Source organism: Amycolatopsis sp. WQ 127309, assembly GCF_023023025.1.
Classification (GTDB): domain Bacteria; phylum Actinomycetota; class Actinomycetes; order Mycobacteriales; family Pseudonocardiaceae; genus Amycolatopsis.
In genome coordinates this window covers 4173587-4230667 of sequence record NZ_CP095481.1, presented here as the reverse complement: position 1 = coordinate 4230667, position 57081 = coordinate 4173587, and the positions used below count along the sequence as shown (strand labels likewise).

Annotated in this window: 49 protein-coding genes, 1 tRNA gene and 1 pseudogene (2 of these 51 only partly in view); 19 read left to right on the top strand and 32 right to left on the bottom strand. The window is 70.6% G+C overall.

Features of this window, described 5'->3' with window-relative positions:
- From MUY22_RS19965 to MUY22_RS19895, 15 genes are all read right to left on the bottom strand, one after another.
- Positions 1–469 carry the 5' portion of a hypothetical protein gene (locus tag MUY22_RS19965; RefSeq protein ID WP_247061572.1) on the bottom strand. 98 nt of this gene lie to the left of the window's left edge, so 469 of the gene's 567 nt are visible here — the first part of the coding sequence; its start codon is at positions 467–469; its stop codon lies off the left edge, out of view.
- Positions 466–2067 carry a substrate-binding domain-containing protein gene (locus MUY22_RS19960; protein ID WP_247061571.1) on the bottom strand — a complete coding sequence of 534 codons (1602 nt, stop codon included), beginning with the start codon at positions 2065–2067 and terminating at the stop codon, positions 466–468. The genes MUY22_RS19965 and MUY22_RS19960 overlap by 4 nt, the downstream gene beginning before the upstream one ends.
- Positions 2064–3179 carry a toxic anion resistance protein gene (locus MUY22_RS19955; RefSeq protein ID WP_247061570.1) on the bottom strand — a complete coding sequence of 372 codons (1116 nt, stop codon included), beginning with the start codon at positions 3177–3179 and terminating at the stop codon, positions 2064–2066. Before MUY22_RS19955 ends, MUY22_RS19960 begins: the two co-directional genes overlap by 4 nt.
- 1 nt (position 3180) lies before the next feature.
- Positions 3181–4248, bottom strand: a complete 1068-nt coding sequence (locus MUY22_RS19950; RefSeq protein WP_247061568.1) for a hypothetical protein — start codon at positions 4246–4248, stop codon at positions 3181–3183.
- Between the two features lie 97 nt (positions 4249–4345).
- Entirely contained in the window at positions 4346–5839 is a 1494-nt protein-coding gene (locus MUY22_RS19945) for a carboxylesterase/lipase family protein (RefSeq protein ID WP_247061567.1), read from the bottom strand.
- Complete coding sequence (locus tag MUY22_RS19940; RefSeq protein ID WP_247061566.1) at positions 5839–7260, bottom strand: ATP-binding protein; 1422 nt, start codon at positions 7258–7260, stop codon at positions 5839–5841. Before MUY22_RS19940 ends, MUY22_RS19945 begins: the two co-directional genes overlap by 1 nt.
- Positions 7257–8909 carry a response regulator gene (locus MUY22_RS19935; protein WP_247061565.1) on the bottom strand — a complete coding sequence of 551 codons (1653 nt, stop codon included), beginning with the start codon at positions 8907–8909 and terminating at the stop codon, positions 7257–7259. Before MUY22_RS19935 ends, MUY22_RS19940 begins: the two co-directional genes overlap by 4 nt.
- Before the next feature lie 9 nt (positions 8910–8918).
- Positions 8919–9845, bottom strand: a complete 927-nt coding sequence (locus tag MUY22_RS19930; protein WP_247061564.1) for a ribonuclease Z — start codon at positions 9843–9845, stop codon at positions 8919–8921.
- Between the two features lie 15 nt (positions 9846–9860).
- Positions 9861–10424, bottom strand: coding sequence for an HdeD family acid-resistance protein (locus MUY22_RS19925; protein WP_247061563.1), 564 nt, complete (start codon positions 10422–10424; stop codon positions 9861–9863).
- A gap of 61 nt (positions 10425–10485) precedes the next feature.
- Positions 10486–12012: a TIGR03767 family metallophosphoesterase gene (locus MUY22_RS19920; protein ID WP_247061562.1), complete on the bottom strand. Its 1527-nt coding sequence runs from the start codon at positions 12010–12012 to the stop codon at positions 10486–10488.
- Complete coding sequence (locus MUY22_RS19915) at positions 12012–13076, bottom strand: ABC transporter ATP-binding protein (protein WP_247061561.1); 1065 nt, start codon at positions 13074–13076, stop codon at positions 12012–12014. The genes MUY22_RS19920 and MUY22_RS19915 overlap by 1 nt, the downstream gene beginning before the upstream one ends.
- Positions 13076–13879, bottom strand: a complete 804-nt coding sequence (locus MUY22_RS19910) for an ABC transporter permease (protein ID WP_247061559.1) — start codon at positions 13877–13879, stop codon at positions 13076–13078. Before MUY22_RS19910 ends, MUY22_RS19915 begins: the two co-directional genes overlap by 1 nt.
- Positions 13876–14754 (bottom strand): ABC transporter permease subunit, encoded by an 879-nt coding sequence (locus MUY22_RS19905; RefSeq protein ID WP_247061558.1) that lies wholly within the window; start codon positions 14752–14754, stop codon positions 13876–13878. Before MUY22_RS19905 ends, MUY22_RS19910 begins: the two co-directional genes overlap by 4 nt.
- Before the next feature lie 52 nt (positions 14755–14806).
- The gene (locus tag MUY22_RS19900) at positions 14807–15937 is read right to left on the bottom strand and encodes an ABC transporter substrate-binding protein (protein WP_247061557.1); all 1131 of its coding nucleotides are present in this window, start codon (positions 15935–15937) and stop codon (positions 14807–14809) included.
- 240 nt (positions 15938–16177) lie between these two features.
- Complete coding sequence (locus MUY22_RS19895; protein WP_247061556.1) at positions 16178–18391, bottom strand: RICIN domain-containing protein; 2214 nt, start codon at positions 18389–18391, stop codon at positions 16178–16180.
- A 280-nt stretch (positions 18392–18671) separates the two neighbouring features.
- Here MUY22_RS19895 and MUY22_RS19890 point away from each other — a divergent pair.
- Both MUY22_RS19890 and MUY22_RS19885 read left to right on the top strand, forming a co-directional pair.
- Positions 18672–18744: transfer RNA gene (locus MUY22_RS19890), tRNA-Ala, on the top strand.
- A gap of 957 nt (positions 18745–19701) precedes the next feature.
- Positions 19702–20010, top strand: coding sequence for a hypothetical protein (locus MUY22_RS19885; RefSeq protein WP_247061555.1), 309 nt, complete (start codon positions 19702–19704; stop codon positions 20008–20010).
- 294 nt (positions 20011–20304) lie between these two features.
- On the opposite strand, the gene MUY22_RS19880 is transcribed toward MUY22_RS19885, so the two are convergent.
- Positions 20305–23223 (bottom strand): AfsR/SARP family transcriptional regulator, encoded by a 2919-nt coding sequence (locus MUY22_RS19880; protein ID WP_247061554.1) that lies wholly within the window; start codon positions 23221–23223, stop codon positions 20305–20307.
- 413 nt (positions 23224–23636) lie between these two features.
- Between MUY22_RS19880 and MUY22_RS19875 the strand changes: the two genes are divergently transcribed.
- On the top strand, positions 23637–24164 hold the full coding sequence (locus MUY22_RS19875; RefSeq protein WP_247061553.1) for a hypothetical protein: 528 nt from the start codon (positions 23637–23639) through the stop codon (positions 24162–24164).
- Positions 24165–25137: 973 nt separating this feature from the next.
- Here MUY22_RS19875 and MUY22_RS19870 read toward each other — a convergent pair.
- On the bottom strand, positions 25138–26163 hold the full coding sequence (locus tag MUY22_RS19870; RefSeq protein WP_247061552.1) for a hypothetical protein: 1026 nt from the start codon (positions 26161–26163) through the stop codon (positions 25138–25140).
- A gap of 28 nt (positions 26164–26191) precedes the next feature.
- Positions 26192–26746 carry an RNA polymerase sigma factor gene (locus MUY22_RS19865; protein WP_247061551.1) on the bottom strand — a complete coding sequence of 185 codons (555 nt, stop codon included), beginning with the start codon at positions 26744–26746 and terminating at the stop codon, positions 26192–26194.
- 262 nt (positions 26747–27008) lie between these two features.
- On the opposite strand from MUY22_RS19865, the gene MUY22_RS19860 reads away from it, so the two are divergent.
- From MUY22_RS19860 to MUY22_RS19820, 9 genes are all read left to right on the top strand, one after another.
- Complete coding sequence (locus MUY22_RS19860; protein ID WP_247061550.1) at positions 27009–28322, top strand: FAD-binding protein; 1314 nt, start codon at positions 27009–27011, stop codon at positions 28320–28322.
- 82 nt (positions 28323–28404) lie between these two features.
- Positions 28405–29073 carry a thermostable hemolysin gene (locus tag MUY22_RS19855; protein ID WP_247061549.1) on the top strand — a complete coding sequence of 223 codons (669 nt, stop codon included), beginning with the start codon at positions 28405–28407 and terminating at the stop codon, positions 29071–29073.
- A complete protein-coding gene (locus MUY22_RS19850; RefSeq protein WP_247061548.1) occupies positions 29073–30656 on the top strand; it encodes an AMP-binding protein in 1584 nt (527 codons plus the stop codon). The genes MUY22_RS19855 and MUY22_RS19850 overlap by 1 nt, the downstream gene beginning before the upstream one ends.
- 2 nt (positions 30657–30658) lie before the next feature.
- Positions 30659–31600 (top strand): TauD/TfdA family dioxygenase, encoded by a 942-nt coding sequence (locus tag MUY22_RS19845; protein WP_247061547.1) that lies wholly within the window; start codon positions 30659–30661, stop codon positions 31598–31600.
- An 11-nt stretch (positions 31601–31611) separates the two neighbouring features.
- Entirely contained in the window at positions 31612–32355 is a 744-nt protein-coding gene (locus MUY22_RS19840; RefSeq protein ID WP_247061546.1) for a class I SAM-dependent methyltransferase, read from the top strand.
- A gap of 10 nt (positions 32356–32365) precedes the next feature.
- Complete coding sequence (locus MUY22_RS19835; RefSeq protein ID WP_247061545.1) at positions 32366–33439, top strand: hypothetical protein; 1074 nt, start codon at positions 32366–32368, stop codon at positions 33437–33439.
- A 40-nt stretch (positions 33440–33479) separates the two neighbouring features.
- Positions 33480–34682: an MFS transporter gene (locus tag MUY22_RS19830; RefSeq protein WP_247061544.1), complete on the top strand. Its 1203-nt coding sequence runs from the start codon at positions 33480–33482 to the stop codon at positions 34680–34682.
- 167 nt (positions 34683–34849) lie between these two features.
- Positions 34850–36277, top strand: coding sequence for a M1 family metallopeptidase (locus tag MUY22_RS19825; protein ID WP_247061542.1), 1428 nt, complete (start codon positions 34850–34852; stop codon positions 36275–36277).
- Between the two features lie 5 nt (positions 36278–36282).
- Positions 36283–37368, top strand: a complete 1086-nt coding sequence (locus MUY22_RS19820) for an RNA polymerase subunit sigma-70 (protein ID WP_247061540.1) — start codon at positions 36283–36285, stop codon at positions 37366–37368.
- Here MUY22_RS19820 and MUY22_RS19815 read toward each other — a convergent pair.
- The 4 genes from MUY22_RS19815 to MUY22_RS19800 form a co-directional block, all read right to left on the bottom strand.
- Positions 37274–37819 (bottom strand): dihydrofolate reductase family protein, encoded by a 546-nt coding sequence (locus MUY22_RS19815; protein ID WP_247064011.1) that lies wholly within the window; start codon positions 37817–37819, stop codon positions 37274–37276. The genes MUY22_RS19820 and MUY22_RS19815 overlap by 95 nt on opposite strands.
- Before the next feature lie 101 nt (positions 37820–37920).
- On the bottom strand, positions 37921–38745 hold the full coding sequence (locus tag MUY22_RS19810) for a DUF72 domain-containing protein (RefSeq protein ID WP_247064009.1): 825 nt from the start codon (positions 38743–38745) through the stop codon (positions 37921–37923).
- Positions 38746–38844: 99 nt separating this feature from the next.
- Positions 38845–39339, bottom strand: coding sequence for an RICIN domain-containing protein (locus MUY22_RS19805; protein ID WP_247061539.1), 495 nt, complete (start codon positions 39337–39339; stop codon positions 38845–38847).
- 105 nt (positions 39340–39444) lie between these two features.
- Positions 39445–40284, bottom strand: coding sequence for an SDR family oxidoreductase (locus MUY22_RS19800; RefSeq protein ID WP_247061538.1), 840 nt, complete (start codon positions 40282–40284; stop codon positions 39445–39447).
- Positions 40285–40375: 91 nt separating this feature from the next.
- Between MUY22_RS19800 and MUY22_RS19795 the strand changes: the two genes are divergently transcribed.
- Positions 40376–40747 carry a helix-turn-helix domain-containing protein gene (locus tag MUY22_RS19795; RefSeq protein ID WP_247061537.1) on the top strand — a complete coding sequence of 124 codons (372 nt, stop codon included), beginning with the start codon at positions 40376–40378 and terminating at the stop codon, positions 40745–40747.
- Between the two features lie 75 nt (positions 40748–40822).
- Here the strand turns inward: MUY22_RS19795 and MUY22_RS19790 are convergent, their stop codons facing one another.
- From MUY22_RS19790 to MUY22_RS19770, 5 genes are all read right to left on the bottom strand, one after another.
- The gene (locus tag MUY22_RS19790; RefSeq protein ID WP_247061536.1) at positions 40823–41266 is read right to left on the bottom strand and encodes a hypothetical protein; all 444 of its coding nucleotides are present in this window, start codon (positions 41264–41266) and stop codon (positions 40823–40825) included.
- A 54-nt stretch (positions 41267–41320) separates the two neighbouring features.
- Complete coding sequence (locus MUY22_RS19785) at positions 41321–42382, bottom strand: hypothetical protein (protein ID WP_247061535.1); 1062 nt, start codon at positions 42380–42382, stop codon at positions 41321–41323.
- A 62-nt stretch (positions 42383–42444) separates the two neighbouring features.
- Positions 42445–43680, bottom strand: a complete 1236-nt coding sequence (locus MUY22_RS19780) for an RNA polymerase sigma factor (protein ID WP_247061534.1) — start codon at positions 43678–43680, stop codon at positions 42445–42447.
- On the bottom strand, positions 43677–44000 hold the full coding sequence (locus MUY22_RS19775) for a YciI family protein (RefSeq protein ID WP_247061533.1): 324 nt from the start codon (positions 43998–44000) through the stop codon (positions 43677–43679). Before MUY22_RS19775 ends, MUY22_RS19780 begins: the two co-directional genes overlap by 4 nt.
- 44 nt (positions 44001–44044) lie before the next feature.
- A complete protein-coding gene (locus MUY22_RS19770) occupies positions 44045–44665 on the bottom strand; it encodes a dihydrofolate reductase family protein (RefSeq protein WP_247061531.1) in 621 nt (206 codons plus the stop codon).
- A 336-nt stretch (positions 44666–45001) separates the two neighbouring features.
- On the opposite strand from MUY22_RS19770, the gene MUY22_RS19765 reads away from it, so the two are divergent.
- On the top strand, positions 45002–46492 hold the full coding sequence (locus MUY22_RS19765) for a right-handed parallel beta-helix repeat-containing protein (RefSeq protein WP_247061529.1): 1491 nt from the start codon (positions 45002–45004) through the stop codon (positions 46490–46492).
- 25 nt (positions 46493–46517) lie between these two features.
- Here the strand turns inward: MUY22_RS19765 and MUY22_RS19760 are convergent, their stop codons facing one another.
- Both MUY22_RS19760 and MUY22_RS19755 read right to left on the bottom strand, forming a co-directional pair.
- Positions 46518–47144, bottom strand: a complete 627-nt coding sequence (locus tag MUY22_RS19760) for a TetR/AcrR family transcriptional regulator (protein ID WP_247061527.1) — start codon at positions 47142–47144, stop codon at positions 46518–46520.
- 25 nt (positions 47145–47169) lie between these two features.
- The gene (locus MUY22_RS19755) at positions 47170–47643 is read right to left on the bottom strand and encodes a nuclear transport factor 2 family protein (protein ID WP_247061525.1); all 474 of its coding nucleotides are present in this window, start codon (positions 47641–47643) and stop codon (positions 47170–47172) included.
- A 238-nt stretch (positions 47644–47881) separates the two neighbouring features.
- Between MUY22_RS19755 and MUY22_RS19750 the strand changes: the two genes are divergently transcribed.
- The 5 genes and pseudogenes from MUY22_RS19750 to MUY22_RS19730 all read left to right on the top strand — a co-directional run bounded on the left by MUY22_RS19750 (position 47882) and on the right by MUY22_RS19730 (position 52214).
- Entirely contained in the window at positions 47882–48160 is a 279-nt protein-coding gene (locus MUY22_RS19750; RefSeq protein ID WP_247061522.1) for a VanZ family protein, read from the top strand.
- Between the two features lie 6 nt (positions 48161–48166).
- Positions 48167–49261, top strand: a complete 1095-nt coding sequence (locus MUY22_RS19745) for a HAMP domain-containing sensor histidine kinase (protein ID WP_247061521.1) — start codon at positions 48167–48169, stop codon at positions 49259–49261.
- A gap of 109 nt (positions 49262–49370) precedes the next feature.
- Positions 49371–50560: pseudogene (locus tag MUY22_RS19740) on the top strand (cytochrome P450).
- On the top strand, positions 50557–51480 hold the full coding sequence (locus MUY22_RS19735) for an ATP-binding cassette domain-containing protein (protein WP_247061520.1): 924 nt from the start codon (positions 50557–50559) through the stop codon (positions 51478–51480). The pseudogene MUY22_RS19740 and the gene MUY22_RS19735 overlap by 4 nt, the downstream one beginning before the upstream one ends.
- On the top strand, positions 51477–52214 hold the full coding sequence (locus tag MUY22_RS19730; protein WP_247061519.1) for an ABC transporter permease: 738 nt from the start codon (positions 51477–51479) through the stop codon (positions 52212–52214). Before MUY22_RS19735 ends, MUY22_RS19730 begins: the two co-directional genes overlap by 4 nt.
- Here MUY22_RS19730 and MUY22_RS19725 read toward each other — a convergent pair.
- From MUY22_RS19725 to MUY22_RS19715, 3 genes are all read right to left on the bottom strand, one after another.
- A complete protein-coding gene (locus MUY22_RS19725; protein ID WP_247061518.1) occupies positions 52198–55323 on the bottom strand; it encodes a BTAD domain-containing putative transcriptional regulator in 3126 nt (1041 codons plus the stop codon). The genes MUY22_RS19730 and MUY22_RS19725 overlap by 17 nt on opposite strands.
- 275 nt (positions 55324–55598) lie before the next feature.
- Positions 55599–56318, bottom strand: a complete 720-nt coding sequence (locus tag MUY22_RS19720) for an ABC transporter permease (protein ID WP_247061517.1) — start codon at positions 56316–56318, stop codon at positions 55599–55601.
- Positions 56319–56333: 15 nt separating this feature from the next.
- Positions 56334–57081: the 3' portion of an ABC transporter ATP-binding protein gene (locus MUY22_RS19715; protein ID WP_247061516.1), read on the bottom strand. 137 nt of this gene lie beyond the right edge of the window; 748 of the gene's 885 nt are visible here — the last part of the coding sequence; its start codon lies off the right edge, out of view — the gene reads right to left on this strand; the stop codon is at positions 56334–56336.

Below are 57081 nucleotides of genomic sequence, written 5' to 3'. Positions count from 1 at the left end.
GCAAGTCGAGCTGTGCCACCAGTTCGGCAGCCGCACCGGCCCGCCGGGAGGCGAACCACCGCGGCAGGTTCAGGAAGGATTCCACCGACAGCGGCAGATCCGTCCACACCAGCCGGTCCACGGAGTGCCGCAGGTCCGGATCGGCCGACAGCCGCGCGGGGTGTGCGAGCAGGTCGAACAGCACTTCCGCAATCCGCCGCACGGTGTCCACAGTGGACTCAGGCATCTGCGACGCCCGGGAGTAAACCGAGGAAACCAGCGTCTCCAAGGACACGCGCAGCTCCCCCGAAGCGTCGGGCAGCAGCCGGACCTTCTCCGGCGGTGCGAGCAGCGCGCCTGCCGCGTACAGCGCGACCACGACCACCGACCACAGCCAACCGATCACCCCGGTCAGGTACAGGCCCAGGCCGATGAGCCCGCCGACGCAGCCGGCGAGGTTCTTGGTCGAGCCCAGATAACGCAGCATCATTGGTATCCGCGAATCTCCTGGAAGACGCTCGCAAGCTGGACCTTCCGCGCGTCGAACACCTTGCCGCCGGTCATCGTCGCGACCTGCGTCAGCTCGTCGCTCGACCCCTCGCCGAACAGCACCGTGAACACCGGCACCCCCTTCATCGCGGGTGGCAGCGCGCCGAACGACGCCTGGAAATCGGACAGGGACGAGCCGTTCGCGTTCTCCCCGTCGGTCATCAGGACGATCGAGGTGAACCGATCGGGATCGCGCGCCGCCAAGGGTTCCAGCACCCGGTAAGCCTCGACGAGACTGTCGTAGATCGCCGTCCCGCCGCGAGCGGAGAGCCCTTCGGCGAACGCCTTGATCCGCGCCAGCTCACCCGCCGGATCCTGCTCCGGCACGACGAACGTCGAAGCCGGTGAGGGGCCCGAGTTGAACGGCAGCATCGTCACCTCCTCCCGGCTGCGGAACCGCCGGTACCGGCCGGTGAGCGAGTTGTCGGCGCCCGTCAGCCCGGCCAGCGCGGTGCGCAGGGAGTCGATCCGGTCGCCCTCCATCGAGCCGGACGTGTCGAGCACGTACAGCGTCCGGGACGGCCTGCGAATCTTGTCGAAGTACGCCTGGAGCAGGGCGTCCACCGCCTGCTGCGTCGCCGGGAACGGCAGTTCGACGAGGTCCCGCTGCGCGAACTGCGACCCCAGCGCGACGCCGGGCACGACCGGACGTCGCTGAGTCGTGTCCATGATCCGCTTCTGGACGTCCGGCGTGCGCAGGTAGTCGGAAAGCCGCTGGTGCGACGACCGCGCGTCGGAACCGGCGTCCGCCAGCAGCGTCAAGGGATAGTCCGCGGTGACGACGCCGTCGCTCGGGTAGATCAGCTTCAGCGGTTCCGGCAGCTTCCCGGACGCGTTCGCCGAGAGCAGCACGGACTCGTAGTTGATCAGCCCGTCGACCTTCTGCCCGGGGTCCTGGCCGGTCGCGCGCCGCGTGTACGCGTCCGACAGCCAGCCGGACGACCCGGCCGAAAGGGCCTGTGCGCTGAAGAACTGCGTCAGCTGCGGGGTGACGGCGGCGATCTGCCGAGCGTCGATCGCGGTGCCCGCGCCCGCGAGCGCCGACGCGACGCCGACCAGCGCCGAGAACCCGGAGTTCGACGCCGACGGGTCGGTCATCCCGTACGTGAACGCCTTCTTCCCGGCCTGCGCGGCGATCTCGCCCCAGCCGACCGGCTTGCCGGTCCAGCCGAGCCGCTGCGCGGACGACGCCGACAGCCCCAGCACCACCGGCGAGCTCATGATCTTGACCTGGTTCCCGAGCCGCTTCGCTGCGTCGGGAATCCCGGCCGGATAACGGTTCGACGAGAACCACACGGCGTCGTACTTGCCGTCGGCGCTGCCGTTCGCCAGCGACTCGGCGCCTTCCAGGGTGCCGGTGAAGGTGAACTTGACCTTGACGCCGGTAGCTTTCGCGGCCTCGTCGAGCACCGGCTGCATGTCCGCCAGCTCGCTGCCCGCGAGAATCCTGAGCGTCCCCGGCTCAGGGCCGTCCGACGCCGCGGAGGAGCAGCCGGCCAGCAACACCGCGCTCAGCGCCAGTAAAACGAGCTTCCTCATGCTTCCCCCTCGTGCGAACGCCGCAGGTGGTCCTCGGCGCGGCGCAGCTCGCCGGTCAGGGACTCGACCGTGGTCGCCATGGTGCGGACGGCGTCCGCGCGGAAGCCGTCGATCGCGTCGATCGAGGCGTAGATCCGGTCGAACGACGCGCGGATGGTCTCGGTCGCGACGGCCGGGTCGCTGCTCGCCTTGCGGATCTCCGCGGACTGCGTCTCCAGGAGCTCGGAGTTGGCGCGGATCAGCCCGTCGGTGGTCGACTGCAGCGCCGCCACCTCGTCGAGGACATCCCGCTGACCCGCGAGAGCGGCCGAGACGAGCAGCGCGACGCGCAGTGCGGACACGGTCGTCGAGACCGCCCGCTCGACGCCGCGGATCAGCTCGTCGTTGGTGCGGCGCACCAGGTCCAGCGCGAGGTACCCCTGCGCGCTCACCGCGAGCTGGGTGAGCAGGTCCTGGTGCCGCTGCCGGATCGGGTACAGGATGTCGCCGCGCAACGCCCGGGCCCGCGACGGGTCGGCGAACTCGAACACCGACGCCTGACGCTCGATGGCCGCGTCGACGGCTTCGGCGAACAGGGCCGCCTCGGCAAGCTTCCCCAGCACCTTCCACAGCCGTTCGCGCTCGCCCTTGATCGCGGCGTTGTCGCGCCGCAACCGGTCCTGTCGCGTCCGCAGATCGACGACCAGCGCGTTCACCGGCTCGTTCGCCGCGTGGTAGCGATCCAGGGCCCGCTTCGCGGCACCAGCCATCGGGAACATCCCGAGCAGCTTCCGCCCGGTGATCGGCAGCTTGGCGGGGTCAAGCTCCGCAACGGTCCGGCGCAGCCCGGCGAGGCTCGTCGTGACGCCGTCCTGCGGGGAAGCGGAACCACGCAGCGAGCGGTCCAGCATCGCGCCCGCGACGCCGGCCGCGGCCCGCATGTCGGCCTCGCCGACGGCCAGCAGTTCGTCGAGGACGTCGGTGAACTCCGGCGACTTGACGTCCAGGGCTTCCAGGCGTGTCGCGAAGACGCCGGCGCGCGCGGTGATCTCGGCGCGGGTGTCGGCCCCGAGCGTGACGAGCCCGGCGGCGCGCTCGGGGGAGACCGCGGTGACGGGGGTGAGTTCGTCCATGTCAGTACTGCTTGCCGACGGCGTCGAGCAGGCGCTCGAGGGTCTCGAACGACGGCGGCTCGACGGCGTCCACGAGGTCGGCGGGCGCGTGCGCCGGCGCGGCGACGTCCGCGAAGAGCTTCGGGTCGGTGGTGCGGAACCCGAAGGTCGCGGCGAGCTTGCCCAGTTCCGGGTCGGTCGCGAGGAGCCGGCCCACCTTGTCGCCGTCGGCGGACAGCGGGACCAGCGTGTGCTTCGAGTAGACCGTCGGCGCCGTGTAGATCATCCGCATGTCCGGCCGGATCGAGCCGTCGCCGCGGACGACGCGGTCCACGAACTGCGACTCGTAGATCAACGCCAGCGGCGTCTTGCCCATGCCCGCGGACAGGTAGTCCTCGAACGGTCCTTCGGTGCTGTTCTGCGTGTATCCCTGGTCCAGGAACAGTTTCGACACCGACGGCAGCACCTTCGCCTCCTGCTCGGGCGTGCTGACGACGGTGTTGCCGTTGGCCACGAAGGAAACGATCGAGAGGTACATCGCCGCGGAGTTCGACTCGCGCGGGTCGGTGGTCGTGACCAGGACGTTCTTGCGGGCCGGGTACGCGGCGTTGCCGGGCAGCTGGTCCCAGCGCGTGCCCGCCTTCGCGACGTCCAGGTACTTCGCGACGTCGAGGACGTCGTAGTCGCCGGCGCCCTTGCGCACCACGCCGTTCGCGCGCAGCAGCGCGACGATCGGCTCGAAGGTGGCGATCGCCATCGGCGACTGGAACGGCGTGTAGACGGTCGTGACCTTGCGGTCGCGCTGGATCTTCTGCGCCGCGGGCGAGGACGACGGGAAGGCGAACGCGTACTTCCCGAGGTCGACGGTCGTCGCGAGCTGCCGCGACCCCGCCGTGTCGACCTCGACCTTCAGCCCGTGGTGCGCGAAGGCGTCGACGACGCGCTGGTCGGTGAAGAAGGCCTGCTTCTCCGACCCGATGACCCCGCGCACCGTCGCAAGACCCGGCCCGGAGCCGTTGCCCCAGACGATCACCGCCACGACCGCGAGCAGCAGCACCACGGCCAGTCCGATCGACACCCGGCGTTTCACGAGCCACTCCCCTCGACGGCCCGATGATTCAGGGCCTTCGACTCGTTTGACGCGCGAACGAGCCGGTTCGAAGTGAACAGCGGGTGAAGGAACGGTGTCAGGTCACCGGGAACCAGGTCCCGGACGCCCATTCCGTGTCGCCCCAGGCTTTTCGCTCTTCGGCGCGTGGGTCGAGCACCAGATCCGTGTCTTCCCGGAAAACCAGCACCGGCCGCAGTTCCGGGCCGTACGGCGGCCATTCGGGGCCGTCCGCGTCCGCGACGCCGTCGTGCACGAACCGCACCCAGCACCGGTGGATCAGGAACGCCGCGCGCTCGCGGGCCGGGTTCACGTCGGACGCCTGCGCGAACAGCGGCAGCGGCGTCTTCCACGCCATCGTCGTCTCGGTGCCGTGCCCGCCGTCGAGCTGCTCGGGCACACCGGGGGCCGCGATGTCGATGCGGTAGCGGTAGACGGACGCGTGCGCGGCCTGCGCGTCGGCGAGGCGCTGGGTCGGGACGCCGTAGCGTTCGTCGCCCATCGCGGCGATCTTCGCGGCGTTGAGGTCCGGGACACGGCGGAGGTAGGTCTCCAGCAGCTGCGAAGCGCCTTCCTCGCCGAGGATCGAGGAGAGGACGTCGTCCGCGGGCGCGGTCGCGGCGTCGTCACCGAGCATCATCGCGTACGTGCTGCCTTCGTTGCTGTTGCAGCCGACGAGCAGCGGGACGCCGGCCGCGCTGCCGCGGCGGATCGGCTCGATCGGGACCTCGGGCAGCACGCGGGGGTGCAGCGTCGGGCGCCACAGCCACAACGCCTGGAAGCCGCTGAGGATCCGTTCCTGCGCCTCGACGAACTCCTTGGCCGGCAACGCCCGCAGCGCTTCGACGTCGTGGCAGCCGACCTCGTCGAGCAACCGCAGGGCCAGCGCGGTGCCGGTTTCCGGCGTCGCCACGTGGTCCGCGCCGCCGCTGCTGCTGATCGCCTGCGCGAACAACCCCGCGCCGAGCGGGCTGCCCATCAGGTTCCCGACGCTCTTCGCGCCCGCCGAGACGCCGTAGACGGTGATCCGCGACGGGTCCCCGCCGAACGCGGAGATGTTGCGGCGCACCCACTTCAGCGCGGCGATCTGGTCGAGCAGACCGCCCACCCCGGCGTCCGCCTCGGCTTCGCCGAAGACGCCGGCGAGGTGCAGGAACCCGAGCGAGCCGAGCCGGTAGTTGATCGTGACGACGACGATCCCGGCGCGCGCGAACTCCTCGCCGTCGCCGAGCTGTTCGCCGTGGCCGACGCGGTAACCGCCGCCGTGCAGCCAGAACAGCACCGGGTACCCGCCCTCGGGCGCGGGCTCCTCCGGCGTGCAGACGTTGAGGTACAGGCAGTCCTCGTCGCAGACCGCCGACGGGTTCATCGGGTCGGGCGACTGCATCGCGTGCGGCCCGTACTCCGCCGCGACGTGCACGCCACCCGAGAGCGACGGCGGCTGCGGCGCCTTCCACCGCAGCTCGCCCACCGGCGGCCGGGCGTACGGGATCCCGCGCCACCGGCGGACGCCGTCACCCGCCAGCCCCACCAGCGCCCCGAGCTCGGTCGTGACCGTCGGGACCGAGGCCATCAGAGGGAGGCCTGCTCTTCGGTCGGGAGGCACACCTCGAACCGGGTGCTCCCTGGCTCGGACTCGACGCGCAAGTCGCCCTGGTGCCGCTCGACGACGATCTTCCACGAGATGTCCAGGCCCAGCCCGGTGCCCTCGCCGACCGCCTTGGTCGTGAAGAACGGCTCGAAGATCCGGCCCTTGACGTCTTCCGGGATGCCCGGGCCGGTGTCGCCGATCTCCACGCGGACCTGGTCGTTGACGCCCCAGGTGCGCAGCGTGAGCGTGCCTTCGCCGCCCATCGCGCCCAGCGCGTTGTCGATGATGTTCGTCCACACCTGGTTGAGCTCGCCCGCGTACGCCGGGATCTTCGGCAGGTCGCGGTCGTACTCCTTGACGACGCGGACGCCGTCGCCGATCTTGCCGGCGAGCATCACGAGCGTGGAGTCGAGGCCGTCGTGGACGTCGACCCACTGGTGCGGCGACCGGTCCATCTGCGAGTACTGCTTGGCCTTGCCGACCAGCGCGGAGATCCGGGTGGTCGAGTCCTCGATCTCGCCCATCAGCATCTCGGTCTCGAGCGCGTAGGCGAGCCAGCGGACGGCGCCGTCCATGAAAGTGTCGCCGACCTGCTCCAGGACGTTGTCGAGGTCGGTCGTGGTGAGCCCGGCCCGGACGTAGATGTCGGCGAGGTCCCAGCCGCCGTCGATGTCGTGGTCCTCGAACCAGTCGCTGATCTGGTCCTCGCGGTCGGACTGCTGCATCGCGCTCAGCTTCGGGGCCTGCGCGACCTGCTTGACGAGCTTTTCCTGGACGTCGATCAGCTGGTAGAGCAGCTCGGGATCGATGGTCTTCTTCGCCAGGAACGCCAGCTTGTGCCGCATCCCGGCGACGCGCTCGCGCAGCGCGGACGTCGCCCGCACGGCGGCCGCGGCCGGGTTGTTCAGCTCGTGCGTCAGGCCGGCCGACAGCTCGCCCAGCGCCAGGAGCCGGCGGCGCGAGCCGATCACGGTGTCGCTGTTGCGCCAGCCGAGGTACATGCCTTCGAGCAGGTGCGTCGCCATCGGGAACCACCGGCGGAACTCGACGGAGAACTCCCGCGAGGGCAGCGCCAGGAACGTGACGTCGGACAGCGCGCGTACCGAAGCGCCGTAGCGGTGGTCGGTGTCCTGGTGCACGAAGAACTGCGTCGCGCCGAAGTAGACGCCACGCTGGTCGGACCGGTTGGTCTCGACCTCGGTGCCGCTGACGAGCCGCGTCATCCGGATCGCGCCGCTCAGCAGGACGTAGAAGCAGGTCGCTTCGTCGCCTTCGCGGATGACGACGGTGTCGCCCTCGTACTCCTCGAGCACGGCGTTGCCGGCGATCCAGTCGAGCTGGTCTTCGGAAAGGTGTTCGAACAGGAAGAGGCCGCGAAGCTCTTCCCGCGGCAATGCGCTCATTGTTCCTCCAGGTACCGGTGTACCAGCGTCACGGCCATCGCGCCTTCGCCGACCGCGGAGGCCACCCGCTTGACCGACTGGGACCGCACGTCGCCCGCTACGAAGACGCCCGGGATCGACGACTCGAGGTAATGCGGGTCACGGTCCAGCGTCCAGCCCCGGGGGCGCTGACCGGCGGCCAGCAGGTCCGGGCCGGTGCAGACGAAGCCGTGGTCGTCGCGGTGGAGGTCGTCGCCGAGCCACTCCGTGCGGGGGGCCGCGCCGATGAAGATGAACAGGTGGCCGGTGTCGACCTCCTCGGTGACGCCGTTCTCGCAGAGCGTGAGCCGCTCCAGGTGGTCGCCGCCGTGGGCCTGCTTGACCGTGGTGCGGGTGCGGACGTGGATGTTCTCGATGCCGGCGATCTGCTCGATCAGGTAGTGCGACATCGACGACTCGAGCGACTCCCCGCGCACCAGGATGCTGACGTCGCTGGCGTGCTTGGAGAAGAACACCGCGGCCTGGCCGGCGGAGTTCGCGCCGCCGACGATGTAGACGTGCTCGCCCTTGCACTCGGGCGCCTCGGTGGGCGCCGAGCCGTAGTAGACGCCGCGGCCGCTCAGCTCCTCGATGCCCTCGGCGTCGAGGGCGCGGTAGGTGACGCCGCTGGCGAGGATCACCGAGTGCGCGGCGATCTCGCTGCCGTCGCCGAAGGTGATGACCCGGGACGAGCCGCGGGCCTCCAGGCCGACGACGTCGCGGGCGGTCAGCACCTCGGCGCCGAACTTCTGCGCCTGACGCCGCGCCCGGTCGGTCAGCTGCGCGCCGGAGACGCCGTCGGGGAAGCCGAGGTAGTTCTCGATGCGCGAGCTCGTGCCGGCCTGGCCGCCGGTGGCCTTCTTCTCGACGAGCACCGTGCGCAGGCCCTCGGACGCGCCGTACACCGCGGCGCCGAGCCCGGCCGGGCCGCCGCCGATGACGACGAGGTCGTAGAACTCCTGCGCGGGGCGGGTCGACAAGCCGACCGCGTCCGCGATCTCGCCGCTGGAGGGGTGCTTGAGCACGGTGCCGTCGGGGGTGACGATCACCGGGATGTCGGCTTCGACGGCGTCGGCGGCCTTGAGCAAGCGCTTGCCCTCGTCGTCCTCGACCGAGTACCAGCGGTAGGGCACGGCGTTGCGCGCGAGGAAGTCGCGCATGTGGAACGACGGCGACGAGTACCGGTGGCCGAGGAGCTTGACCTCGTCGACCGGCTTGTCTCCGACGGCCTTCCAGGTCTCGACGAGCGCGTCGATCACCGGGTAGAGCTTCTCCTCCGGCGGGTCCCACGGCTTGAGCAGGTAGTGGTCGACGTCGACGACGTTGATCGCCTGGATCGCGGCGTCGGTGTCGGCGTAGGCGGTCAGCAGGGCGCGGCGGGCGTGTGGAAACAGGTCCATCGCCTGCTCGAGGAAGGCGATGCCGTCCATCTGCGGCATCCGGTAGTCGGCGAGGATCGCCGCGACGGCGTCGCCGCGCAGCTTGATCTCGCGCAGCGCGTCGAGGGCGTCGGCGCCCGAGTCGGCGCGGATGATGCGGTAGTCCTTGCCGTAGCGCCGGCGCAGGTCACGGGCGACCGAGCGGGACACGGCGGGATCGTCGTCGACGGTCATCAGGATCGGCTGGCTCACGCTTGCAGCCTACGGCGCGAGGCGCTCCGCTGGGGAGGACCGGCGTTTCGGCACCTGGACCCGCTCCAGGTCCGCGGCCACCACGATCTCGCCGTCGAACTCGGCCCGGGCTTCGTCGAAGAACCGCTGAGGCTCGGGGTAGCGCTGCGAAAAGTGGGTCAGCACGAGCAGCCGGACGCCGGACTCGGCGGCCACGCGGGCGGCCTGCTGGGCGGTCAGGTGGCCGAAGTCACGGGCCAGGGCGGTGTCCTCGGCGAGGAAGGTCGACTCGATCACGAGCATGTCCGCGTCCTCGGCGAGGGCGTAGACGCCGTCGCAGAGGCGGGTGTCCATGACGAACGCGAACCGCTGGCCGCGCCGGGGCACGCTGACGTCGTCGAGGCTCACCGTCCCCAGCCGGCCGTCGCGCTGGAGCTTGCCGACGTCCGGGCCCTGGATGCCGAACGAGCGCAGCCGCTCGGGGAGCATCGTGCGGCCGTCCGGCTCGACCAGCCGGTAGCCGAACGCCTCGACCGGGTGACTCAGTTGCCGCGTTTCCAGGACGCCGAACTTGCCCGACGCGATCGGGCCGTCTGCGGCGATCGGTTGTTCCCGCAGGTCGGCGGTCTCGTAGAACGACGTCGCGTGCCGCAGCCGCTCGAAGTAGTGCGCGCCGGACGCCGGGAAGTGCGCGTGCACCGGGTGCTTCACCTTGTCGAGCGACAGCCGCTGGATCACGCCGGGCAGCCCGAGGCTGTGGTCGCCGTGGAAGTGCGTGACGCAGATCCGGGTGACGTCCGTGACCGCGACGCCGGCGTGCACCATCTGCCGCTGGGTGCCTTCGCCGGGGTCGAAGAGGAGGCCTTCGCCGTCCCAGCGCAGGAGGTAGCCGTTCTGGTTTCGGTGGCGCGTGGGCACCTGGCTCGCGGTGCCCAGCACCACCAGTTCGCGGGTCACATCCCCGCACGGTACTCAGACCGCGGCGGGCGTGTTCGCGATTTTCCGCAGCCGGAAGGCCAGCACGAGCAGCACGATCCCGTAGACCAGCGCGTAGATGCCGACCAGCAGCGCGACGCCGTACGCGCCCGCGATCGGGTTGATCACGATGAGGATGCCGGCGAGCACGGAGATCGCGCCGGCCAGGACGAGGAACGCCTCGCCCTGGATCTGCTTGCGCAGCCGGATCGCGGCGACGATCTCGGCGATCCCGGTGACGATCGCCCACAGGCCGACCAGCAGCGCCAGCAGCAGCACCGTGATGCCCGGCCACACCAGCACCACGATCCCGGCGACGATGCCGAGCACGCCCAGCACGCCGTACGCGGCGCGGTGGGCGCCGTCGCCGGGGCGGAAGGCCTGCATCAGCGCGCCGATGCCGTCCACGATCGCGTAGACGCCGTAAAGGATGGCCAGCACGAGGACGGTCTCGCCCGGCCAGACGAGCGCGAAGATCCCGAACAGCACGGCGAACACCCCGCGCACGGCCGTCAGCGGCCAGGCCTGCCGGGGTTCGACGACGATTCCGAAGGCGGTCATGTCCCGCTCCTTTGCACTCCGGGAGCCCCAGTATCGCGACACCCGGCGCCCTCGGCGCGGTTCACCACCCGTTCGGGCGTGGATCCCGGAGCAGCAGCTCGACGTTGCGGTCGGCCGCGGTCCCGGCGCCCCGCTCGGGGCCGTCGCGGTGCTGCCAGTAGTTCGCCGACAGCTCGCGGGACAGCCCCGCCAGCCCGATCGGGTCGGCACCGCCGCCCGTCACCGGTCCACTGTGGTCGACGATGGTGACCACAATGGACAGCGTGCCGTCGGCGTTGTCGCGGACCTCGACGAGCCGGGCCTGCTGCGGCCAGTCGATGTGCGACGCCGTCGTCACTTCCCAGAACGTCGCCTGCGCGGTCACCTTGTTCTCGTGGGTGTGGCCGTTCACCCAGAGGACGACGTTCGGTGACGCGTGCAGCAGCGCGGCCAGCTCGTCGGCCAGCACCCGCCGGTCCGGGCCGTGGTCGTTGACCAGCGTGTCGAGCGGGTGGTGGCTGAAGAGCACGACGAGCCGGTCCGCCGACGCCGTCAGCTCCGCGCGCAACCACTCGAACTGGGGAACGTCGAGCGAGCCCTGCCAGAAGCCGTGCGGGTTGACCGTGTTGAGCACCAGGCACCGCAGCACGCCGTGGTCGAACGCGTAGTAGGCGGTGTCGGAGTCGGCGTTCGCCAGGACGTACCCGTGGCCGTGGCAGTCGACGTGCGCGCCGATCCACTCGGCGCGCGAGACGTGCCGCCGCTCGGGATCGGGCGTCACCGGCACCGTGGCGCCGTCCAGCAGCCGCGCGACGACGGCCCGCTCGGCCTGGTCGAAGCCGTGCAGCAGCTCGACGACGTCGCCCTCGGGCAAGGCCGTCAGCTTGTCCCCGCCGACCGTGATCTCGCCGAGTTCCGGCCACGGCGGGACGACGCCCTGCAGCATGTTGTCGTGGTTGCCGTAGACGGCGTACCACGGCACGTGCAGCCCGGTCGCCTCGAACGGGCGCGCGGCCGCGTCGAGGACACCCGGCGCCTCCGGGAAGCCGTAGCGGGCCCGCGCGTGGTCGTCCTCGCAGCCCTCCGGCGTGCCGTCGGGGTGCCAGTAGCGGACGTCGTAGGTCGCCGGGTCGCTCGCGTGGACGCCCTCCCAGTGCCCGCGCTCGCCGGAGTCCGGGTCGACCGGGCCGCCGTCGAGCGTGCCCAGGTAGGCGCGCAGTTCGTTGGCCTGGCAGGCGTCGGTCGCGTCGCCGGTGGACACCGCGAAGCCGACGTCGAACTCGTTGACCGCGCGGACCATCGCCTCGACGACGTGCGTCGTGAAGACGTCCTGCGGCCGGTAGGTGCCGATCAACGGGAGGTAGGGCCGCAGCGGCGAGTCCGGGTCTGCGTGCCGTTCCAGGTACTCGACCCGGCTCGGCGACTGCGCGTCCATCACGTGCAGGTCCGACAGGTGCGCGAACCGCGCCAGCGGCGTCCCGGCCCGGGACGGCGACGCCGGCGCGAGGTCCTCCCGGACGGCGTGCGGTTCGCCCGGCGCCTCGGCGAGCCGCCGGTAACCCAGCTCGCCCGCCTCGGCCCGGACGATCCGCCGGCGCGTCGTGTCCACTACGCGTCCGCGGCCAGCAGGACCGGGCGGCTGCCGAAGCCGACGGCCGCCGTGCTGCCCGGGAGCAGCTCCGCGGCCGTCACGCTCGGCAGGTCCACGAGCACCGTCGTGCCGTCCGGCAGCACCGCCGTGAGGCGGGTGACCGCGCCGCGGAAGCTGTGGTCGGTGACGCGGGCCGGGCCGCCGGGTTCGAGCGTCACCGACTCGGGGCGGACCAGCACGCGCACGGCCGCGCCGTCCGCCCGCTCCCCCGGCTCGGCCAGCTTCAGCCGCTGGCCGGCGACGTCGACCTCGGTGCCGCCGCCGGTGACCGTGCCCGCGAGGTGGTTCATCGTGCCGACGAACTCCGCCACGAACGCCGTCGCCGGGCGCGCGTACAACGCGGCCGGGGTGTCGCACTGCTCGAGCCGGCCGTCCTTCATCACGCCGACGCGGTCCGCGATCGACAGCGCCTCCTCCTGGTCGTGCGTGACGAACAGCGTGGTGATGCCGACCCGCAGCTGCAACCGGCGGATCTCGTCCCGCAGCTGCGTGCGCACCTGGGCGTCCAAAGCGGACAGTGGCTCGTCGAGCAGCAGCACGCGCGGCTCGATGGCCAGCGCCCTGGCGAGCGCGACGCGCTGCTGCTGGCCGCCGGAGAGCTGGTGCGGGTAGCGCTTGGCGTGGCTGTCCAGCCCGACCAGCTCCAGCAGCTCCTGCGCCCGCTGGTGCCGGGGCGCCGTGCCCTGGCCGCGCAGCCGCAGCCCGAACGCGACGTTGTCCCGCACGGTCAGGTTCGGGAACAGGCTGTAGGCCTGGAAGACCATGCCCATGTCGCGCTTGTTGGCCGGCACGCCGACGACGTCGGAGCCGTCGACGAGCACCTCGCCCGCGTCGGCCTGCTCGAGGCCGGCCAGCACGCGCAACGCCGTCGTCTTGCCGCAGCCGGACGGCCCGAGCAGCGCGACCAGCTCGCCGGGCTCGATCAGCAGGTTCAGGCCGTCGAGGGCCTTGACGTCGCCGAACTCGCGGTGCAGCCCGCGGAACTCCACGGAGGCGCCCGTCTTGGTTTCGATCACGGTCATCAGGCGGTTCCTTGCGGTGCGGGGGCGATGGGCGCGGCCGGGTTGTGCTCACGACGGCGGCGGCCCGCGACGAGGGACAGGACGAACAGCAGCAGGAAGGCGACGAACAGGCTGAACAGCGACACCGCGACCGACACGCCGGCCTCGGACTGTCCGGTTTGGACGGTCCACACCGGGAAGGTGTCCATCAGCAGGATGCTGGCCAGGGTGTATTCGCCGAGCACCAGCGCCAGGTTGAGGAACGCGGCACCGAACACCGCGCTGCGGATGTTGGGCACGATCACCCGCAGCAGCACGGTGCCCCAGCCGGCGCCGAGGCTGCGCGCGGCCTCGACCAGCGTCGGCAGCGCGATCGCCTGCAGGCCCGCGTCGAGTGTGCGGTAGGTGAACGGCAGGGCCAGGACGACGTACTCCAGCACGAGGATCACCGGCGTCCCGTTGATCACCTCCGGCGCGTCCGCGAACACCACGAGCACGCCGTTGACCAGCACGATCGGCGGGATGACCAGGGGCAGCAGGCTGATCCCCTCCATCACCCGGCGCAGCTTCGGCTTGCGCAGGTGCACCCAGCTGACCGTCGGGACCATGATCAGCAACGTGAGCACGACCGTGCCCGCGGCGACCCACAGTGACGTCCCCAGTGTCTCGAACAGGCCCGGCTCGTCGAGCAGCTTGCTCCACGAGACGAAGCTGTGCGTGTCGTTGACGTCGCGCAGGCTGAACTCGACCGACGCCGCCATCGGCACCAGGAAGTACAGGCCGAACAGGGTGAGAATGGTCCAGCGACCCCATTTGTTCGTCATCCGAGCCACCTCGACGCGCGCCGCTGCATCCACGAGTAGAACGCCATCACGATGGCGACCACGACGATCATGCCGAGGCCGAGCGCCTTCCCGAGGTTCTGCTGGTCCGCTACGACGTTGCCGGAGACCAGCGAGCCGATCTGGATCGGCACCAGCGGGATGATGCCGGTGGTCAGCGCGTACGCGGTGGCGTAGGCGCTGAACGCGTTGGCGAACAACAGGAGCGTCGAAGCCAGGAACGGCGGCAGCAGCACCGGGACGGCGATGAGCCGGAAGTACTGCGTGCGCGTCGCGCCCAGGTTTTCCGCCGCCTCGCGCCACTGCGCGCGCATGCCTTCGAGCGCCGGGGTGAACACGATGACCATCAGCGGGATCTGGAAGTAGATGTAGACGATCGCGATGCCGGAGAAGCTGAACAGGCTGAACCCGGACGCGTAGAGGTCGAGGCCGAGCCCGGTCAGCGCCTTGGTGACGATGCCGATGCTGCCGAGCGTGGCGATGAACGCGAACGCCAGCGGCACGCCGCCGAAGTTGGCCAGCACGCCGGCCGCGCTGGAGACGACCTTGCGCAGCAGGCCGTCCGGCTTGGACCCGAGGACGGCGTGGGCGAGCAGCGCGCCGAGCACGGCGCCGACCACGGCGGTCAGCGCGGACAGCTCGATGGACGTCACGAACGACCGGCCGAACTGGTCCTTGAAGGCCGCGCCGAGGTTGTCGGTGGTGAACGCGCCGTCGTTGTCCTGGAAGGCACCGACCGCGACCATCACCACCGGCGCGCCGAGGAAGACGCCGGTGTAGGCGAGGAAGGGCAGCAGGCCGAGGTGGCCGGTCACCCACTTGAGCAAGCGCCGCGCGAACCCGGGGCGCACGGGCACGGCGGCAGGCGATGTCGCGCCTGCCGCCGTGGTGAGGGTCTCGGCCGTCACGTCAGCCGACGGCCTTCGCCCACTCGTCCGCGACGACCTTCTTGGCCGCGTCGATCTGGTCGTTGGTCGGGAACTTCGTCTCGCCCGGGATCTGCGGCAGGGCCGCGAGCGACGTCTTGTCCGCGGTGCCCGCCGTCTCCATCTTCGGCAGCCGCGCCGGGCGCGAAAGGCCCTTCAGGAAGAGGTTCTGGCCCTCGTCGGAGAACAGGAACTCCTGCCACAGCCGCGCGGCGGCCGGGTGCGGGGCGGTCTTGCTGACCGCCTGGCAGTAGAAGTTCGAGTAGACGCCGTCGGCCGGGACCGCGACCTTCCAGTCGACCTTGCCCTCGAGCTTCTTGGCGTAGCCGGCCTGCAGGTAGTCCCAGTCGAGCGTGATCGGCGTCTGGCCGCTTTCCACGGTCGCCGCGCTCGACTGCACCGGGATGAAGTTGCCGGACTTCTTGAGGTCACCGAAATAGGTGATGCCTGGCTTGATGTCGGCGAACGAACCGCCGTTGGCCAGCGCCGCGGCGTACACGCCGGCGAACGCCGCGCCCGCCTTCGTCGGGTCGCCGTTGAGCGCGATCTTGCCCGCGTACTCCGGCTTCTTCAGGTCGGCGAAGGACTTCGGCGGGTTCGGCACCTTCTTGGCGTCGTAGCCGATGGAGATGTAGCCGCCGTAGTCGTTGACCCACTGGCCGTCGGCGTCCTTCTGGTTGTCCGGGACGTCGGCGAACGTCGCGACCTTGTAGGGCGCGAGCAGGCCGTCCTTGGCCGCCGTCAGCGCGAAGGCGCCGCCGAGGTCGAGCACGTCGGGTGCGCGGTCCTGGCCCTTGAGCTGCTTGACGGCGTTGACCTCGTCCTGGCTCGAGCCCTCGGGGTTGGCCTCGGTGACCTTGAGGCCGTACTTCTTCTTGAAGGCGTCGAGGACCTCGCCGTAGTTCGCCCAGTCGTGCGGGAGGGCGATGACGTTGAGGGTGCCTTCCTTCTTCGCCGCCTCGACGAGCTTGTCGAGCCCGCCGAGGTCGGCGGCCGACTTGGCGGTGCCGGCGGCACCGGAGTCCTTGTTGTCGCTGGAAGATCCGCCACAGGCGGTGAGTACCAGGGCACCTGCGGCGACCGCCGCGGTGAGCGCCGCGAAACGTCTGTTCACTTGCTACGTCCTCCGATACCCGGGGTGGCTGTGCGAGCGAACGCTCCCCGAGCAAGGTGAACAATCCATAACTTCCCGGTAAATATGTACTACCGTACGCATGCACGCTCTGTAATCACACTTTTCGCCCGTTCGGCGGTTGCCCGTTAACCCGGCCGACGGGTTTTACGTGAGGACTTCCGTTACGGAGAATGAGGACCGGCGTGCGCCGCGGCCGCCACCACGGCGCACGCCGGTTGATCAGGGGTAACTCACCAGGTTGACGGGCTTGGTCCCCGTCGGCGTCGTGTCACCGGTGGTGTTGATGACGTGCGTGATCGTCCCCTGGTAGTTCAGCGAGACGGTCACCATGTCGTGGAACTTGACACCCGGGGTGTTCGGCGCCTCGAAGGCGTGCGCGCTGGCGACCGAGGGGTTGGTGCTGAAGAAGCAGTAGCTGCCCAGCCCCCACGCCTCGTGACTCGTCACGTTCGGGCCCACCTTGTACGAGGAGTAGCCCTTGGTGGAGCCGTTCATCCAGCCCGCCTGGTTCGGCACGTCGTACGGCATCTCGTTCTGGAAGAAGTACGTCCGGCCGCCGTTGCCGTTCCAGACGACCTGCGTCTTCTGGTAGTGCTCGACGAACAGGCCGTACATCGTCACGTTGTTGCCGTTGACCGTGAGCCCGTTGTCGGCGGTGTTGGTGGTCCAGCCGACGTTGTTGCCGTTGTCGGCGTGGTCGGCGCGCCAGATCCACATGTGGTCGCCGATCACGTTGTTGCTGTTCACCACCAGGCTGTTGGTCGCCTTGCCGACGGCCGGGCCGCCGATCCGGAAGAACACGTCGTGCAGCGACGTCGGGTCGGCCGAGTGGTCAGCGGTCGAACCGGCCGCACCGACCTGCATGAGCGTGTTCGAGTTGGTCGTGCCGGCGTCGATCAGCAGGCCGGCCACCTTGACGCCGTTGACGTCGTCGACGTTCATCGCGGTGACGCCGCCGTCCGGCACCAGGGTCGCGATGCCGAGGCCGAGCACGACGGTGTCGGGCCGGGTCACGTGCAGCGCCTGGTTGAGGTGGTAGACACCGGGCGTCACCAGCAGGTTCTTCCCGGCGGCCAGCGCGGCGTTCATGTCCGCGGCGGTCGCGCCGGGCTTGGCGATGTAGAACTGGTCGATCGGCAGCGAGGTGCCCGGCGCGGTGCCGTTCGCCCAGCTCGTGCCGGACGCGTTGGTCTTCACGCCGGGGACGAACACCTGGTAGTTGCCGGCGTTGTCGATGTAGAGGAACGGCTTCTCGCGCACGACCGGCGTCGAGGCGACGGTGGTGTAGGGCGGCGACGGGAAGGTGTTCGAGGGAGCGCCCTGGACACCGGCGAAGACCATGTTCCAGTTCGAGCCGTTCCAGCTGCCGAACTGCGAGTTGCGCGAGATCCACTGCTGCTGCGAGCCGGAGCGGACCTGGCCGTCGATCTTCGAGTCGGAGATCCAGCCGCCGCTGGCCCAGCCGCCGTCGTCGAGCTGCAGGTCACCGCGGACGTGCATGCGGCGGTACGGCGCGGCCTGGCTGACCGCCCAGCGGTCGGCGCCGCCGGTCGGGTTGACGGACAGGTTCTCGGCGCCGCGCCAGAAGTTCTGCGTCGCGTTCTGCGGCGGGAACCAGTCGGCCTCGACGTGCACGGCGCCGTTGATCGTCACGGCGTCCGGGCTCAGCCCGAGGCCCAGCACCTGCGTGTAGAAGCCGACGTTCACGTCGTTGGAGTACGTGCCCGGCTTGAACATCACGGCGTAGCGCTGACTGCCGAACTGGTTGCGTTCCTGCTGGCTGAAGATGCCGTTGAGCCGGCTCTGGATGCTGGAGCTCGACATCGACGGGTCGAAGATCACCACGTTCGGGCCGAGGTCCGGCTGACCGGAGGTCGGAGGAGTAGTGCCACCCACGGGGGTAAGTGTGAACGACTGCGCACTGGTGTTGTTACAGGAGTACTGCTGAAGCTGGACGGAGTCGGCGGTGGAGGCGCTCGGCACGTCGAGGCACTTCCCGCTGTTCCGGTTCACGAAGTGGTACCGCCCACTGCCCTCGTCGACGGCCTGCCACTGCTGGTTGAGACCGTTCGAGTAGCTCCACAGCTGCACGAGCCCGCCATCGGCGGTCGAGACGCCGGTGACATCCCAGGCCGCGGCGGCGTTGTTGCGCGTGTTGACGCGGAAGTAGCCGTCCCCGGTCGACTGGAACTGCCACTCCTGGGAAGCGCTTTGATTGCAGCTGTACTGCTGCACGACGGTGCCGTTGGCGCTGGCAGCAGCCCGAGCATCGACACACTTCCCACTGTTCACGGCGGCGACCGTGTACCACCCGTCAGGGGTGATGGCGGCCTGAGCCGCCGGCGCCGCCGCAACGACGGTGATCAAGCCCGCGACCAGGGTGGACGCTGCCGAGAGCACCGTCATCACCCGCCGTCGCACCGGACTCTTCATCGAAACCTCCTCTGCCGCACAGGCGGCGTTCTTCGAGCAGGAAACGGCAGAGGCATGCCCGGTGAAGACGCGGCGTAACGGGCGGGGACCTCGGCGTCACAACCGCCGAAAATGTAACGGCGGACACACCGCGAGTCAATACACGCCTAAAAATAAGTCCTAAAACTGCAGGTCACAAGGTTGCGCTCGAGTTGGTGACCATGCGGGCACCCCCGCGTCAAGGGCCTCAGGACGGCGTGTAGGGTATGGCCATACGAGATGCGGAGTACACCTTCGCCTCGGGGCTATGGCGCAGCTGGTAGCGCACCTCACTGGCAGTGAGGGGGTCAGGGGTTCGAGTCCCCTTAGCTCCACAGTGACGAAACACCGCCCACCGGGACAGAAGTTCCAGGTTGGGCGGTTTTTTCGTTCCAGCAAACTTTGAGTTTCGACAAGCACAAGTTCAGCTACCGGCGGGTAGCTGGGGCAAAACTGGGGCACCGGCCGGATGGCGGCGAAATGGGGTCACGAGAAGTGCCCCAGCAGCGTCCCCCGAACAGGTGGATCACCAAAGGTTCTCTGACCCGCCACCTCTCCGCCGTCGGCCGCAGGCTCCGCCGCCGGTCCCGCGCCAGCCTTGATGCGGTTGGCCGCAGATCATGATCTTTCTGTCTCCTCAGCTGCGCCTGAGCGGAGTTAGCAGCGACCACGACCCGTCACGCACTTCGAGGCCACCATGCAGAACGACGACGCTCTCCTACGCCACCCGACGCCGTAACGCCCCAGCCGGAGCCCGCCGACTCCCCCACCGGCGACACGGGCCGACTCCTCTACACACCGGCCGACGCGGCCGAGCGCTTGACCATTGGCGAGTCGTGGCTCCGCCGCAAAGCCGGCCAGCGCCTCATCCCGTGCACCTTCGTCGGCAAGCACCTGTGCTTCACCGACGAGGACCTCCGCGCAATCGTCGACCGCCGGCCACCGCGGACGAGTCACCGGAACCAGGTTCAGAGCCGGCCCCGCCGACGCCGTCGGACTCGTCGCCAGCACCCGATCCGGTCACACACCGAGGTTCTTCGCCGAATCAGCTTCCTCTCTGTCGCCTATGGAGCGGTCCTGGACACGCACCACAACGCGACCCCCTCACCACAGCGCAGGAGTTCACCGTGCCCTGGACCGAACCCGCCGGCGACTGGCGCCGCGTGAGCTGAGTTCGGATCTCGTCCTGATCGGTGGGCCAGTGGCGAATGCCGTGACGCGTACAATGATGGCGAAGTTGCGCGGAACAATCTCCTACGATTTTCGCCGAAGATCAGGAGCACGAGGCAGCCGTGGTCCACGACCTGAGGTCCGGTCGGTTACCGAGGCCGCAGTACGAGGACTCAGGCTACCCGGTCGGCGACCATGCCTTGATCATCCGGACGCCGAACCCCCTCGCACCGGACACGTCGGAACTTGTCATCATCGCAGGATGCTTCGAACACGGCACCGAGGCTGCGGCAGAGAAGCTCGGAGATCGGACGTTCCTCCGCAGAATCAGGAGAATGAAGCACTTCGAGGCACTCGTCGAGACCACCGTCGTAAACGGTGCCCATTACAACACCAAGCTCGTTGAAACCCGGCGTATACCAGCAGGCTGAATCCGGGCCTTCCGAAAGTTCCGGCGTCGCAACGGCCAGTGTTGCAGTGAGTTGCGAACCCACTACACGCACTCATGCCGATGAGCGGAATTTCTCGCCAGAGTCGGCCGCGCGTTGCGGTGCGCCCCATGACGGGCAGTCGCGGTCGAACACCATCCGACATACGCGTTCGTGTTGATCAAGATGCAGCGTCGATCAGTTTGACGGCTCAACCGCGACTTTCATCGAGATGACCAACCCCACTCGGGGCTCGACCAGCTCCTTGGGACATGCCTCAAGCGCCGGGCAGTTCCCCTACGGCACCAAAGGCACTATGCATTCACCGAGGCCGTCGAAGCCATTCTCGTGTGCAAGTCTAGATGCCGCACGACGATAATTATGGGCGCGTTCGAGATCTCCGACCGCACATTCCGTTTGACAGAGGCCAATCAGAGCTTCGTACTCGTCGAACCGGATACGGAAACGGCGTGCTCGACCAAGAGCTTCGCGGTAATGCACCGAGGCGCGATGAAGCATACCGCTTCGCAGGCAGACGCCGGCAGCGGCGGCGTGGCCGGCGATCACCGCGCCGGGGTCGAGCACCTCGCGGGCCAGCCTCAACGCCGCATCGGCAACGTCGTACGCGAGCGCAACGTCATCGGTGTCGGTGTATATGCGGGCGAGCAGCGCGAGAGCGTGTACTTCGGTGCAGGCATCACCGGCTTGCCGAGCAGCGTCCAACGCCTCTTCTGCGGCGCGAAGCGCCGAGCCGTCTCGTCCGTCGCGGTGTGCCGCGCGGGCGAGAAGCAACAGGGTCAATGGAGTCGGATGATCGGCGACGTACTGTTTGTGCGTTGCCACTGCCCTGGCAGGTTGCCCGCTGTACTCGTACATGATGCCGAGATTCTGCCGGTAAATCGGGTTTGGATGAGGATCGAGCATTGCTGCCGCTGCGAATGCGGCAGCTGCGCCAGTTAGGTCACCAGTTGTCACCTTCATGGTGGCGAGGTTCTGCAGCACGACTGTGATTCCACGTCGGTGTTCGAGTTTGCGGTAGAGCGACAATGCCGCCTCGAAGTGCTCGACAGCCGGTTCGAACTGATAGCCGACGGCCTGCGCGGCCGCGAGGTTGTTGTGGGCAGCCGCGCGCGCGTCTGTGTGGCCGGCAGCATCGGCCGCGTCGAGTGAAAGCTCGGCCAGCTCCAGTGCTTCCGGAAGGAATCCGATGGTGCAGTAGCCACGTATGGCGTCGGTGAGCTCCCATGTCGTGACGTGTTGCCCGGTGGCGTGGGCACGGCGGATTGCCGCCACGAGATTGGGGGTTTCGCGGCGGAGCCAGGCTCGTGCCCCGGCGTCAGTGTCGAACACGTGCTGATCGGCGCGCGGCCGGGGCATCCGCAGGACGTACGGTGCGACCCGGTCGGCCGCGGAATCAGCGCGCTGAAGGTAGTAGGCGTACAGGGCAGTCATCGCCGTGTCGCGTTCGTCTGCAAGGTCCTCGGCGCACGCGCGTTCGGCGGCGTAACAACGCAAGAGGTCGTGCATGCGGTACCTGCCGGCGGTGTACTCGTCGACCAGATGGGCGACTGCGAGGCGGCCGAGTTCGAAAGCAGCGCCGGCAGTGGTGCTACTGGTCAGCGCGGCCGCGGCCGCCGCAGTGAAATCAGGGCCCGGAATGAGGCCGAGCAGGCGGAGCGTGCGGCGGGTAGAGGCGGCGAGCGCATCGTAGGAGAGGTCGTAAGCGACGCGGACGGCGCTGTTGTCGCCGTCGATGGTCAGGCTGTCGAGAACTCCGCGATGACGCAGATCGGCGAGGTGATCGGCAATGCGGCGGGCAGGGTGAAGACCGAGCTGAGCGCTGGTGATGCGCAGCGCCAAGGGGAGATAAGCGCACGTCTTCGCGAGCTCGGCGACCGCGGCGGGCTCGGCAGCGGCGCGGTCGGCGCCGACGCTGGTCTCGATCAGTGTGGTCGCCTCTTCCGGTGTGAGGACATCGACGGCGATTCGGCGGGCGCCCTCCAGCGCCACCAAGCCGTCGAGACGGTTTCGGCTGGTCACCACAGTCACGCAATCGGGTGCACCGGGCAGGAGCAGGCGAATTTGGGAATGGCCGGTGGCGTTGTCGAGTACGCAGAGAAGAGTCTTCGGTGCCAGGAGCGACCGATAGAGGGCCGCGGCCTCTGCTGGCTCACGAGGAATACGCTGGTGCGGCACACCCAGCGCACGCAGGAATTGAGCGAGTACCGGCATCGGATCGTCGGTGTTCTGCAGGTCGGCGTAGAGCTGGCCGTCGGGAAATCGCTGAGCCGTTCGGTGTGCCCACTGCACCGTCAGTGCGGACTTGCCGACTCCCGCGGAACCGACCACCACGCCCAGCCGGGAGGCGCCACCGGAGTTCAGGAGCTCGTCGAGCGCACGCAGCTCAGCGGCGCGACCGCAGAATCCACCGGTAGCGCGAGGTAGCTGTGCCGGCCTGACCGACGGACTGGGCGTGTCTTCGCTCCGCAAGATCGCCAGATGCGCCTCACGTAGCTCCCGCCCAGGCGACGTGCCCAGCTCGTCGGCGAGACGTCGACGGATCGACTCGAACGCAACGAGGGCGTCTGCCTGCCGCCCTGCCCCGGCCAGGGCGGTCATCAGGAGGCTCCACAGGGGTTCGTGAAGCGGATGCTCGGTGACCAGGCCTTGCAGATCAGCGACGACGTCGGTGTCTGCTCCCAGGTGCAGCTTCGCGCGGCAGCGTTGTTCGGTGACCGAGAGCCGGCTCGCGTCGAGGCGTTGCACCTCGATGTCGAACGCCGCTGTCGGCTGGAGATTGGCCAGTGGCCGGCCTCGCCACAACTGCAGAGCCTCACCAAACGATGCAGCGGCGCGACCGTCGTCGCCGAGCAGCCGTGCGCGGTGCCCTGCCTCGGTCAGCAGCTCGAAGCGTTCGATGTCGAGCTCGTCGTGGCGGACGTCGATGAGATAGCCGCCTGCGCGAGCGTGGATCCGACCTCCGTCCTCTACCGCGGCCAGCTGGCGCCGCAGCTGCGATATGTGCGTCCGCAGGTTCGCCGCGGCCGAGGCCGGAGCTGCGTCACCCCACACCATCTCCACAAGGCGATGCGGTGCGACCACTGTGTTGGGGGTCAGGAGCAACGCCGCCAATACCGCCCGCTGGCGTGGGGACGACAAGGCCAGCTGCGTGGCTCCTGCGCGCACCTCGATCGTGCCCAGCAGCAAGAACCTCACCACGTCCTCCTCAGAGTGGGCGGCTTCTGACCAGCTGATGTTCGCCGAATATGCCGATCCTGTACAGGGCCGGGGCCACGCTCATCTCGCCGGTTCACGAACCGGGTTCTTGCCGGCGCACCCGGGAGCTCGAGGGGGCTCCCGGGTGCACGTGGCACGCAGCACGTCGTAGCCGAATCCGAGGCCTCGTCGCTTGTTTACCTGAAGGGAGGAAATCGATGTCACATGGAACCGCCGGGCAACCGCGCTGCTGCTCACGTTCGACTCGGTGCTGCTCGGGCTCCTCACCGGCACGAGCAGTGCATCAGCGGCCGGCTAAACCGTTTCGAAGGTCTGCGCGTGGACCTGACGGACGCCAAGCACTGACGTTCCTGGCGCCTGTCCGACGCCGCGTCCTAAGGGAGGAAGAAATCATGAAACGCAAGTTTTTCACTGCCCTGCTGATGATTACCCTGGCGATTGTGGCCCAACCGGCCTCGGCGAGCGCCGCCACGGCCAGCGGCACGGGTACCGGAAGCTTCTGCAACACCAGCCTGAGCAGGCACACCACGGTCTGCTTCGACTCCATGTCGAAGCTGCAGGCACATCGATCGGCCGCCGCTGACTACGACTTGGTGGCGATGTACAACTGGGTCAACTACAACCAGGGCGGCGGATACAACATCCTGTCCGGGGATCACGTGTGCACCGCTTCCTACAGCAACAACGACTATGAGCTGTACGACCTGAGCATCTACTCGTACAACAACGGTATCAACATGAACAATACGTTCACATCGGTCAGCACCTACACCAGCAACCCGAGCAAATGTGACATCAAGCTCTACGACGGGTTCAACCTGAGCGGTACCTCGTCGGTGTTCATCGACCGATGCACCGATCTGACCAAATGCGTGGCGACGAACTGGTCGGACCGGGCCAGCTCGTTCGTACTCAGCTAGACGATCGCCACGCACGGAGCGTCCGAGCCGGCGACATTCCCAGCCCGGCCTGCAAGGCAGAGGTCGAGACCGCTTTACGCGCCGCGATCCGCGTGGGACATTCCAAAGGCTCGCGGATATCGAGCATTCCGGGAAGGTAGATCTCTTGCGGGAGCCTTGCATTCGCAAGGCTCCTGCTTCCCCGTCCGCACCCTGGTGCGTTGCTCAGGTTTGAGAGGGGTTCGAACACGGACTCGTCGCAGAAGCGGGAACGGACGCGCGCAGGGGCGTCGGCAGATCTCGTCCCAGCATTTGCCTTCGGCTACCTGGCGCGTCGCCGATGTCGCGCCGACCTGCATGCTGCGTTAGAAAGCTGCAGCGCGCGGGTGCCGAATGTCTCGATCGCCTTCGGCACCTCGTCGGTGTCGCCGTGGCGGAGCGCGAAAGAATGCTTTCGCCGCTGAACAACCGCGCGGCCTGCTCCCTCGGCAGAACCGGCTCGAAGAGCTGCCGCACCACGCCGAAACCGAACTGGCGTTCCAGCTCCGCACCACGCGCTCCCATCACCGTGCACCTCTGACCGGCCGCGAGCCTGCGCACCTCCCGCTGATCCACGTCGAACACAGGCCGCATGGCCGCCCGTTCATCGAGGCGATGATCGGGCTCAGGTGGCCGATGAGTTCTTGTTCTGCTGGTCGAGTCTCCGGACTCCCGACCTGCCTCGAGCCGGGTGCGCTGCAGTAGCCGCCGTCGATGGGCGATGTCGCGCCGGTGACGTTGCCTCAACCGGTCGCTCGCCAGGAACGCCACGAGGTTCGCGATCTCGGCGGGCCGCGAGCACACCCCATACCGACGTGGAGTCCGAAGGTATCTCCGATTCGCGCGGGCCACCGCAGTCGTGCTCCCGTACGCAGAACGGCGGCGGCGCACAGACAGAACTGTCCGGGGAGGGCCGAGACGATCTCGGCCCTCCCCGGACAGTTCGGTACGAGGATCAGATCTTGCCCGCGGCCACGTCGGCGAGGGTGACGCGGGAGGACTTGTAGTTCACCACGTAGTGCTTGGATTCCGCCGAGGTGATCTCCTCACGGATCGGCAGGCCGTTGTCGGCGTTGATGGTGAGGACGTCCGCACTGCCGCCCAGGATGGCGGGAGGCGCGGTGAGGGTCAGTGCGGGCCGGCCGTCGACGTCGGTCTTGCCGACGATCATGTCCGGGATGGTCGCGTACAGCTTCAGCACGCCCGCGCGGACCTCCGCATCGGCGGCGTTGGCGAACAGCGCGTGCTGGGTGTTGCTCCACAGGTGGTTGTCGATGAGGTTTTCCAGGTCCTTGCCCGTCGGACGCGGTTTGGGGGCGGGAACCGGCTTGCCGATCTTGCGGAACATCTCCGCGGTCTCCGCTTGGGCGGCCGCCCAGGCCTTGTCGGCCTCGGCGGGGCTCAGGCCGATTCCCAGGGCATTGCCGGCCGCGGTGATCATCGCGATCCTGGCCTTGTCGACGTCGCCGTTCGCGGCGAGACGGGCCGCCGCCATCACGTTCCGGTCGTACGGCGTAGCAGGCTCGGCGTCGCCCTTGGCGACGGCGTCCACCAGGGTCTTCACCGAGTCGCCCGTGAACTGCCGGCTCTCGTCGGTGTAGAGGGTGTAGCTGAGGTCCGGTTTGCCGTCCAGCCCGAACTTCGTGTTGATGATCAGCGACGCGTCTCCCGGCCGCGTGCCGGCCGCCTGGACCGCGGAGGCCAGCTTCACCAGCGGCGCCTCGACCGCCTGCGGGGCCTCGATCGCCTGCGGGGCCGCGCCGGACGGGCCGGCCGGGACACTGCCGCCTGACGTACCCATCACCACGGCCGCCGCGACGGCTGCCGCGCCCACGGCGGCGACGCCGACCTTGGGCCAGGAGAACCAGTGCTTCGGCCGCACGACCGTGGCCACGGGTTCCTCCATCGCCGTCCGCAGTGCCGCGCGGGCACGGTCATAGGCCTCGGGACCGGGGGACGGCACGTCACGCAGATTCTTCATGAGATCCATTTCGTCCATGAGTTGTCTTTCACGTCGTCGGGACTTGCAGCAGCGCGATCACTTCGGGGGCTTCACGCAACGCCTTGCGCGCCTGGTGCAACAGGCGGCGGGCCGTGCCGGCCGGGATGTCGAGCACCCGCCCGGCCTCGGCGACGGTCAGGTCCTCCCAGGCGACCAGGCCCAGCACTTCCCGCTCTTCCGGTTTGAGCCGAGCCAGTGCCCTGCTCAGCAGGGCCTGCGTGTCCACGCGGGCATCCACCGCCGGCCAGGGATCCCAGTCACCCGCCACGCCGGTCAGGTCCGACGCCGGCTCCTCGGCCGGCGCGGACCGCCAGTGCCGGCGCAGCCTGTTCAGCGCGACGCCGTACAACCAGGGCCTGGCTCCGGGATACGAACGGTCGTAGTTCGCACGGGACTCGTAAGCCGCCACCCACACATCGCCGAGCACGTCCTCGGCGGCCTGCCGCCCCACTCTGCGCGCCAGGTAGTTCCCGAGCGCGGTCTCGTGCCGGCTGATCACTTCCACGAAGGCATCGGTGTCCCCGCGCAGCGACCTGCCGATCAGTTCCGCGTCTGACGACATGAAGCTCCTCGGGTTTCGCTTCGCCCTGACACCCCGTCTTTGCCGACGCGCGCCCAAAGCGTTCAGGTCAGGGTCACGCCCGCGTCAGCGCCGACTCCGGCGCCGGCGGCGTGGTGTCCGGTGCTGGTCACGTCGGGGGGTCCGCGTCGGCTGTGGGCGGCCTACCTGTCAAACCCATTGTCCAGAACGTGCAGAATGCACTACTGCGCCGGCGGGTGTTCAGACAGGATCAGGGGAAATCGAAATCGTCGGAGGATGCCTGATGACCGCACCGCACGCTGGTCGTGGAACGCCGCCCGATGATGACTTCGGGCACCTGGTCAGCCGGCGTCCCGCTCTTGTGGAGCAGCCGGGTGGACCTGACGAGCTGGCCGCGCTCATCGTCGGCTCTGCCGCCCTCGGGCGGACCGTCGTCGCTCGGGGCGAGGGGCACTCGACGTTCGGGCAGGCGCAGTCCTCGGGAGGCGTGCTGGCGGACCTGCGGTCGCTGGCCGGGGTTCCCGAGGTCGGTGCGGATCGGGTTACCGTGTTGGCCGGTACTCGCTGGTCAGCCCTTCTCGAGGCGACGCTCGCGGCCGGTCTGACGCCGCCCGTGCTTCCCAACTACCTCGAACTTTCGGTCGGCGGCACGCTCGTGGCGGGCGGCTTCGGCGGGACGGCGCACCGCTACGGCCCGCTGACCGACTCGGTGCTGGAGCTCGACGTCGTCACCGGCGACGGTCAGGTGCACACCTGCCACCGCGGCGACGAGCTGTTCGCCGCGACCCTCGGTGGCCTGGGGTTGTCCGGCGTGATCACGCGCGTGGTGCTGCGGCTGGTGCCGGCGCCCGAGCGCGTCCGGCGGCACCTGGTGGCGGTGCCGGACGCCGCGACCCTCATCGCGGCGCAGCGGGACCTGATCGGGAGCACGCAGTGGCCCTACGTCGAAGGCATGGTGCAGGCCCGCGCCGAGGGCAGCGGGTTCCTGCTCGACGTCGCCGCCTTCTACGACGCGGCCACGCCGCCTGACGACGCGAAAGCGCTGGGTGAGCTGGGCTTCGACCCGGCGGACGCGACCACGACGGACCTGACCTACTCCGAGTTCCTGCACCGCATGGCGGCCGGCGAGGCGACGTTCCGGGCTTCGGGAGACTGGTTCCACCCGCACCCGGGGCTCAACCTGCTGCTGCCCGACGAGGTGGCGGCCGAGTTCGTCGCCGAGGTCGCCGCCGAGCTGACCCCGGACCACATCGGGCCGAGTGGCGTCGTCCTGCTCTACCCCGTCAAGACCACCGACGCGCCGCTGCCGCGGATGCCGCGGGGTGCGACGGCGTTCTTCTTCGCCTTGCTCCGGACCGCGCCGCCGGACCCGGTCGCCGCGGAAGCGCTCGTCACCGCCAACGAAAAGCTGTACCACCGCGCCCGGTCGCTCGGCGCCGTGCAGTACCCCGTCGGCTCCGTCCCGATGCGCCCGGCCGACTGGATCGTCCACTTCGGACAGGCCTGGCCTTTGGTGGAGTCGGCGAAGCAGCACTACGACCCGGGCAACGTCCTCGGCAGCGGCCAGGGCGTCTTCACCGGCGAAGAAGCGGAGTGACCACAACGGGGCGTCGCTGACGCGAAGTGGACCGCAATCCAGGAGCAGCCTGCTCCCGCGCCGTCGTGTGACCCTTACGGGCATGGCGGTTTCCCCCAGTATTGCGCGCGCTCCCGTGGTGGATCCGGTGCGCCGGCCGGTCGGTCCCGTCGTCGTGCGCGACCTGCGCGACGGCGTGGTGCCCGACGCCTGCGTCGTGTGGCCGGACGATCCGTACTACGACGTCTGCGTCGACACGGCCAAGGCCAAGTACCTGGCCGTCTACGGCGCCGTCATCGACCCGCACCCCGACTTCTTCGTCGCGGCTCGTGACGTCGTCCGTCCCTCGGCCGAACCCCTCGGCGTCGCCGGGATCACCTCGGCCGGCGGCCGGACGCTGCTTTCCGAGCAGTACCTCGACTGTCCGGCGCAGGACGCCTGCGCGCGGCTCAGCGCCGAAGTCCCGCCACGCGAACGCGTGTGCGAGCTCGGCCCGCTCGTGTCGAACGCGCGCGGGTGCGGGCTGTTCCTGATGCGCACCGTGCCCGAGATCGTGCGCTCGCTCGGCTTCGACTACCTCGTCGCCACGCTGACCGAACAGCTGCACGGTGTCGCCCACCGCGCCGGCTGGCGGTTCACCACGCTCGCGAACGCCTGTCCCTCGGACCTGCGCGACACGGACCGAGAGCGCTGGGGCACCTACTACTCGACCCGGCCCCGCACCGGGATCCTGCTGTGCGCGTCGCACGGCACCGCGAAAGGAGCAGCTTGATGCGCTGGTTGAGGCAGGTCGACCTGGACGCCGCGGACGCGGTGGCGGTCGAGGAGCTCGCCGCCGACGGCACGGTCACGACCTACACCTACGGTGCGGTGTTCGGGGCGGCCGTCCGGCTGGCGGAGGCGCTCGACCTCCGCGCCCGCGGCCGGGGTGACGACGACAGCACCGTCGGCATCCTCACCGGCAACGGTGTCGCGGCCGTGATCGCCGACATCGCCTGCCAGCTCACGACGGTCAGTTCGGTCCCGATCCCGCTCGCGTTCGCCCGCGAGCAGGCGCGCCACCTGCTGCGCACGGCGATCACCGTGCTGGTCGACGAGCAGGGGACGCGGCAGCTGGAAGCGTGGGGCGGGGCCGCGGATCTGCTGCCGCACAAGTGCGAGATCGTCCCGGTGGCCGCCGAGGCCGACGCCACGGCACTGGCGGACGCCTGCGAGCGCATCGCCCTGGCGGAAACGTTCTCCGAGGAGACGATCTGCAAGATCGTGCACACGTCGGGGACGACGTCGACGCCCAAGGGCGTCATGCTCCGCCGCGGCGCGGTCGACGACCTGCTCGATTCGGTCCGCTCCCGCGTCGGCGTCGAGGCCTGGCAGCGGTACGTCTCGGTGGTGCCGATGAGCTTGCTCGTCGAGCAGGTCTTCGCCGTGTACCTGACCTTCCTGGCCGGCGGCACGGTGGTGTTCCTGCCCGAGGAGGTCAAGCCGCTCGGCACGGCGGGGTCCGATGTGGAGCGGGTCCGCGAGCTGCTCCCGCGCGTCCGCCCGACCGTCTCGCTGGTACCGCCGTCCCTGGTGGAGTCCCTGGCCCAGAAGGTGGACCGCGCCGGGGAAGCCGGCACGCGCGCGCTTTCCCTTTCGCTGTACGGCCGGGAAGACCCGATGCTGCTCTTCAGCGGCGGCGCGCCGGTCTCCGACACGGTCCTGCGGGCGATGTGGGATCGCGGGCTGCCCGTGTACGTCGCCTACGGCCTCAGCGAAAACGGTTCCGTCGCCACGCTGAACGCGCCCGGCCAGGTGAAGCTGGGCACGGTCGGCCGGCCGCTGAACCACTGCCAGGCCCGGGTCGGCGAGTCGGGCGAGCTGCTCATCAAGAGCACGTCCCAGCTGTCGGGCTACCTCGGTTCGAGCGACCCGAGCGCCCTGCCGCTGGACGACGACGGGTGGCTGCACACCGGCGACATCGCGCTGCTCGACAACGACGGGTACGTGACGATCACCGGCCGCCTGAAGAACGTCATCATCACCTCGAACGGCCGCAACGTCAGCCCGGAATGGGTGGAGGCGCAGTACAAGAGCCGGCCGGCCATCGAGTCCGCGGTCGTGTTCGGGGACAACCTCGAACGCCTGGTCGCGGTGTTCGTGCTCGCGCCCGGCGCGGCGCCCGGGGAAGCGCTTTCGCAGGTCCGGCAGGTGAACGCGGAGATCCTCTCCGAGATCGAGCAGGTCGCCAAAGCCGCCTTCGTCACCGGCGACGAGCTGTTCCACGCCGAGTTCTTCACCGTCACGGGACGTCCCCGTCGAACGGACATCTGGACCGCGGTGCAGGGGCACCGCTTCAACATGGTGGAGGTGTGAGCATGTCCGAGTTCGCCGAGTTCACCTTGGCCGACCACATCGACGGCCACGGCCTCGTGGTCGAGAGCGGCACCCGCGACCCGTTGACCGCGGTCGACGGCGTCGACCTGCTGACCGCGCTGTCCGAGCACGGCTACGCGGTCCTGCGCGGCTTCGACACCGCGCCGGAGTCGTTCTCCGAGCTCGTCGAACGGGTCTCCTCGCGGATCACCCTGGACCCGGCGCGCCGGTTCGCCGGCGGCAGCGTGGCCCAGAAGATCGAGGCCGGGCTGGTGCCGCAGGGCCTGCACGTCGAAAACGGGGCCACGCCGTGGGTGCCCGACCTGGTCTGGTTCTACTGCGAGCGGCCGGCGAAGATCGGTTCGCAGACCACGATCTGCGACGGCGCCCGCACCTGGGACCGGCTGTCGCCGCGGACCCAGGAGCGGTTCCTGGAGCAGCGGATCTCGTTCGCCCGGCCGATGCCGGCGGACAAGTGGAAGAACCTGGTGTTCCGCCTGCTCGACGGCGCGAAGACCGCCGACCGGATCACGTTCGACGACCTGCTCGCGGTCACCGACGACGATGTCGACGTCAAGTACCTGCTCCGGGCGGACGGCTCGGTGCACTACACGTACTTCACCCACGCCGCCCACACCACGATGTTCGGTCAGGGCCCCGTCTTCGCCAACAGCATCCTCACCCCGTCGGTCAACTACGAGCCGCCGGTGATCGAATTCGAGGACGGCACCCCGCTCGACGCCATGCTCATGCGCGAGATCATCGAAGCGACCGCGCTGGAGACCGACGAGATCGACTGGTACGCCGGCGACGTCGCGATCGTCGACAACAGCCGGGTGATGCACGGCCGGCGCAAGATCCGCGACGAGAACCGTTCGCTGTTCAACGCGCAGAGCTACGTCAAGCCCGAACTCCTCGCCGAGGCCCGGTCCCGGCTCTCCTGATCGGAGGCGCGATGGAAACCCAGTACGACGCGATCGGCCAGTCCTACGAACGGCTGAAGAAGCAGATGCCGCTGGCCCGTTTCCCCGAGGGCGCGACCTTCCACCGGCTGGCCACCCGGCCCGCCGGCGCGGCGGCGGCCGAGGTCCTCGACCTCGCCTGCGGCTCCGGCTGGTACAGCCGCGCGCTGGCCCACGGCGGCGCGCGGGCCGTGCACGGCGTCGACATCTCCCAGGAGATGGTCGCCTCGGCCCGGCGCACCGAGGACGCCGAACCGCGCGGGATCCAGTTCAGCGTCGGCGACGCGCGCTCGGCCGGCGTGCTCGGCGAGTTCGACGTCGTCACCGCCGTGTGGCTGCTGTGCTACGCCGAGACGCAGGCCGACCTGACGGCCATGGCCGCCACCGCGTACGCGAACCTCCGCGACGGGGGCGAGTACGTCGGGATCGAGATGAACCCGGCCTTCGACTGGAGCCGCGAGCCGGCGACGAAGTACGGCCTCACCCACCGGGTGCTGGAGGAGTTCGACGACGGCAAGCGGCTGGAGGTCACCGCGCACGTCGAGCCGGAGATCTCGTTCAAGGCCGTCTTCTGGTCGGCGAGCCCGATCGTGCGCGCGTTCCTCGACGCCGGTTTCCGGTCCGTGGAGTTCACCGCGCCCGACCTCCCGGAAGCGGCGGTCGCCGAGTTCGGCGCCGGCTTCTGGGCGGAGTTCCTGGCCAACCCGACGATTCTGGGTCTGCGCGCCCGGAAGTGAGGAGGTCACCGTGCCCGCCGGACTCGAACCATTGCTGGAGTCGCTCGGCCGCGCACAGCGGAAGGGCTTCGAGTACAAGGGGTTCGTCGCCAACCACGCGCCGATGGGCGCCGAGGTGTTGTCCACAATGGACGTCGGCGAGGAGCTCGTCGGCTGGACCGACACGTACCTGACCTGGGTGGACGATCCCGAACCCGCGAAGCAGCGGATCGACGGCGATCCGGTTTCCCTCGCCTGCGCGCTCGGCGACATCGAGCGGTCGACGGACTGGATCGAGTTCTTCACCCGCGAACTGGCCGAAGCGCATTGGCGCGACGTCGTCGACGCGTGGTGGCCGCGGCTGCTGCCCGGCATCTCCGCGGCCGGTACCCACGGGTTCCTGCGCACCGCCCACGCGGTGCGCGCGATGAACGAGCACGGCAGCGAACACCCGTTGCTGCTCGACGAGATCGCGCACGGCCTCGGCTACTGGGCGGCGCGTTACCAGGAGCTGCCGGGTGTCTACGCGCAGGCCCGTGCGCTGCGCACGGCTCCGGGCGCGCTCGAAACGATTCCGTGGCTCCCGGCGACGGCCGAGTCCCGGCGCGAGGGCATCCCGGGCCGGCTCGAGCTGCTGCGGGACGACCGCGAGTTCGCCGCCGGCGTGGAAAGCTTCCGCCCGACGGTGTCGTGGCCGGACCAGATCGGCCGGTTGACGCGGATCGGCGCCCGCGCGTTCGCCGCGCACCACACCACGCCGATCCCGTTCGTCCACCTGGTGACCGCGCCGTCGGCGTTGCGGATGCTGAGCAAGGACCTGACCGCCGAGGCCCTGGAGTCGACGGCCTGGCACCTGTGGCAGTTCTTCGCCGGGATCTTCGCCGGGTTCGGTGCGCTGACGCCGGAACCGGCGCCGTCGCCGGTGGAACCGGCGCCGTCGATCGACGCGCTCCGCACGGCCGCCGTCGAGCACGGCGACGAGCACGTCATCAAGTTCACCGACGCCTGTCTCACGGAGTTCACCATTTCCGGTGACGACATCTTCCTGCGTGCGGCATCTCTCGCGCCGGCCCGCTTCGGTGCGCTGCACTGTAAACCACGCTGATCGGCGCCGGCCGGTGTCGAGCCACGGAGAAGAGGTCGGGATGCCCGCCGAACGGACCGCGCCGACGAGGTCGCTCGTCCTGGTGATGGCGATCGCGACCGGGGTGACGGTCGCGAGCCTCTACTACGTGCAGCCGCTGCTGCCGATCGTGGAGGCGGAGTTCCACGTCGGCTCGACGGCGGCCGGGCTGACCGTCTCCCTGTCCCAGCTGGGTTTCGCGGTCGGCCTGGCGGCGGTCGTCCCGCTCGCGGACGTGCTGGCCCGCCGCAAGCTGGCGGTGGGCCTGCTGGCCCTGCTCGCCGCGGCGATGGTCGTGGCGGCGAGCAGCCCGTCGGTCGCGGTGCTCGTCGGGGCGTCCGTGCTGATCGGGCTGGGCGTCACGGCGGCTCAGGTGATCGTGCCGTTCGCGGCGTCCATGGCCGACGACGCCTCACGCGGCCGCGTGGTCGGCACGGTGATGACGGGCATGCTCGTCGGCACCCTGCTGGCTCGCACGGTGGCCGGCCTGCTGGCCGACGCGGCCGGCTGGCGCATCGTCTACTGGGGCGGCGCCGTGCTGGTTACGCTCGTCGCGTGCGTCCTCGCCCGCCGCCTGCCGGCCGACGGCCCGCGCGAGCGCCTGAGCTACCCGGCGCTGCTGGTGTCGATCTACCGCGTGTTCCGCGCGGAACCGGTGCTGCGCAACCGGATGGCGATGGGCGCGGTCGGTTTCGCGACGTTCAGCCTGTTCTGGGCGACGATGGCGTTCATGCTCGCGGACGCGCCCCACCACTTCGACGCGAGCACGATCGGGCTCTTCGGCCTGGCCGGAGCGGCGGGTGCGCTCGCCGCGAACTTCGCGGGCCGCTTTTCCGACCGCGACCTGGGGCGCCGCCCGGGGATCGCGTTCGCGGGGTGCGTGCTGCTGTCGTTCGGCCTGCTGGTGCTGGGCCGCCAGTCGGTGGTCCTGCTGGTGCTCGGGATCGTGGTGCTGGACGTCGGGGTGCAGGGCCTCCAGGTGACCAACCAGGCGACGATCTACCGCCTGGCCGCGGGCCGCAACGGCCGCATCACGGCGAACTACATGATCGCCTACTTCGTCGGCGGCGCGGCGGGCTCCGGCCTCGGCAACGCGGCGTACGTCGTGGCGGGCTGGACGGGCGTGTGCGCGGTGGGAGCGTTCCTGGGGGCGGTGCTGCTGGGCCTGGCCGCCCGCGCCCGCCTGCCGCGACCGGCGCCGGCGGACCGGGTACCCGCGCGCTGAGCACCGGCCGGTGGGCTATCGGGCGCAGGCGGATCGCGCCGGGAGTCCTTTGTAGGCACAACCGGCCAGGAACCGCCCGAACCGGACTTCGAGGCCGCCGCGGCAGGGTTGATCCGCGTGTCGGATCGGACCTACTCTTCAGCGTCGATGACTGCCGAGGAGGACCGATGCGAGGCATCAACCGTAGCCGTGGTCACCTGGTGATCGTCTCCTGTGTACTGTCCGCCGGCCTGCTGGCCGCGACGGGCCCGGCGGCGGAGGCGGCGCCGGCACAGGCGCCGCGGTACTCCCCCGGTGCACCGGGCGCCGGGGACCCGTACTTCCCCGACATGGGCAACGGCGGCTACGACGTCGGCCACTACGACATCCGGCTGGCGTTCAGCCCCGCGACCCAGGCGATCGACGCGACCACGACGATCTTCGCCACCGCCACGCAGGACCTCTCCCGCTTCGACCTGGACTTCCAGGGACCGCTGAAGATCAGCAGGCTCTCGGTGAACGGCCGGAACGCCGCCTTCACCCGCAGCGGTGCCCAGGAGCTGGTGATCACCCCGCCGTACGGCCTGCGGAAGGGCAGCGCGTTCGTCGTCTCGGTGAGCTACGCCGGCGTCCCGCAGAAGATCGACGACCCCGCGCTGGGCCTGTCCGGCTGGGTCGCCACCAAGGACGGCGCGGTCGCGCTCAACCAGCCGATCGGCGCGGCGACCTACTACCCGGTGAACGACACCACCGACGACAAAGCGACCTACACGCAGACCATCACCGTGCCTGCCGGGCTCACCGTGCTGGCCAACGGCGAACCCGGGCCCACCACCACCCGCGATCACCAGACCACCTTCCGCTGGTCCATGAACCGGCCGATGGCCAGCGAGCTGAGCATGCTCGCGATCGGCGACTACGACGTCACCCGCGGCGTCGCGGCCGGCGGCCTGCCGAACATCACCGCGATCGGCAAGTCGATCGACACCAAGCCCGGTCAGGGCAAGGTGTTCAACCAGACCACGGCGCAGGTCATCCAGTGGGAATCCTCGATGTACGGGCCGTACCCGTTCGACTCGACCGGTGGCATCCTCGCCGACGTCGGCGTCGACTACGCCCTCGAGACGCAAAGCCGCCCGGTCTACGACCAGAGCACCAGCGACGTCGACGGCGACCTGCTCGCGCACGAGCTCGGCCACCAGTGGTTCGGCGACAGCCTCACCCCGGTGCACTGGTCGGACATCTGGCTCAACGAAGGCTTCGCGACCTACTCGGAGTGGCTCTACCAGGAGAAGTTCGACAACGTCCCGGTGCAGCAGACCTTCGCGAAGGCGTACGCCGACGAGAAGGACTGGAGCGGCGAAGTCGCCGACCCGGGGCGTGACCACATCTTCGACGACCTGGTCTACAACCGCGGCGCGATGGCCCTGCAGGCGCTGCGGGTGAAGATCGGCGACCGCGCCTTCTTCAAGGTGCTCACGCAGTGGCCGACGACCCACCGGTACGGCAACGTCTCGACGCGGCAGTTCATCCAGTTCGTCGAGCGGCTGACCGGCCGCGACCTCGGCTCGTTCTTCCGCACCTGGCTCTACCAGCCGGGCAAGCCGGCGCTCTGACGACCATGACCGACGCCGGACCGCCGGACGCCGACGAGGCCACGTTCACCGCGGCGGTCCGCTCCGGCGACCCGGCGCGGTTCGCGGTCGTCACCGAACGCCACCGGCGTGAGCTGCAGGTGCACTGCTACCGGATGCTCGCGAACTACGAGGACGCCCAGGACATGACGCAGGAGACGTTCCTGCGGGCGTGGCACAAGCGGGAGACGTTCAAGGGCCACGCGGCGCCGCGGACCTGGCTGTACCGGATCGCGACGAACGTCTGCCTCGACTTCCTGGACAAGCGCACCCTCGTGGCGTCGGAGCTGCCGGACCCGGGTTCCGAGGTGCCGTACCTGCAGCCCTATCCCGACCGGATGCTCCCCGAGGACCCGCAGGAATCGGTGGTGGCGCGGGAGACGATCGAGCTGGCGTTCATCGTCGCCGTCCAGCACCTGCCGCCGCGGCAGCGGGCGGTGCTCATCCTGCGCGACGTCCTCGGCTGGCCGGCGTCGACGGCCGCCGACGCCCTCGAGCTGACCGTCGCGTCGGTGACCAGCGCGCTGCAACGGGCGCGCGTGACCCTGCGCGAGCAGCTGCCCGGCCGCCGCCTCGACTGGCGGAGCCCCGCCACCCACGAGCTGTCGGCCGACGAGCGCGGCGTGGTGAAGGCCTACATCGACGCCCACGAGCGCAACGACCTCGACGCGCTGACGGCCCTGCTGCGCGACGACCTGCGCTTCGCGATGCTGCCGGATCCGGGCACCGTGACCGTGGGGGCCGGGGACGCGGTGGACGGCTGGGTCGCCGGCGGGCTCTTCCGGCCCGGCCACGACTGGCGCTGCGTCGCCACGACGGTCAACCGCATGCCCGCCGCCGTGCTGTACCGCCGCACCCCCGACGACCCGGAGTACCGGTTGCTCAACATCGCGGTCCTGCACATCGCCGACGGGAAGATCGCCGAGCTCACCGGCTTCGACGTCACCGGCAAGCCCTGGCTGGAGCTGCCCCCGACCCTCAGCGCCTCGTCTCGTACCGGGTCAGCACCACGCCACCGGGAAACGTCCGCGTCTCCACGAGGTCCAGGTTCACCCAGCTGTCCAGCACCGTGAACAACGGCGTGCCGCCGCCCACCAGGACCGGGTGGGTGACGATCTCGTAGGCGTCGACCAGCCCGGCCCGCACGGCCGCCCCGGCCAGCGTCGCCCCGCCGACCCGCATCGGGCCGCCGTCCCCGGCCTTCAGCCGGGTGATCTCGGCGACGGCGTCGCCGGTGACCAGGCGGGTGTTCCAGCCGACCTCGTCGATCGTCGAGGAGAACACCACCTTCGGCGTGTCCCGCCAGTTCCGCGCGAACTCGACCTGCGCCGGGGTGGCGCCGGGCCGCTGGTCGCCGGTCGGCCAGTGGGAGCTCATCGCCTCCCACAGCCCGCGCCCGTACAGCGACAGCGTGCCCGCCAGTTCCTGGTCGAGCCACCACTGGAACATCTCGTCGCTCGGCGGCCCGCTCCAGCCGAGGTCGTCGCCGGGCGCGGCGACGTAGCCGTCCACCGTCACGTTCATGCCGAAGATCAGTTTCCGGGTCAAGCCAGCCTCCTGTGAGTCGATCTCACACGTATAGACGGCCGCGGTGCGAAGTTCTCATCGGTGCGCGATGACGTCGCTCAGAACAGGGTCGCCGGCTCGATCGGCTCCGGCTCGGGCAGTGGTTCGAGGGCAGGCACCAGTGCTCGGACGTCGTCGTGGAAGTGGCGGGCCAGAGCCGGCGCGTCGTTGTTGTCGGGGGTGTGCAGGAAGACCGTCGGTGACCGGCCTTCGCGCAGCCAGCCGGCGACCACCTCGGCCCACGGCTGCCAGCCCTCGACGGTCTCCTCGACCGAGTCGCGGCCCAGGTAGCGGACCACCGGCTGGTCGGTCAGGGCCCGCGTCCGCCGTGGCAGCCGCGGCTTCTTGGCCCAGGCTTCCTGCTCGGCCTCGCTGGTCGGCGGGCTCCCGAAGAAGACCGTGGTGTCGAACGGCACCCACTCGGCGTCCGCGGCGGCCAGCGCCCCCTCCAGCAGCGACGTCGAGGCGGCGTCGGTGAAGAACCCGGGGTGCCGCACCTCCACCGCGCGCCGGCGGTCGGCGGGGAGCCGGCGCAGGAAGCGGACCAGGGCATCGACGTCCGCGGGGCCGAACGAGCCCGGCAGCTGGGTCCACAGGACCGCCCGGTCGCCGAGGGGTTCGATCGCGTCGAGGAACGCCCGCATCTCGGCCTCGACGCCGGCGAACCGGCGCTCGTGCGTGACGACCTTGGGCAGCTTGAGCACGAACCGGAAGCCGGGATCGGTCTGCTCCGCCCACGTCGCGACGGTGTTGTGGGCGGGTGTCGCGTAGAAGGTGGTGTTGCCCTCGACCGCGTTGCACCAGCCGGCGTAGGCCCGCAGGCGCTCGCCGGCCGGCAGCGCCTGCGGGACGAACCGGCCGGGCCACGCCTTGTGGGTCCACATCGCGCAGCCGACATGTAGACGTGCCACTCCGTCCGCTCCCCTCGCTCGTGCGGGAAACCAGTTTTCCACTCACGGCAACGGGAGCGGCCGGCGGCTGCGTCAGTTCCACCTCTGATCCACGTGGTAGTGGCAGTCCCACAGCACCAGCCGGGTCCCGTTCGCGGTGCTGCCGTTGTTCGCCAGGCCGACGCACTTGCCGGAGGGCGTGTTCTTCAACGCCCACCCGCCGGCCGGCACGTCGGCCCAGCTCCACTGCTGGTCGGGATTCCCGTGGCAGTCCCACAAAACCAGCTCGGTCCCGTTCGCCGTGCTGCCGTTGTTGGCCAGGCCGACGCACTTGCCGGACGGGGTGCTGCGCAACAACGGGTTACCGCCCCAGAACCAGTACTGGTCGGGGTTGAGGTGGCAGTCCCACAGGACCAGCCGCGTCCCGTTGGCGGCGCTGCCGTTGTCGGCCAGGCCGACGCACTTGGCGGGCGAGACGGCCAAGCTGTGGATGGGGCGGCTGTCGGTGGCGCTCGCCGGGAGGGTGACGCCGGCCGTCAACGCCAGCGCCCCGGCAAGCGCCACGATCACTCGGCTGAATCCGCGCATGGTGAGACCTTTCGCCGTTCCTGGTGGACAGGACTTCGCACCGGACAGCATCACCGGATCAGCCGGTGCGACAGCCCGCCGAAGGGGCAGCACAAAGGGCGGAACTCAGCGGAACGCGGCGACGTTGCGCGTCGCCCAGCCGGCGAACGGGCGCGGGGCGCGGCCGAGGACCCGCTGGACGTCCGGGCTGACGCGCAGCTCGGCCGGGTTCGGGGCACCGAGGATGTCCAGCGTGTCGTCGGCGAGCTCCGCCGGCATGCTCTGCGACATGGCGGCCTTCGCCTCCGCCCGGGTCAGCTCGTGGAACCGCACCGGCGAGCCCAGCGCGGTGGCGATGGCTTCCGCCTGCCCCCGCGGCGTGATGACCTCCGGGCCGGTCAGCGCGTACACGCCGCCGGTGTGCCGGTCGTCCAGCAGGCAGGCCGCCGCGACCTCGGCGATGTCCGCGGGGTCGATGATCGGCACCCCGACGTCACCGAAGGGCGCGGCGACGACCCGCCGCTCGCGGACGGACTCGGCCCACCACAAGGCGTTGGAGGCGAACCCGCCCGGCCGCAGAACGGCCCAGTCCACATCGGACTCCCGCAGCACGTCCTCCACCGCGCGCAACGCGATCCGCGTCGCGCCGAACGGCCTGGTCGCCACGCCCAGCGAGGAGAGCAGGACGATCCGCCGGACCCCACTGGCCACAGCCTGGTGGATGACGTCGGCGGGGCTCGCTCCGGTGGCGTGCAGGTCGCCGGACAGCAGCAGGAACAACGCCTTCGCCCCGGCCAGCGCCGGTTCGAGGCCGGCCGGCGCGGCCAGGTCGGCCACCACGTGCCGGCCACCCTCCGGCGCCGGCGCCGCGTGCCGCGACACCGTCGTCACCTGCTCGCCCGCTTCGATCAGCGCCCGCGTCAGCGGCTTGCCCACGTTCCCGGTGGCTCCGGTCACCACGATCATCTTCAGCTCCTCCGTTCGACGTCCTCTAAGGCGGAACGCTAGGAGCCGGGCTAACTTTTGGTAAGAACATACCTGGAGGTAAGCTCCGGACATGACCGGAGGCGCGCAGCTCACCCCCGCCGAGGCGGGCAAGCGGTATGAGGTGTTTCACACCGACTGCCTGGCACGTGACGTGGTCGACCACGTCACCAGCAGGTGGGGCATCTGGGTGCTGATCTGCTTGCGGAGCAACGACCTTCGGTTCTACGAACTGCGCGAGAGCATCCAGGGCATCAGCGAGAAGATGCTTTCCCAGACCCTGCGCACCCTGGTCCAGGACGGCCTGGTCTGGCGGCAGGTCGAGCCGACGACACCGCCGCAGGTCACCTACGGGCTGAGCGAGTTCGGCCGGTACGCCAGCGAGCCGCTGACCGAGCTGTTCGACCGGATCACCGAACGGCTGGCACCGCGCGGCACGGACTAGCGTCGACGGGAAAGGGGCTCCCGGTCAGCGGCGGCGGCCGGTCAGCGGCGGCGGCCGGTCAGCGGCGGCGGCCGGTCAGCGGCGGCGGCCGGTGGCCAGGATGACGAGGAACTGACCGCCGCCCGGCTCGATGTTCGCCGTCACCGGCAGGTCCGGCACCAGCCGGGAAAACCGGTCCACGAGCCAGTCCGCCGCCTCCTGGGCGTCCTGTTTCGTCGGGCAGCGGGCCACCATCTCGCGGCCGCCCTTGCGCTCCAGCCGCCCGGCCACGGTGATCAGCGGCGCGGGTTCGGCCACGTGCAGGCGGTCCGGCCAGGCGATGACCACCTTGACCGCGCCCTTGCGGGTGTTGCACCCGCGGTGTGCGAGCCGCTCGGCGATCTTGGCCTTGCGGTCGGCGGTCCGGCTGTCGACGCTGGGTCCCCGCGGGTCGTTCACCGACATGTCGGGGTCGACCGGCTCGTCGCACACCCAGCACCGCCAGCCGTCGCGCTCGGCCACGTCATCGAGGAGACTCATCCTGGCAAACTAGCCTGCGCGGCCGCCGCCCGACGCACCGCACTCGGGTGCGGCTCAGCCGATCCGGAAGCTGCCCGCGCAGGGGTAGCCCGGCACACCGGCCGTCGCCGGCTTGGCCGGGTGCGGGTAGCCCAGCAACCACAGCTGCCCGGTCATCGCCACGTTCGCGGCCAGTGAGGTGTCGGCGAACAGGCGGAACCGCGTCTGCCGGCCGTCCGGGTGCAGCGCCCAGCCGGTCAGCTTGGCCACGCCGCGGATGCGCGGCGTGAACGGCGTGTCGAGCGCGACCCGCAGCTCCACCCAGACGTCCTCGGTGATCGGCCGGCGGATCCGCAGGACACCGGCGACCATCAGCAACCCCAGCAGCACCAGCACCGCGCTGCCGCCGGCGATGCCGCCCAGCGCGGCCGGGCCGGTGATGCCGTCGGGCTCGAACCGCACGGTCGCCACGGCGACGAAGCCCGCCGCGCCCAGCACCAGGAACGTGCTCGCGGAGACGATCGTCCGCCGGATCCTGGCCGCCCGGTGCGCGGCCAGCACCGGATCGTGCCGCGGCGGCGTCGGGTGGCGTGAGACGAGCTCCACGGGCGTCGCCCCGGCTGCCGCGGTGTCTTCGATCCGCCCGGCCCGCAACCACATCGCGCCCGGCAGGCGGACGAACACCCGCCGGCCGCCGCCGAGCACCCACAGCCGTCGCTCGCCGGCCAGCTGCACCCGCGCCCCGCCGGGGAGCCGGGACCGCAGCCACCGCCCGTCCGGCAGCCGCACGAACACCCGCGATCCCTTCGCGAGCAACCCGTCCGGGGCGACGTCGAGCCGGTGGTAGGGCTCCCCGAACAGGCGCCGGACCCGCTGGTAGACGCTCAGGACGTAGCTCCACAGCGCCAGCGAGCCGCCGAAGACGGCGAAGTAGTAGTACGGCAGGGCGCTCCCCGGCCGTTCGAGCAGCGCGAGCAGGACGCCGAAGAGCAGGAGAGCGCCGCTGAGCCCCATGCGGACGGTGGTCGCGTTGGTCAGCTGCCGGACGTACCCGGGGAACAGCGGTTCGGCCCCCGACGGCACGGCGGGCACGGGCTCGTGGACGCGGACCCTGCCGACGTCGGAAGCGATGTCCATGGCTCGTCGTCCCCCGTCGGTCCGTGTGCTCGGCCGCGGCAGCGTACCGGGCCGGATCCGGGCTATCCCAGCTGGTCGCGGCGGCGGGTCAGGTAGGCGGTCTCGGCGGTGTTGCCCGCCAGCCCGATGGCCCTGTCGTACGCCTCGCGCGCCTGCCCGCCGCGGCCCAGCCGGCGCAGCAGGTCGGCGCGGGTCACGTGGTAGGCGTGGTAGCCGGCCAGCTTGTCCGCCAGGCGGTCGACGGCCGCGAGGGCAACCTCCGGGCCGTCCAGCTCGGCGACGGCGATGGCCCGGTTGAGGGCGACGATCGGCGACGGGTCGAGCCGGACGAGCCGGTCGTAGAGGGCCAGGACCTGCGACCAGTCGGTGTCGCGCATGTCGCGGGCGGAGGTGTGCACGGCGTTGATCGCGGCGAGGATCTGGTAGCGCCCCGGAGCCACCCCGGCGGCGGCCGCGGCGAGGCGTTCGCGCACCAGCCCGTGCCCCTCGGCGAGCAGGACCGCGTCCCAGGCCCCGCGGTCCTGCTCGGCGAGCGCGACCAGTTCACCGCTCGCCGAGACGCGGGCGGGGCGGCGGGCCTCGGTGAGCAGCATCAGCGCCAGCAGGCCGGCCACCTCGCCGTCGGCCGGCAGGAGCGCGCGGATCAGGCGGGCGAGCCGGATCGCCTCGGCCGTCAGGTCGTGCCGCACCGGATCGGTGTCCGGGCCGGTGGCCAGGTACCCCTCGTTGAAGACGAGGAACAGGACGGCGAGCACGCCGGAGACGTGGGCCGGGAGGTCCTCGGCGGCCGGCACCCGGTAGGGGATGCGGGCCGCCTTGATCTTGGCCTTCGCGCGGGTGATCCGCTGCCCCATGGTGGGCTCGGCCACCAGGAAGGCGCGGGCGATCTCCGGCATGGTCAGGCCGCCGACCATCCGCAGCGTCAGCGCCATCCGGGTCTCCATCGCCAGCGCCGGGTGGCAGCAGATGAAGATCAGCCGTAGCCGGTCGTCGTCGATGGCACCGAGAGGCTCGGGTGGGGCGTCGTCGGACACCATCTGGGCCTCCTTGTGCTTGTCGTCGCGCTTGTTCTCGCGCCGGATCCGGTCGATGGCCTTGCGCTGGGCGGTGGTGGTCAGCCAGGCGCCGGGGCTGGGCGGCACGCCGTCGGCCGGCCACCGCTCGACGGCGGTCGCGAACGCCTCGGCCGCGGCCTCCTCGGCGACGTCGAGGTCACCGAAACGCCTGGTCAGCGCGGCGACCACCCGGGCCCACTCGGCGTGGTGCACCCGGGTGATCGCTTCCTCGACGTCGCTCATCGGAACGGCCGCACCTCGATCTTGCGGTCGCACGCCTTCGACGCCTCGGTGGCGAGCTCCAGCGCCACGTCCAGGTCGGGGGCCTCCCACACCCAGACGCCGGCGAGGTACTCCTTCGACTCCACGAACGGGCCGTCGCTGAACACCGCCTGCTCGCCGCGGCTGTCGACGACGGTGGCCGTGTCGGTGTCCGCGAGCCCGCCCGCGAAGACCCAGTAGCCCTCGGCGATCAGGCGTTCGTTGAACGCGCTGATGGCGGGCTGCCGGTCCGTGCGGCCGGGATCGTCCTTGTCGTCGATGACGGAAACCAGGTACTGCATCCGAAGCTCCTCTCCTGCGGGGTCGAGACAGTGTGGTCCGGCGGTCAGGCCTTCGAGCCGGTGGCGTACCGCGGGCGCCCGGCCGGCCGCAGGACCTGGATCGTCACGCCGTTGGAGTCCACTCGCGACTCGGCCACCTCGAGCGCGAGGTCCGGGCCGGTCTCGGGGAACAACCGCTTGCCCTGGCCGACGACCACGGGCACGACGATCAGCGTCAGCTCGTCGACCAGGTCGTGCGCCAGCAGCCACCGGACCAGGGTGCCACTGCCGTGCACCTGCAGGTCGTCCCCCGGCTTCGCCTTCAGCTCGCGGACGGCCGCCTCCAGGTCGCCGTCGAGCACGGTCGTGTCCGCCCAGCCCGGCGCGGTGAGCGTGGCCGAGGCGACGTACTTGGGCGCCTCGGCCAACGCCACGCCGACGGGGTGGGCGCGCATCCCGTCGACCGCTCCCCAGGAACCGGCGAACAGCTCGTAGGTCCGGCGGCCGAACAGGAAGGCCCCGGCACGCTGGTAGGTCCGCGTGATGAACGCCCGGGTCTCGTCGTCACCCGCGCCCAGGGCCCACCCGCCGCGCTCGAACCCGGTGCGGCGGTCCTCGTCCGACGCGCCGCCGTTGCCCTGCACCACGCCGTCGAGGGTGATCTGGGTGATGGTCGTCAGCTTCATGGTGGTGGTTCCTCACTTCGGCGCCGCCCCTCGTGGGCGGCCTCACCCCTGCCACGAACGCCACCGGCCCGATCCGACAACCCCGCCAGGATTTCTTCGGGGAAGTTCCCGGACACGCGCCCGGCGGGGCGCCGCCACCGCATTTTTCCCCACACGGGAGTCCGGCAACCCGCCCACCGAGGAAATTCCGGGCGATTACCCCGGCATTTCACCTGCCCTTGCCTAATGGACGTGAATTGATCACCCCGAATTCCGTCACTACGTACACTCGAAAGCGGCGAAGTCAACACGGGTGGTCTATGCTCATTTCCGGGCACACTCCGTAGATTCGTCCGCATGTCCCGCATCGGTCCCGTTTTAGCTGCCGCAGTACTGGCCGTCCTGCTGATTCCCCCCACCGCCGCCACCGCGGCGAAGTCGCCGACGCCGGGGCCGGTGTGCGACCACCAGCCGGTCGCCAACACCACCGCGCCCGCCGGGGCCGTGGTAATCGACCCCGCCGTTTCCGCGGACCTGTACCACAAAACGCAGGATTCGCCGGCAGGCACCACTTTCTGGCTCGCGCCGGGAACGCACACGCTCGCGTCGGATCCGTTCGGCCAGGTCATCCCGAAAGACGGAGACGTCTACCTCGGCGCGCCCGGCGCGGTGCTCGACGGGCAGCGGATCAACCTGGCCGCGTTCACCCAGCAGGCCAAGGACGTCGTCATCCGCGGCCTGACCGTGCAGAACTTCGTCCCGCCGCAGGACCAGGGCGTCGTCAACCACGATTCCGGAGAACACTGGACCATCGAAAACTCCACGGTGCAGAACAACGCCGGCGCCGGGCTGATGGCCGGCGCGCGGCAAGTGGTGCGGCACAGTTGCCTGCGGAACAACGGGCAGTACGGCATGAACGCCTACCGCTCGGACAACACGATCACCGGACTGGTCGTCGAAGGCAATGAAATCGCCGGGAACAACACCGACGACTGGGAAACCCGCGTTCCCGGCTGCGGGTGCAGCGGCGGGATCAAGTTCTGGTCCGTCAACCGGGCCGACATCCGCGGGAACTGGGTCCACGACAACCACGGCGCCGGCCTGTGGGCCGACACCAACAACAACGACTTCCTCATCGAACGCAACCTCATCGAGGGCAACGAGGCCGAAGGCCTGTTCTACGAGATCAGCTACAACCTCGTCTTCCGCGACAACACCCTGCGGCGCAACGCCCTCGTTTCCGGCAAGTACAAAGCCGATCGCGGCGACAACTTCCCCGTGGCCAGCGTGTACATCTCGGAGTCCGGCGGCGACCGCCGGGTGCCGGCCCGGACCCACCTGATCGACATCTACGACAACACCTTCGAGGACAACTGGTCCGGGATCACCGCGTGGGAGAACGCCGACCGGTTCTGCAACAGCCCCGCCAACACCTCCAGCAACACCTGCACCAAGCTGGTCCCCGACCGGACGTCGTGCTCGGCCCCCGCGATCGCCACCCGGCCGCTCTACGACGACTGCCGGTGGAAGACGCAGCTGGTCGAGGTGCACGACAACACGTTCCGGATCGACCCCGCCCACATCGGCTGCACGAGCGCGCTGTGCGGCCGGATGGCGCTGCTGGCCAACTACGGCACCTACCCGGACTGGTCGCCCTACCGCGGCACCGTCGTGCAGGACGCGATCACGCACGACCAGGGCAACTACTGGTTCAGCAACGCCTACTACGGCCCGTGGAGCTTCGTCGCCGGCGACACCTCGCGCACGCTCACCGCGCAGCAGTGGCAGTCGACACCGTGGGACCAGGACGACTGCGCCTCCTTCGACGGCGTGGCCGGCCCCTGCTGAGCGGGACGGCGGCTGACGGGGCCCGTCAGCCGCCGTCGCCCTGATCCGGGCGGCGGGCCAGCGACGCGAGGATGATCTCCCGCGCCGCGCGGTCGGTGGCCGCGAAGGCGGCCGGGTCCCGGCCGATGCGTTCGGCGCCCGAGCGCATGACCCCGGACAGCAGCTCCACCGCCAGCTGGACGTCACCGACGTCGCGGAACTCCCCACGCTCGATGCCGGCCCGGACGACGTTCTCCACCGCGACGACGATCGCGTGGAACGGGCTGTCCGGGCCCTTCGGCGTCCCGGCGAAGGCCAGCCCGGCGCCCGGCCGGAACATCAGCTGCACGACCTGGTCGGTGAACGCGTCCAGGACGGCGACGACGATCTCGCGCAGCCGTTGCGCGGCCGGGTCCGCGGACCGCGCGGCGATCGCGGCCACCCGCTCGACCGCCGGCTGGGCCAGCCGCTGCGTCAGCGCCAGGACCAGCGCGCTCTTGTCGCGGGCGTAGTTGTAGAGGGTGTTGCGCGCGAGCCCCGCCCGGGCCGCGATGTGACCCATGGTGATCGAGTCGTAGTCGCGTTCGAGCAGCAGCTGCCGCGTCGCCGCGGCGAGCTCGGCCCACACCACCTCGTGGTGCTCCTCGATGCTGGCTCCGCGGATCCGTGGCATCGGATCATCTTCCCATCGCCGCGCGTCAGCGTGCCTGCGCCGCGGCCAGTGCGACGCTCGACAGGTGCGGGTTGTCCTGGTGCGCCGAGGTGAGCTTGACGCGGTCGAGGCGCCAGCCGGCCGCCGTGCGGACCGCCTCGTTGTCGTAGAAGCCGACCACCAGCCAGTGGTTCGGTCCGCCGCCGGCGAGCTCGTCCGGGACCCAGTGGTCGGCGCGGACGTGCGCGTGGATCTTCGCCCGGTCGCCGTCGACGTCGACGACGTGGCCGGTGATGGCGTGGTGCGTCGCCGTGTAGAAGGCGAAGGCGCCGCGGAGGTTCTCGACGTAGTCGGCGAGCGGCACGGTCATCGGCGGGATGTCGGCGACCGACCCGAAGTCGAGCGTCACCGGATCGGTGAAGACGCGGCCGGGCAGCTCGGTGAACTCCTTCAGGTCGGCGATGTCGGCGTAGCGGCCGAGCAGCTCGACGAGTTCGGCGCGATCGCTGAGCGCGTTCATGGGGGGCCTCTCGTTCGGTGCGGCGTCGCCTTGATGCGACGACCTGTCGCAAAGATTACGACAGATTGTCGCGAAAAGCTAGCAGCCCGGGCCTATCGCGGACGTATCGGAATCCGCGTACCCCCTCGCAACGGGCCCGCGGCTTCAGTGGGCGCGTGGACCACAGCGAACGGAGGCCGTGTGCTCGACGGGTGGCACGGCTGGACCGGGCAGCCGGGCCGGCACCGTGCCCGGGCGGGTGAGCCTGGTGCCGCTGCGCGACCTGCTCACGATGCCGGTGGGCCAGATCGCCGGCAACCTGCTCGTGTTCACGGCGCTGGGGTTCTTCGTCCCGGTGCGGTTCGCGACGTCGGTGCCGCGGGTCCTGGCGCTCGCGGCGGGTCTGTCGATCCTGCTCGAGACCGCGCAGTACGTCCTGCGGCTGGACCGGGTGTCCTCTGTGGACGACGTGCTGCTCCACGCCGCCGGCACGGGGCCGGCCGCGCCGGCGTCACGGCGCTGGTGGGCGGCCCGCTGAGTGCGCGTGCCGGGTAGGCGTCCGGGGCCGAGCGCCCGCCTGAAGCTCACCCTCGGCTACGCCGGGATCCTCCTGCTCACCGGCGCCGTCCTGCTGGTCGTGGTGTGGGTGTTCCTGCTGCGCTACGTCCCCGACAACGACCGGGGCCTGCTCGGCATCGCCCCCAACCGCTACCTCCTGGTGCGCGTCTTCTTCCCCGCCGCGGCCACCGCGATGGGCGCCCTGGTCGTGGTCGGCCTCGTCGGCGGCTGGGTGCTCGCCGGCCGGATGCTCGCGCCGCTCACCCGGATCGCGGACGCGGCGCGGCTGGCCTCGCGGGGATCGCTGTCGCACCGGATCCGCCTGGAGGGCCGCAAAGACGAGTTCCGCGACCTCGCCGACGTCGTCGACGTCATGCTCGGGCGGCTCGAATCCCACGTCGCCGAGCAGCGGCGGTTCGCCGCCAACGCCTCGCACGAGCTGCGCACCCCGCTGGCGATCTCAAAAACGCTCCTCGACGTCGCCCGCACCGACCCCACCCGGGACCGGAGCGAGCTCGTCGAACGCCTCCACGCCGTCAACGCGCGGGCGATCGACCTCACCGAGGCGCTCCTGCTGCTCAGCCGCGGCGAGCGCGGGAGCTTCACCCGCGAGCCCGTCGACCTCTCGCTCATCGCCGAAGAGGCCGCCGAGACGCTGCTTCCGCTCGCCGAACAGCGCGGGATCACGCTCGACGTCACCGGCGAGCCGGCCCGGAGCGCCGGCTCCGCGGAGCTGTTGCTGCGGATGCTGACGAACCTCGTGCAGAACGCCATCGTCCACAACCTCCCCGACGGCGGCACCGTGACGGTCCGCACGGAAGCGAAGCGCTACGCGAGCGTGCTGCGGGTCGAGAACACGGGCCGGGTGCTGCCCGCGGACCTGGTGCCGACGCTCACCGAGCCGTTCCAGCGCGACACCCGGCGCACCCGCACCGACGAGCACGCGGGCGTCGGCCTCGGGCTGGCGATCGTGCACAGCATCGTCCGGGCCCACGACGGGCACCTGGAGCTGACCCCCCGCACGGGCGGCGGCCTGCTGGTCACGGTCCGCCTCCCCGAGACCGGCCGGGGACACGGCTGACCACGGCCGTGTCAGGGCGGTGTCAGGTGCGTGTCAGCTCCGGCCGTGATCGTGGCTTCACCAGCCCGCCACGAAAGGCACTTCGATGACCAAGACCGCAGGCCTGCCCATGGACCGCGACGCCGGCCCCTTCGACCCGCCCCGCGACATCACCCGGCTGCGGGAGACGCGGCCCGTCAGCCCGCTGCTCTTCCCCGACGGCCACGAAGGCTGGCTCGTCACCGGGTACGACGCCGTCCGGACGCTCATGGCCGATCCGCGCTTCAGCTCGCGGCAGGACATCGGCGTGCTCCACGTGCCGTACGAGACGCCCGGGATGCCCGTCGCCACCGAGCCGTCTCCGCCGCTTCCCGGCGTCTTCATCGCGATGGACCCGCCGGATCACAGCCGGCTGCGGAAAGGCTGACCGGGGCCTTCACCGTCAAGCGGATGAAGCAGCTCGAAGCGCACATCGTCGACGTCGTCGAGCGGCAGCTGGACGTCATGACGAAGCTGACGCCGCCGATCGACCTCGTCGCGGAGTTCGCGTTGCCGGTGCCGTCGCTGGTGATCTGCGAACTGCTCGGCGTCCCCTACGCCGACCGCGCGGAGTTCCAGGCGAACTCGGCCCAGTTCATGGTCAAGGAGCAGCCGCTCGAACAGAAGATGGGCGCCTACATCGCGTTGAACACCTTTCTCGCCGAGCTGGTCACGCGCAAACGCGCCGAGCCCGGTGACGACATCCTGTCCGAGCTGGCCGGCCAGGACGACCTCAGCATCGAGGAACTGACCGGCGTCGCCTTCCTGCTGCTGCTCGCGGGCCACGAAACCACCGCGAACATGCTGTCGCTGGGCACTTTCGCGCTGCTGGAGCACCCCACGCAGCGGGCCGAGCTGGCCGCCGACCCGGCGCTGCTGCCCGGGGCCGTCGAGGAGCTGCTGCGCTACCTGTCCGTCGCCGACATCTTCTACCGCTACGCCACCGAGGACATCGACCTCGGCGGCGAGACGATCCCCGAGGGGTCGACCGTCGTCGTCTCGCTGCTGGCCGCCAACCGCGACCCGAAACGCTTCGAGAACCCCGACACCCTGGACGTCCACCGCACGGCCCGCGGGCACCTGTCCTTCGGCCACGGCGTCCACCAGTGCCTCGGCCAGCAGCTGGCCCGGATCGAGATGCGCGCCGGGTTCGAGGCGCTGCTGCGCCGCTTCCCGACGCTGGAACTGGCCGTCCCCGCGAGCGAGGTGAAGCTGCGGACCGACATGAACATCTACGGCGTCCACGAGCTGCCGGTGACCTGGACGGCGGCGGACCAGTGACGGCGATCGAGGTTTCCGGGCTGCGCAAGGCGTTCAAGGACAAGGTCGTGCTCGACGGCGTCGGCTTCGACGTCCCCGAGGGCACGGTCTTCTCCCTGCTCGGCCCGAACGGCGCGGGCAAGACGACCACGGTGAACGTGCTGACCACGCTGATGAAGGCCGACGGCGGGACGGTCCGCGTCGGCGGGCACGACGCCGGGACCGAGGCCAAGGCCGTGCGCGCCCGGATCGGTGTCACCGGGCAGTTCGCGGCGGTCGACGAGCTGCTGACGGGCCGGGAGAACCTGCAGCTGATGGCCGACCTGAAGCGGGCGGACGGCCGGGTCGTCACCGAGCTGCTCGACCGGTTCGACCTGACGGAGTCGGCGGGCGAACTCGCGTCGACCTACTCCGGCGGCATGCGCCGGAAGCTGGACCTGGCGATGACGCTCGTCGGCGACCCGCGGATCATCTTCCTGGACGAGCCGACGACCGGCCTGGACCCGCGCAGCCGCCGGACGATGTGGACGATCATCCGCGAGCTGGTCGACGGCGGCGTGACCATCTTCCTCACCACCCAGTACCTCGAGGAAGCCGATCGGCTCGCCGACCGGATCGCGGTGCTGGACCAGGGAAAGCTCGTCGCCCAGGGCACGCCCGACGAGCTCAAGCACCGGCTTCCCGGCACGCACGTCCGGCTCCGGTTCACCACCGCCGCCGAACTGGACGCCGCCGCGCGGATCTTCCCCGGCGCCACGCGCGACGACGAAGCGCTGGCCCTGCGGGTGCCCAGTGACGGCGGGACGCACTCGCTGCGGGCCCTGCTCGACCGGCTCGACGAGTACGCGGTCGGTGCCGAGGGGTTCTCCGTCCACACGCCGGACCTCGACGACGTCTTCCTCGCCCTGACGGGCCACAACACGAAGGTGACCGTGAAATGAGCACCCAGGTCATGGTGCGCCGCAACTTCAAGCACATCGCCCGGAACCCGACGTCGGTGTTCAACGCGGTGCTGATGCCGATCGTGATCATGCTGATGTTCGTGTACATGCTCGGCGACGCGTTCAGCGTCGGCGTCGACTACGTGGACTACGCGACGCCGGGGCTGATGCTGCTGGCCGTCTGCTACGGCCTGGGAGCGACCGCGACGTCGGTGAACTCCGACATGACGAAGGGCATCATCAACCGCTTCAAGGTCATGGACGTCTCCCGCGGCGCGGTGCTGACCGGGCACGTCGTCGCCAGCGTGCTGACGAACCTGGTCGCCATCGCGGCGCTCGTCGGGGTGGCGTTCCTGCTGGGGTTCCGCACGTCGGCGAGCCTGCTCGACTGGCTCGGCGTCGCCGGGATCGTCGTGCTGCTGGGCGTCGCGGCGGGCTGGTTCACCGTCGCGCTGGGGCTGGCGGCGAAGTCCCCGGAGACGGCCGGGCTGGCCACCGTGCCGCTGGTCATGCTGCCGTTCTTCAGCAGCGCGATCGTGCCGGCCGAGAAGATGGGCCCGGGCCTGCGGCAGTTCGCGGAGTACCAGCCGTTCACGCCGATCATCGAGACCCTGCGCGGCCTGCTCAACGGCGCCCCGGCGGCGGCCGACGTGATCCCGGCCCTGGCCTGGTGCGCCGGGATCGCGGTGGTCGGCTACCTCTGGGCGCGAGCGACGTTCAAGAAGCGGGCTTGACCAGCTCGCTCCACGCCGTCTCCGTGCCCTCGCGAACCGCCTCGGCGAACCCCTCGCCGCCGAGGCGGTCTCGTGCGGCCTGCTCGAGCCGGGCCACGTCCGGGTGGGAACAGTCCGGCAGGCCGCGCAGGCCGGCGCTCGCCGTGAGCAACCGCACGGCCTGCGCGGGGCGGTCTTCGCGCAGGGCCACGTCCGCGAACCCGACGAGGACCTGGGCGATCGTCAGCGGGTGCCCCGCCTCGGTCGCCGCGCGCAGGGCCGCGGTGCGGTGGTCGCGGGACTCGGCGACGTCCTCGGCGAGGTAGCCCAGCAGGTCCCGCGTCATCGCGCGGACGCCGGGCAGCTCGGCGGCCTCGCCCAGCAACGCCGTCGCGGCGTCGAGCTGGCGGCGGGCCTGCTCGGGATCGCCGCTCCAGCGGGCGAGCTCCGCCTTCGCCAGGGCCAGCTCGGCCAGCGCGCTCGGCCAGGCGACGCGTTCCGCGTGCCGCTGCGCCTCCGCCATGGCCGCCGCGCTCGCCTCGGCGTCGCCTGAGAGCCAGTACAGCTGGGCCTGCCGCGACCGCATCGGCACGACGTCGTCGAGCGCGCCGACCTCGGTGACGACGGCGATCGCGGCTTCGTAGTGCTCGCACGCCCGCGCGAACTCGCCGCGGGTGGCGATCCGGTTCGCCAGCTCCATCAGGGCGAACGCGATCCCCCACCGTTCGCCGAGCGCGCGGAACTCGGCCAGCGCCAGCTCGAGGTACTCGTCCGCGGCGCGCCCCTCCCGGCCGAGCTCGATCCGCATCTTGCCCAGGTGCAGCCGGGCGAGGGCGCGGACCCACGGATCTTCGTCGGCGAGCAGCGGTTCCCACGCGGGCAGGGGCTCTTCCGGCGCCTGCAGCAGCCGTTCCAGCGCGCCGACGACGCCCCAGATCGGGTGGTGGCGCGGGCTGCGCCGGGTGAACGCGTACGCCTTGTGGATCCACTCCTCGGCCCGGTACTGGTCCCCGCCCCGCCCGGAGCTCAGGAACATCGTGGCGTAGCCGTACACCGTGGCGCGGACGTCGTCGGTCACCTCGCCGGGCACGGCGGTGGCCGCCATGATCAGCTCGTTGCTCTCGGCCTTGTGCCCGCCGAGCCACCAGTACCACGCGGCGCCCGCCGCGAGCCGCATCGCGCCCTGGGCCTCGCCGGCCGCGAGCGCGCCGCGCATCGCGGCCCCGATGTTGTCGTGCTCGGCCGCGAGCGTGGCCAGCCAGTCGAGCTGCTCGACGCGGCGCAGGTGCGGCTCCGCGGTTTCGGCGAGCTCGGTGAAGTACGCGAGATGGGCGTGCCGCGCCTGCTCCGCCTCCCCCGCCTCGGCGAGCCGCTCGGCGGCGTACTCCTTGATCGTGCCGAGCATCCGGTACCGCGGCGCCGCGTCGTTTCCCGTGACCACCAGCGACTTCTCCGTCAACGCGGTCAGCAGCTCCAGCACCTGCCACGCTTCGACGGCGGCACCGGCGCAGACGCGCTCGGCCGCGTCCAGGCTCGCCCCGCCGGAGAACACCGCGAGCCGGCGCAGGACCGTGCGTTCGGCGCCGGTCAGCAGCTCCCAGCTCCAGTCGACCATCGCGCGCAGCGTGCGGTGCCGCGGCAGTGCGGTGCGGCTGCCGCCGGTCAGCAGGCGGAACCGGTCGTCGAGCCGGTGGGCGAGCTGGCCGAGGGACATCGTGCGCAGCCGGGCCGCGGCGAGCTCGATGGCCAGCGGCATCCCGTCCAGCGCCCGGCAGATGCGGGCCAGCGTCGACGCCGTGGCGGCGTCGGTCGCCAGGTCCGTGCGCACCGCGCCGGCCCGGTCCCGCAGCAGCCGGACGGCCGGCGCGGCCTCGATCTCGCCGGGTCCGGCGTCGGCCGCGGGCAGGACCAGCGGCACGACCTGCCAGAGCGCCTCGCCGGTGATGCCGAGGGGTTCCCGGCTCGTCGCGAGGATCCGGAGCCGGCGGCACTCGCCGAGCACGCGGTGGGCGAACGCCGCCGCCGACTCGATCACGTGCTCGCAGTTGTCCAGGACCAGCAGCACGTCCCGATCGCGGACCGCGGCGACGACCCGGTCCGTCGCCTCCGCGTCCGTCGCCTCGGCGAGCAGCGCGTCCCGCAGCCGGAGCGCCGACAGCGTCGCTTGAGCGACATCGCCGTTCGCGCCGAGGGCCGCGAGTTCCACCACCCAGGCGCCGTCCGGGAAGCCGCCGAGCAGCGTGCGGGCGGTTTCCGTGGCCAGCCGGGTCTTTCCCGAGCCACCGGGCCCGATCAGGGTGACGAGCCGGTGCGCGGCGACGAGGTCGCGGACCGTCTCCACGTCGGCGTCCTTGCCGACGAAGCTGGTCAGCTCGGCACGCAGGTTGGTCTGCCGGGTCTCCTCACGCCGCGCCAGCTCGCCGCGCAGCAGCGCGACGTGCACCGCGGCCAGCTCCGGCGACGGGTCGACGCCCAGCGCGTCGGCCAGGGCTTCCCGCGTGCGCTGGTAGACGAGCAGCGCCTCGGTGTCGCGGCCGGCCGCGGCGAGGGCGCGCACCAACGCGGCGACGAGCCGTTCGCGCACCGGGTGCGCGGCCACCAGGTCGGTCAGTTCCGCGACGAGGTCGGCACCTCCGCCGGCGCCGATCTCCGCGTCGAACCGGTCCTCCACGGCGGTCAGGCGCAACGCCTCGAGCCGGGTGACGGCCGCGTCGAAGGCCTCGCTCTCCGCGAGACCGACGTCCTGCATGGCCGCGCCACGCCACAACCCGACGGCCTCGCGCAGCAGCCGCGGGTCGTCCTCGGTGCGGGCGCGGTTGACCAGCCGCTCGAACCGGACGGCGTCGACGGCGTCCGGATCCACCTTCAGCCGGTAGCCGTCCGGCTGTCCCTCGACCGAGCCGTCCGGCAGCGCTTTCCGCAGCCGGGAAACCAGGCGCTGCAGGGCGTTCGCCGCTTCCGCGGGCGGGTGCTCGCCCCAGATCCAGTCGACGAGCGCCGTCTTCGGGACCACGTGCCCCGGTTCGAGCGCGAGGGCGATCAGCAGCCCGCGCAGCCGGGCGCCCGGCACGTCGGCGGTGCCGCCGTCGTCCGTGCGCACCTCGAACGGTCCCAGCATCCCGATCTGCACCCGGCCGATCTTGCCACGGGCGTCCGGCTACGGGTGGTCCGGCAAGATGTCCCGTACGCCGGGGTCACGAACAGTGGCGAGCCGGGTTCGCTGCGCAGCTCCCGGCGAGACGCGGGATCAGGCATTCGGCCGCTCGCACGAATGTCCTCATAGGACTCCAGGAACGCCGCGGAACCTCCGAGCGGCGGGGTTCACCCCAGGTGATCGCGGCCCCAGTCGGTCAGCACGGTGACGGCTCCGTCACGAAACCGATCAGTCCACTGTGGACTGCGGCGTCACCGGCGCGGCTCCCAGCGGAAGAGGCGGGTGGCCAGCGCGATCGCGACGATCACCCAGGCCAGCGTGGGCGCGAGCAGGATCAGCGAGTCGCCCAGTGCGACGCCGCCGTTCCAGGCGTCGAGGATCAGCTCGGTGGCCGAGCCGCCGGGGAGCAGGCGCTTGAGCAGCGTGAGCTGCTCGGTGCCGGTGGCGCCGACCCAGCCGGCCACGGCGACGACGCCGACGGTGACCGGCAGCGTGGTGACCTGGGCGTGCTCCGGGGAGTTGGTCAGGCCGGCCGTGGCCAGGCCCAGCGCGAGCATCATGACGATCGTCGAGACGACCGCCGCCACCAGCAGGAGCGGGTGAGCCGGCCGGTCGGTGACCGCGGCCAGCACGCCCAGGATCACGGTGACCTGGACCAGCGTGAGCACGGTGATCGGCACCAGCAGCCCGGCGAGGATGCCGACGTCGCCGGCCGCGGTGGAGCGCAGGCGCTTGAGGAACAGGTTCTGGCGGCGGGACGCGAGCGTCGTCACCGAGGTGGTGTAGAGCCCGATGCTCACCACGAAGAACAGGGCCAGCGCCGCGATGTAACCGAGGCTGCCCACCTTGGTGAACAGCTCGTGCTGGTTGATGAGGAACGCGCTGAACGCGACCGGCAGGAGCAGGGCGGTGACCAGGACCAGCCGGTTGCGGAAGATCTGGATCAGCTCGCCGCGAGCGATCGAAAGCATGGGAGAGGCCCTTTCTCAGGAGTTGCTGATGGCGCGGAAGACGTCGTCGAGGCGGGTCGGGCCGGCTTCGAGCCCGCGCAGCTCGACCGCGTGGTCCTGCGCCCAGGCGAGCACGGTGTGGAGGTCCTTCTGCAGGCCGAAGGTCTCGATGAGGAACCGGCCGTCGTGCTCGCGGGTGGCCTGCAACGGCGGCGCCGGCGCGTGCGGCGGGAGGGCGAAGTGGATGGTCGCCGGCAGCGTCCGCGTCAGCTCGGCGACGGTGCCCTCGCGGTGGAAGGTGCCCTCGTGCATCAGGCCGATGCGGTCGGCGCGCTGCTGGGCCTCTTCGAGGTAGTGCGTGGTGAGCACGATGGTCGAGCCGTCCTCGCGCAGCCGGTCGACGGCGTCCCAGAGCGCGTCGCGGGACTGGATGTCCAGGCCGGTGGTGGGCTCGTCGAGGAAGATCAGCTCCGGCGTCCCGTAGACGGCGGTGGCGAAGTCCAGCCGCCGCTTCTCGCCGCCGGACAGCTGCGACACCTTCGTGCCGGCCTTGCGCGTGAGGTCGACGATGCCGAGCACGCGCTCGACGTTGTCGGCCCGCTCGGTGAGGCTGCCGATCAACCGGACCGACTCGCGCACGGTCAGGTCCGGGGAGAACCCGCTCTCCTGCAGCATGATCCCCATCCGGGGCCGCACCGCGGCGCGGTCGCGCGGGCTCTTCCCGAACACCCGCACGGCGCCCGAGGTGGGCGCGCGGTGGCCCTCGACGGTCTCGAGGGTCGAA

Bases quoted from the DNA above. Each gene is read 5' to 3' on its own strand.
- MUY22_RS19800 (WP_247061538.1), bottom strand. From the start codon at position 40,284: ATGATCGTGGTGACCGGAGCCACCGGGAACGTGGGCAAGCCGCTGACG.
- MUY22_RS19855 (WP_247061549.1), top strand. From the start codon at position 28,405: ATGGCGGTTTCCCCCAGTATTGCGCGCGCTCCCGTGGTGGATCCGGTG.
- MUY22_RS19755 (WP_247061525.1), bottom strand. From the start codon at position 47,643: ATGAACGCGCTCAGCGATCGCGCCGAACTCGTCGAGCTGCTCGGCCGC.
- MUY22_RS19810 (WP_247064009.1), bottom strand. From the start codon at position 38,745: ATGTGGACCCACAAGGCGTGGCCCGGCCGGTTCGTCCCGCAGGCGCTG.
- MUY22_RS19765 (WP_247061529.1), top strand. From the start codon at position 45,002: ATGTCCCGCATCGGTCCCGTTTTAGCTGCCGCAGTACTGGCCGTCCTG.
- MUY22_RS19910 (WP_247061559.1), bottom strand. From the start codon at position 13,879: ATGACGAACAAATGGGGTCGCTGGACCATTCTCACCCTGTTCGGCCTG.
- MUY22_RS19895 (WP_247061556.1), bottom strand. From the start codon at position 18,391: ATGAAGAGTCCGGTGCGACGGCGGGTGATGACGGTGCTCTCGGCAGCG.
- MUY22_RS19730 (WP_247061519.1), top strand. From the start codon at position 51,477: ATGAGCACCCAGGTCATGGTGCGCCGCAACTTCAAGCACATCGCCCGG.
- MUY22_RS19820 (WP_247061540.1), top strand. From the start codon at position 36,283: ATGACCGACGCCGGACCGCCGGACGCCGACGAGGCCACGTTCACCGCG.
- MUY22_RS19790 (WP_247061536.1), bottom strand. From the start codon at position 41,266: ATGAGTCTCCTCGATGACGTGGCCGAGCGCGACGGCTGGCGGTGCTGG.
- MUY22_RS19960 (WP_247061571.1), bottom strand. From the start codon at position 2,067: ATGAGGAAGCTCGTTTTACTGGCGCTGAGCGCGGTGTTGCTGGCCGGC.
- MUY22_RS19945 (WP_247061567.1), bottom strand. From the start codon at position 5,839: ATGGCCTCGGTCCCGACGGTCACGACCGAGCTCGGGGCGCTGGTGGGG.
- MUY22_RS19805 (WP_247061539.1), bottom strand. From the start codon at position 39,339: ATGCGCGGATTCAGCCGAGTGATCGTGGCGCTTGCCGGGGCGCTGGCG.
- MUY22_RS19720 (WP_247061517.1), bottom strand. From the start codon at position 56,318: ATGCTTTCGATCGCTCGCGGCGAGCTGATCCAGATCTTCCGCAACCGG.
- MUY22_RS19780 (WP_247061534.1), bottom strand. From the start codon at position 43,680: ATGAGCGACGTCGAGGAAGCGATCACCCGGGTGCACCACGCCGAGTGG.
- MUY22_RS19850 (WP_247061548.1), top strand. From the start codon at position 29,073: ATGCGCTGGTTGAGGCAGGTCGACCTGGACGCCGCGGACGCGGTGGCG.
- MUY22_RS19865 (WP_247061551.1), bottom strand. From the start codon at position 26,746: ATGTCGTCAGACGCGGAACTGATCGGCAGGTCGCTGCGCGGGGACACC.
- MUY22_RS19955 (WP_247061570.1), bottom strand. From the start codon at position 3,179: ATGGACGAACTCACCCCCGTCACCGCGGTCTCCCCCGAGCGCGCCGCC.
- MUY22_RS19860 (WP_247061550.1), top strand. From the start codon at position 27,009: ATGACCGCACCGCACGCTGGTCGTGGAACGCCGCCCGATGATGACTTC.
- MUY22_RS19875 (WP_247061553.1), top strand. From the start codon at position 23,637: ATGAAACGCAAGTTTTTCACTGCCCTGCTGATGATTACCCTGGCGATT.
- MUY22_RS19840 (WP_247061546.1), top strand. From the start codon at position 31,612: ATGGAAACCCAGTACGACGCGATCGGCCAGTCCTACGAACGGCTGAAG.
- MUY22_RS19870 (WP_247061552.1), bottom strand. From the start codon at position 26,163: ATGAAGAATCTGCGTGACGTGCCGTCCCCCGGTCCCGAGGCCTATGAC.
- MUY22_RS19760 (WP_247061527.1), bottom strand. From the start codon at position 47,144: ATGCCACGGATCCGCGGAGCCAGCATCGAGGAGCACCACGAGGTGGTG.
- MUY22_RS19915 (WP_247061561.1), bottom strand. From the start codon at position 13,076: ATGACCGTGATCGAAACCAAGACGGGCGCCTCCGTGGAGTTCCGCGGG.
- MUY22_RS19830 (WP_247061544.1), top strand. From the start codon at position 33,480: ATGCCCGCCGAACGGACCGCGCCGACGAGGTCGCTCGTCCTGGTGATG.
- MUY22_RS19795 (WP_247061537.1), top strand. From the start codon at position 40,376: ATGACCGGAGGCGCGCAGCTCACCCCCGCCGAGGCGGGCAAGCGGTAT.
- MUY22_RS19785 (WP_247061535.1), bottom strand. From the start codon at position 42,382: ATGGACATCGCTTCCGACGTCGGCAGGGTCCGCGTCCACGAGCCCGTG.
- MUY22_RS19825 (WP_247061542.1), top strand. From the start codon at position 34,850: ATGCGAGGCATCAACCGTAGCCGTGGTCACCTGGTGATCGTCTCCTGT.
- MUY22_RS19925 (WP_247061563.1), bottom strand. From the start codon at position 10,424: ATGACCGCCTTCGGAATCGTCGTCGAACCCCGGCAGGCCTGGCCGCTG.
- MUY22_RS19940 (WP_247061566.1), bottom strand. From the start codon at position 7,260: ATGAGCGCATTGCCGCGGGAAGAGCTTCGCGGCCTCTTCCTGTTCGAA.
- MUY22_RS19845 (WP_247061547.1), top strand. From the start codon at position 30,659: ATGTCCGAGTTCGCCGAGTTCACCTTGGCCGACCACATCGACGGCCAC.
- MUY22_RS19775 (WP_247061533.1), bottom strand. From the start codon at position 44,000: ATGCAGTACCTGGTTTCCGTCATCGACGACAAGGACGATCCCGGCCGC.
- MUY22_RS19770 (WP_247061531.1), bottom strand. From the start codon at position 44,665: ATGAAGCTGACGACCATCACCCAGATCACCCTCGACGGCGTGGTGCAG.
- MUY22_RS19815 (WP_247064011.1), bottom strand. From the start codon at position 37,819: ATGAACGTGACGGTGGACGGCTACGTCGCCGCGCCCGGCGACGACCTC.